We start from the raw sequence: 56,937 nt of genomic DNA on the forward strand, positions 1-56,937 counted from the left end.
GATTTTCAGGAATAGAAAAAACTGCAGACCAAGGAGTAGTTCACTCACTTTGTCTACAGTCTGGGATGCCTTGTTTGGCATCCTTTTTGTGTTTTTCGGAGACGGGGCAGGGCGATTCATGTATAATCGCTACAACCGAATGACGATTCCTGATTTTCTGGAGCAGTCTTTCGTGACATCCCCTCCCAGAGAACCAAGACTATAGAACGATTTCGACAAAATTCGAAACTATTCGCAACAGGGGACGGTAATATTGATATTCTATAAATAGTTAGTTGAAGATTAATCGGACCGTGCCGATTCGGCCGGCCGGAAACGGAGGAACGTTATGGCGAAGAATGAATTTGTAACCGCAATCAATTGCATGGACGGCCGTGTTCAGGAACCGGTCATGAACTGGATGAAACAGCGCTACGATGCCCTTTATGTGGATATGATTACAGAAGCCGGCCCAAACAAACTGCTTCGTAGTGATAATAAAGTGCTGATTGAAAATATCTACGATCGTGTCCGGGTATCTACGGACCGTCACGGTTCAGAATATATCGCCATTGCAGGACATTATGACTGTGCCGGTTACCCCGTAAGCGCGGAAAAGAAAAAAGGAAAGATCATGGACTCTGTGGAACTCATCGAATCATGGAACCTCGGATTCAAGGAGATCGCCGGGCTCTACATTAATGACAAATGGGAAGTTGAGGTTGTCTGCATCAAGTCCGACAATCCCATCGAGGCTTAATCCGGAACTAAAGGCAGGATTCTGTATGAAAGAACTCGCAAATCATATCCTGAAGCTTGAGCAGGAACTATTGGACAACTCAGTCAGAAAGGATCCGGCCAGGTTCGGCCCGTTGCTCGACGAGTGCTTTTTTGAATTTGGACAGTCTGGGAGACGGTTTTCAAAGGCAGATTGTCTGGCGGATGGGACGCTTGGAAGCGTCGACCTTCGCATCAGCCACTTTGGCCTGCATCCGATCGGTGAAGGTTCTGTCCTGGCTGTTTACCGGACAGAAGACCGGGAAACCGGAAAAACGGCAAACCGAAGCTCAATCTGGAAGTCCGATGGCATCTGCTGGAAGATGATCTTTCACCAGGGGACACCGGTTCCAAACGAGTAAAGAAGTGGCGGATTCGTGAAAAAATCATCATCATCAGGGCCTCCATACACAAATTTATCAGAGAGTATCTGTCACAAAATCCGGGTATGGGGTACAATGAAGAATGAGGGGTTACGCCCGGATGAAGTAATTGAATTGGTGTTAAGGAGGAACTGCCTTGAATTACCTGGGAGATACTTTACTTCCGATTCTGATCATCGTATCGATCGTTGCATTTATCGGCATTATCGGTCTCGGAATCATGAAAAACTGGCGCTAATCAGGCAACAAAAAACGGGAGCTGCGGATTCAATCTGCAGCTCCCGTTTTCATATCTGAAAAAGAAGTCATTTGATGATCATCACCGGACAGTCGGAACGTTTCATGACTTTGTGGCTGACACTGCCGAGAACCATTTCCTGCAGAGGATTCAGGCCGCGGCTTCCGATGATGACCAGATCAAATGAATGGGCGTTGGCATGGGAAACAATCGCCGGTCCCGGTTCACCATGAAGGATATTCACTTCGTAGGGGATTTGTCTTGTTTTCAGCAACTCTTCAGCCGGGAGGAGACGCTGTCGCCTCTGCATCTCCAGGTCGGAACGTCCCTTGGCATGCAGGACGGCGTCTTTGGCTTTTGAGAAATCGGCCACATAGGCAATTTCCACAGCGCCATTCATCGCTTCCGCAAGTGCGGCGGCATGTTTGGCGGCACGGATCGAATGGTCTGAACCGTCCACCGCCAAAAGTATTCGCTTATACATACTCAATCTCCTCCTCTGTCACTGGCAGACCTGCTTCTATTTATATTCCCCAAAATTTTACACTTCACGCAGGAAGATCCCCTATATGAAAGAGGTTCTGCCCATGCAAAGGTAAAGCCTTCCAACGGTGCTGAAGCAATGGTTTCAGTTACTTGTCTGCCGGATCATCTGCATCCGTTCATTGAACAGTGCCGGATAGGAAAGAAAGCCGAGAAGAATGCTTGAAACGACAGCAGTTGTCAGAAGCAGGAACAGGATCAGGAGCTGGAACTGGACAGCCTGAACCGGATCGGCGCCTGCAATGATTTGTCCGCTCATCATGCCGGGCAACTGGACAAGCCCCATCGTCTTCTGGCTTTCAATGGTGGGGATGGTACTTGCCTTAATGGAATCCGTCAGTTGCGTATGGACAGCCTGTTTCGGGGTGCCGCCAAGGGAAAGGATCAATTCCGTCCGGTTCCGGTGGGCTTCCATCTCCGAAGTGAAGCGGTTGAGGAAGAGAATAGAGAGTACCATGGAATTGCCTACAACCATCCCGCTGATCGGAATTATATATTGGGCGGTCGCCGGTACGATGCCGAAGCCGAGCAGAATTCCTTGTGTAAGAACTTCTACCGCAATAATCGTCACAGTGATCTTCGGCAAAATGCCCGGAATGGCTTTTCCTTTCTTTGATGCATTATGGACTGCGGCGAAAATCATCAGACCGATCATCAGCAAAATATAGATATGGCTGTCAGAGTCGAAAACGAACTTCAGGATGTAGCCGACGGCAAACAGTTGGATGATTGACCGGACCGTTGCAATAATCGTGTCTTTCTCAAGTCCGAGATTCAGAGTTCGGGAAAGCAGCAGGGGAATCAGGACGAAAATGAGAGTCAGTGAAAGAGCGATCGGGCTCATTGCAGTTCCCCCCTTACAAATCGGCGGACCCGCTCATCTGAAGGATCTTCCAAGATCCGGCTTTCACCGGTCTCGATCAGTTCTCCGGCAATCAGTACCCAAGTGTAATCGCCGATTGAGATGGCCTGTTCAAGATTGTGGGTGATCCAGATGATTGTCGTGCCATATTTCTCGTTGATCTGAGTGATGAGTGATTCGATTTCTCGCCGCGAACCACGGTCAAGGGCTGAGGTGATTTCGTCCATCAGCAGAATATCGGAGTGGTTGACCAGTGTCCGTGCAATCGACACTTTTTGCCGCTGACCGCCGGAAAGTTCGGTTGCTTTTTTATGAAGATAATCACTCGAGAGACCGACATCCCCAAGCCAGGAAACGGCATCTGACTCGGAAAGTTCCATTTTCTGAAGCCGAAGCGGCAGGGCAAGATTGTCATAAACGGACCCGTTCACCATCGGCGCATCCTGGAGGGCCATTCCGACCTTGCGCCTGAGTGCAGTCGGCTCCATGGATCCGACAGGCTCACCTTGCACAAGTATTTCTCCGGAATCAGCGGAGAGGAGGCCATTGCATAATTTAAGGACGGTCGTTTTTCCCGCGCCGGAGGGACCGACCAATGTTGTGATCCGTCCGGCAGGAAATGAACCGGTGATCGGTCCGACGATCGGTTTCCCGTCAATCGAATATCTGACATCCTTAAAGTGGATGGCAGGTTCATATGTTGTCACTTGGCATCGCTCCTGAGACTAAATTAGAATAATTATAATGTAGCATATATCCGTTGGAGATTAAACAGATAGCCATGGAAGGTGTCAAACCGACTGCCGCAATTTCTTCATTCAAGGCTAGGGTTACGTCTTCGGTGCCTTCAGTTTCGTGACTCGTCCGGCTCGCATGAATGATGGAATTAACGCGATGACTGACGGAACAGACCGGAGAGATGATTTTCTCGGCTCGGATATGATTGCCGTACACACGATATGATTACCCTTCCGGTAGGCAATTAAAAAGCAGGCGGAGAAAGGTCTCCAGCCTGCTTTTCTGTCTGTTTAAATTTTATCCTGCCCGGCAGCGGCTTCTCCTGCGGCAAGTTTCCTTCCGATGCGCTGGATATGCTGCCGGACTTTCCGGTAAGCGTCCTCCATATTGTCCGCATCGATAAAAATCTGTTGCTCATCGTTTTCATCCAGACCTGCTGAGTGTTCATAGCGCGGGTCATAGTAATATTCCAAAAGCAACCTGAAGGCTTCCGGGAATCGGTTTGACTCAAGATGATCCCGGATCTCCTTGGCAATGGGAGTGTGGATCCTGCGCTCGATAATCGAGAAGGCTTCAAGAAACTGATCTGGATAAGCTTCCGTATCGTAATCATTCAGGATATTCTGCACACGCTCTTCAATCGGCAGACGGAGGAACAGATGCAGACCTTCGTTTTTCTTGCGATCGAAAAACTCCGGAAGAACAGCTTTCCCGATTCTTCGGCTTTCCCCCTCGATGATGACATAAGGTGCATCTTCATACTTTTTCATGGCACCAACCAGGAGGGCATCAAACTTTTTCTGATTGCTTGGCTCCATGCCGATTGCACCGAAAATGGAACCCCGGTGGCCGGCCATTCCTTCCAGGTCCATGACGGGGAAGCCGTCTTTTTCCAGGCGGTGGAGAATCGCCGTTTTGCCGCCTCCCGTGTATCCGTTCAGCACGATGAGGGGCGGATGGAATTCAGCTTTCTCAAGCTCAGAAACCACCCACTGGCGATAGGTGCGGATGCCGCCGATCAGTCTGCTGGCCCGAAGTCCCATCAGATCGGTCATTGTGGCGGCCGTTTTGCTCCGCATGCCGCCGCGCCAGCAAAAAACAGTGAACGGACGGTCCAGGCTGCGGAATTCATCTACGTATTCAGGAAGTTTGGCGGAGAAGATTTCAAGGCCGCGTTTCATCGCGGCCTGTTGGCCTTCCTGCTTGTAAATCGTGCCGACTTCCGCCCGCTCCTCGTTGTCGAAAATCGGAATGTTGATGGCGCCGGGCATTGTGCCTTCAGCGTATTCTTTCGGGGAGCGCACATCCACAAGGGCGTGATTCCCGTGTTGCCTGAGCTTAAATAATTCGTCGAGTGAGAGTTCTCGCTTCATGGTTCATCTCTTTCCTTTTAGTGGCTTACAGGACCCGGATGGTTCCTGCGTTTTCTTCAGTCACTTCGCCGATGATATGGGCGTCAACGCCGTTTTCCCGGAGGGCTCCCAGTAATCCTTCAGCCTGGCCGCCGTCGACGGCGGCGAGGAGTCCGCCCGAGGTGACCGCGTCGCAGAGGATCCACTGTGAAGTCTCATCCATCGTGTCCGGATAAGTGATGTTGTCCGCCACGTGGGCATGATTGTTTTTTGTACCGCCCGGAACAGCGCCCTGTTCGGCGAGTTCTCGCGTGCGGGGGAGGACAGGGACATCATTGGAGCGGATGACGAGTCCTGTTCCGCTTCCTTGTGCCATTTCCGTTGCATGGCCGAGGAGTCCGAAACCGGTCACGTCGGTGGTGGCATGCACGTCGTAATCGTTCATCGTCTCGGCGGCGGTTTTATTGAGCGTGGTCATCACGTTCGTCACTTCCCGGACATCATCTTCCGATAGAAGGTCTCGCTTTAGCGCGGTCGTATAGATGCCGACACCGATCGGTTTTGTCAATATAAGTTTGTCCCCGGGCTTTGCTCCTGCATTCGTCCGTACTTTGGACGGATGGATCGTGCCGGTGACAGCCAGTCCGTATTTTGGTTCCTGATCATCGATCGAATGTCCGCCGACCAAAGTGACTCCGGCCTCTTTCATTTTATCCGCCGCGCCGCGCAGGATATCGGCAAGGATCTTCTTGTCGAGGTTGCCGATCGGGAAAGCCACGATGTTCAGTGCCGTGACAGGTGTGCCTCCCATTGCATAAATGTCGCTGATTGCATTGGTTGCGGCGATCTGTCCGAAGTCGTAAGGGTCATCGACGATCGGTGTGAAAAAGTCGGTTGTCTGAACAAGTGCAAGGTCATCTGTGAGTTGGTAGACACCTGCATCATCACTTGTGTCGAGGCCTACAAGAAGATTCGGGTCCGGAACTGCTGCAGGCAGTTCCCTGAGCACGCCCGCCAGATCTGCAGGCCCGATTTTGCATCCGCATCCGCCTTTTTTGGTCAGTGTAGTCAATTTGATTGAAGCCATATCATCCCGGCCTTTCTTTGCCAAGTCTTTTCTTCCCATGATATCATATTGTCCCTTGGCGGTAGAGGAGCGACGCTTCGGGATTCATATTGCTAGGAGAAAATGGTATACTGTATTATTGCAGAGAGTTTAAATCCGAAAGAGAGTGGATTTTAATGGGTCGTAAGTGGAACAACATTAAAGACAAAAAAGCTGCAAAAGACCAGAGCACCAGCCGGGTGAATGCAAAGTTCGGACGTGAAATCTACGTGGCCGCACGTCGCGGTGAACCGGATCCGGAATCCAACCAGGCACTGAAAATGGTGCTCGAACGTGCAAAAACCTATAACGTACCCAAGCACATCATCGACCGGGCCATCGATAAGGCAAAAGGCGGCTCCGACGAAAACTACGATGAATTCCGGTATGAAGGTTTCGGACCGGGCGGGTCGATGGTCATCGTCGATGCCCTGTCCAATAACGTCAACCGGACGGTATCGGAAGTGCGTGCGGCATTCGGAAAAAATGGCGGCAATATGGGAGTCGCCGGTTCGGTTTCCTATATGTTCGACTCCACCGCTGTTTTCGGCATTGAAGGCAGAGGAGAGGAAGAGGTCCTCGAGATGCTGATGGAAGAGGACATTGAAGTCCGTGACGTGTTTGAGGAAGAGGGCAGTGTGATTGTCTACGCTGAGCCTGAGGATTTCCACGCAGTTCAGGAGGCCTTCAAGAAAAACGGCATTTCGGAATTCCAGGTGGCGGAACTCAGTATGCTGCCGCAGACGGAAGTCTCTCTTGGAGAAGAGGATCAGGCCCAGTTCGAAAAGATGATTGACGTGCTCGATGACCTTGAAGATGTTCAGCAGGTTTATCACAATGTCGACCTCGGCGATGAATGATGAAATGACTGGCATGCCCGCCTTCCAAGGAAGGCGGGTTTTTGCATGGGAGGGGCACCGGTATGAAATTTGTTTCCTGGAATGTAAATGGCCTGAGGGCCTGTGTGAAAAAAGGATTTTTGGATTATTTCAATGAAGTGGATGCCGATGTCTTCTGTGTGCAGGAGACCAAGCTGCAGGAGGGCCAGATCGACCTTGAGCTGGACGGCTACCATCAGTATTGGAACTATGCGGTGAAAAAGGGCTACTCCGGCACCGCGGTGTTCACAAAACATGAGCCGCTGTCAGTCAGTTACGGCCTCGGCGACGAAGAGGGACAGGATGAAGGCAGAATCTTAACCCTTGAATTTCCGGCTTTCTATCTGATCACCGTCTATACGCCCAATTCCCAGCGGGATCTGGCACGGCTGCCGTTCCGTCTGGAATGGGAAGACCGATTCCTGGACCATATCGAACGGCTTGATGAAGAAAAACCCGTGATTCTGTGCGGTGACCTGAATGTTGCCCACAGGGAGATCGATCTGAAAAATGCCAAGACGAATGTCGGCAATTCGGGCTTCACCTTCGAGGAGCGCAGGAAGATGACAGAACTGCTTGATGCGGGTTTCATTGATACGTTCCGGCATTTTCATCCTGACCGGACCGATGTTTATTCCTGGTGGTCGTATATGAACAAGGTCCGTGAACGGAATATCGGATGGCGGATAGATTATTTTCTTGCCTCGGAGCGTCTGGCACCGCTTTTGACAAACGCGGACATCCACTGCGACATCATGGGAAGCGATCACTGTCCGATTGTCCTTGAAGCTGATCTCGGGCCGGACCGTGTATTGGCCTGAACGGTTTGGTGCAATCGAGAAGGAATCCGGGTCCGTCCTGCCGAAAGAATGGCAGGATGGATTCTTTTTTTGAGGGGGAGACCTATGGCCGAGATAGCTGAATTGACGAGGAACGGAGAAGGACTGACCGCTTATAGGGAAGTCCGATATCCTCATGAGCAAGCAGAAGTGTGGACCTACCTGACCGACAATGACCGGCTTTCCCTCTGGTTTGATGAGCTTCGGATGGGAGAAGCGTCAGAAGGAGGACATTACCTGTTTGATATGGGGGAACATGGGAGAGAAAAGCTGGAGATTTTCAGACTTGAACCCGGAGAAACAGTGGAGTTTGATTGGTTCGGCGATGTGGTACGCTTCGATCTGGTCACTGACGGAAGCGATACTGTGCTCGCATTCAAGGAAACCGTCCGAAAACTGACAGAACAGACCGTGAAGGATCTGGCAGGGTGGCATGTCTGCCTGGATGTGATCGGCAGCCTTCTTGACGGGCGGCAGCCGGAAGACCGGCATGCTGACTGGGAAAAATGGAATGAAGCTTATGGCCGGGCAGTCGGGGAACTGTAGGGGGGATCAGAATGGGGTATATCGAGGAACTCAGGGAACTGACCGGCAGCAGACCGCTTCTTCTTACCGGCGTGGGTGTCGGTGTCCTGGACAGCAGCGGCCGGATCCTCCTGCAGAAAGATTTTGACGGACGCTGGGGCATTCCCGGCGGATTCATGGAACTTGGCGAGTCCGCAGAAGATGCGGGCCGCCGCGAAGTGCTCGAAGAAACCGGGGTCGAAATCGGGAAAATGTCCCTTGTGACAGTCATCTCCGGCCCGCAGACATTTTCGCGGCTGGCAAACGGTCATGAATACTATTCCGTGACTATCGTCTACGCTTCTCATACAGAGAGAGACCAGGAGCCGAGACCGGATGGAAAGGAAACGGCCGAAGCCCGGTTTTTCCGCCCGGATGAACTCCCGGAAGGGCTGAACCCGATGATCAGAAATCAGATTTTCCAATACTTAAACATGCATAAGAAATGACGGGGGCGTTATCCCCGTCTTTTTTTATTTGAGAGATATGAATTTATCCGATAGGTTTGAATTAACGGAAATTTCAGTTACAATGGACACATATACATAGACTGAATGCCCAAAAAGAATTTGGGTGTCCGCCTCTGCGGCAGATTGCCGTCAGCGGGTTCCATATAACAAACAATAAAAAGGGGGTAAATCGTTTGAATGCAATTCTGGTTGCCGTGATCGGGATGGTTGTTTTCGCGCTTGGTTATCGATATTATTCAAAGTTTGTCGCGGAACGCATCTTCCGTCTCGATCCGAATTATGTTACACCGTCACACAAGTACAAAGATGGCGTCGACTTTGTCCCGACAAACAAATTTGTGCTATGGGGACATCACTTCACGTCTGTCGCAGGAGCGGCCCCGATACTCGGGCCGGCAATTGCCGTTTATTGGGGATGGCTCCCCGCGTTTCTGTGGGTGGTATTAGGGACGGTGTTTGCGGCCGGTGTCCATGACTTCGGGACTTTGGCGCTGTCTGTCCGGAACAAGGGGCAGTCCGTCGGGACAATTGCCGACAAGCTGATCGGACAACGGGCCAAAATGCTGTTTTTGTTCATCATCCTGATTCTCGTCCTGATGGTCAACGCGGTATTTGCCTGGGTCATTTCAAATCTGTTCATCAAGTACCCGGCAAGTGTAATTCCGGTCTTTATCCAGATTCCGCTGGCTGTCTGGATCGGTTATGCCGTCTATAAACGACAGAAGAAGATGCTTGTTCCGTCATTGATTGCGCTTGCGGTCATGTATGTTACAGCGGTTATCGCGAGCCAGGTCAGCTGGCTCCAGGTGGACCTGGTCTCCATGATGGGCGGGGAGGAAGGGGCAGGACTGTTCGGCCTGGGTTCCGTATCGACTGCCTTCTTCATCTGGATCGTCATCCTGATGATCTATGTGTATATCGCTTCGACACTGCCGGTATGGAAACTTCTCCAGCCGCGTGACTTCATCAACTCACATCAGCTTGTTGTCGGTCTCGGCATCCTGTATCTCGGCCTGATTTTCACGAATCCGAAAATCACAGCGCCGGCCGTCCATGCGGCCAATGACGTTTCGTGGTTCCCGCTCCTTTTTATCACCATTGCGTGCGGAGCCATATCCGGCTTCCACGGTCTTGTATCGTCCGGCACGTCTTCCAAGCAGCTGGACAAAGAAACCGATGCCCGCTTTGTCGGCTACCTTGGAGCGGTCGGGGAAGGGATCCTGGCACTCATCTCCATCCTGGCCGTCGTGACGCTGTTCCCGACTGCAGCTGCATTCACGGAAGCATACAGCAGCTTCGGCGCTGCCAACGCCGGCGGTCTCGGAAACTTCGTCCAAGGGGCATCCGGTCTAGCACAAGGTCTCGGCATCCCGCCTTCTGTTGCGGCGACAATCGTATCAATCATTATCATCAGCTTTGCGGCAACAACACTGGACTCTTCCGTCCGCCTGATGCGGTATATCATCGCAGAAATCGGGATGGAGTATAAGATGCCGGCGCTTGCCAAGCCGCATGTCGCAACATCGGTTGCCGTGCTGTCCAGCGCCGCACTCGTCCTGATTCCTAAGGGGCCGAACGGTTTCGGATCGGGCGGATATCTTCTTTGGCCTCTGTTTGGGACAGCGAACCAGCTGCTTGCCGGCATCAGTCTCATGCTGATTGCCGTCTGGCTTAAAAAGCTTGGCAGGAACTACATGGTCGCGCTGATTCCGATGATCTTCCTCCTGTTCATGACGCTCATCGCCATGTTCCAGCAGGTGTTCTTCGAATGGTCATTGTGGGGCAGTAACTCGAATATGCTCCTGTTCGTGTTCGGAGCGATCATCTTCGTATTTGCGGTATGGATCATCCTGACTGCCTTTAATGTACTCACAAGAGGAAGTGACCGTAAGCTGCCTCTGGAAGAATGATTGAAACGGGGCCGGCACAGCAGGCCCCCTTTTTCTATGGAGGGGTCGACATGGAACTGACAGACAAACTGAAAAAACTGATCCGGTATTATGAGGAAGTCATCAGCCTGCCCCACAAGCGGGAAATCGCGGCCGAACTCCGGGATGAGGACGATCTGTTCCTTCTTCTCCTGTACTCCGAGATGATCGGCATCCCAAATCCGGTTTATTACTATACACTGGAGCTGTACCCGTACATGATCGAGAAGTTTCATGACTGGCATCTCCGGATGGGGATGGAAAAATCTCCGCTTACCGGAATCCGGTGCTGCTGAAGGAGGGAACTGTATGGATGTGCTAAACAAGGAAGTGATTTTTGTCGGGGGGAAGGGCGGCGTCGGAAAATCCACATCAGCGGCGGCCATTGCAATAAGGTCAGCGGCAACGGGGCACAAGACCCTGCTCGTCTCGACCGATCCGGCCCATAACACAGGGGATATCTTCGGAAGGAAATTAGACGGGAAGATTACAGAAGTGGCGGAGGGACTGTCCGCACTGGAGATTGATCCGGACAGGGAGACCGAGGCCTACATCGGGACTGTAAAGGACAATCTGAAGGGGGTTGTCCACTCCGCGATGGCAGACGAAGTCAATCGGCAGCTGGACACGGCAAAAGCATCTCCGGGTGCAGATGAAGCCGCTCTTTTTGACAGGCTGGTGACCATCCTCCTTGAGGAAAGGAACCGGTTCGACCGGATCATTTTCGATACAGCGCCGACCGGCCATACGATCCGTCTGCTGACGCTCCCTGAGCTGATGGGAATCTGGATCCGCGGTTTGCTGGAGAGAAGAAGGAAGACCAACGAAAACTATTCAGCACTGCTGAATGACGGAGATCCTGTGGAAGATCCGATCTATGATGTCCTGAGGGAGCGGCAGGAACGTTTTACACGGGTACGTGAAATCCTTCTAGATCCGGACAAGACCGGATTCATCTTCGTCCTCAATCCGGAGCGGCTGCCGATTCTTGAAACGGAAAAGGCGGTGTCGCTTCTCGGCAGGCATGACCTTCACGTCAGCACATTGATCGTCAATAAGGTGTTGCCGGAAGAAGCAGACGGGGAATTTCTCCGGGAACGGAGAGTGCTTGAGCGAGGGTATCTGAAATTGATCGCCGAAACTTTCGGGGAGCAGGAACTGATCTTCGTGCCCCTCTTCCCGAGAGATATCGCCTCGATGGTGGATCTTGAGTCATTCAGTCAACATTTTAAGGCAGGTGGAGAAGTTGAAGGCATTCGTTTATGAGATGGGTGAATGGAAACTGAAAGAAATGGAAGATCCGGTCGCAGGACCCGGTGAGGCGGTCGTCTCGCTGAAAGTGTCCGGACTGAACCGCCGGGACCTCTACATACCCGGACGTCTCGGACCTGAAAAGGAAGCGGTCGTCATCGGATCGGACGGCGCGGGTGTCGTCAGCCAGGTTGGGGATGGGGTGAGTCAGTTTGGTGAAGGGGATGAAGTCATCATCAATCCCGCCCTCCGGTGGATGGAGCAGTCAGCAGCACCTCCCGCGGAGTTCGATATCCTCGGAATGCCGGACAACGGAACGATGGCCGAAAAAATCGTACTGTCGGCAGACCAGCTGGAGCCGAAGCCTTCAGGCCTGTCATGGGAAGAGGCGGGTGTCCTGTCGCTTGCTGCAATGACGGGATACCGGGCTCTTGTCACCCGCGGAAGGGCCGAAGCGGGCCAGACGGTGTTCATTCCCGGAGCGGGAAGCGGTGTGGCGACTTATCTGATCCAGTTCGCCAAGGCGCTCGGGGCGAAGGTCATCGTTTCATCCCGGAGCGCAGACAAGCGCAGCCGTGCGTTGGAAATCGGTGCGGACCGCGCCATTGACACGAATTCGGACTGGAAAGAAGAACTGAAGGATGAAACCATCGACCTCGTCATCGACAGCGTGGGTGAAGCGACGTTCAACCGGTCGCTGGACGTGCTGAAAAAAGGCGGTCGCATCGTCACATTCGGCGCCACGACGGATGATCACATCCGGTTCGATCTTCGTTCTTTCTTCTACGGACAATATGATCTGCTCGGGTCGACGATGGGGAACCGGGAAGAGCTCCGTGCCCTGCTTAAATTGATTGAGGAGAAGGATATCCGCCCGGTTGTCGATTCGGTCTATCCTCTGGAAGATATCCGGGAAGCGATGGGCAAACTGGAGAACAGTACACAATTCGGCAAGTTGGCCATAAGGATAGGAGAATAATGGACATCAAAAAAGCCAGTTCCTTTTATCGGGATCTGGCTTTTTTATGAGAATGGACTTGCGCCCCGCATTCACTTTCCACGGAACCAACCGTTTTCGCGATATCGGGCAACTGCTTCAATACGGTTGCTGACATTCAGTTTGTCGAGGATGGTTGAAATATAATTCCTTACGGTGCCGGTCGTCAGGAACAATTCCTTCGCAATTTCTTTGGTTTCTTTGCCGTTTGCGATCAGTTCCATCACTTCGGTTTCCCTCGCGGTCAGAGGATTCGGATTGCTGAATGCCATGTCCACCAGCTCGGGTGCGTAGATTTTTCGGCCGCCGACAATCGAACGGATTGAGTCAGCCAGATCTTCGCTCGGACTGTCCTTTAGAAGGTATCCGTCAACATGTGCGTGACGGGCACGCTCAAAGTAACCGGCTCTGGCAAATGTCGTCAAAATAATGACTTTGCACGGATGTCCGCTCAGCTCGTCCGCTGCATCCAGACCGGTCAGGACCGGCATTTCTATATCCATAATGCAGACATCCGGGTTTTGAGTCTTTACAAGCCGGACTGCCTCCGCGCCATCTGCCGCCTGGCCGACGACGGTCATATCCTCTTCCAGATCAAGCAGGGAAGCGAGCGCGCCAAGAAGGAGGCGCTGGTCTTCCGCAATCACAATCCTGATCATCCGATCCCTTCCTTTCTCCCTTGCTGGATCACATGAGGCACTTCGATGACCAGCCGTGTGCCGCCGGCCGGCGCGTTCGCTTCCACATTGAGGGTTCCGTTTACAAAGTCCAGGCGTTCCCTCATCCCCCGGAGGCCGTTGCCCCGGGAAGGCGGTCCGCTGATTCCGACCCCGTCATCAAACACTTCCAGGCGGACTCCCGAAGCGGTTTCCGAGAGCCGGATTAAGCAGGAGGAAGCCTTGCTGTGCCGGACAATATTCGTGACTGCTTCCATCAGGCACATTCCGAGAACATCATCGATCAGCGGACCGGTTTTGTTCCCACCCGGTTCCTTGTCGATGGAGAGTTCAATTTCAGCAGCTTCAAGGATCTGGACGGCCCTGGCCAATTCGATTTCAAGAGTTGTGCCACGCATGCCGGATACGAGTTCGCGCACTTCCTTCAGCGCGGTCCTTGCGGTCTGCCGGACATCGAGCATTTCCTTTTCAGCACGTTCTGCGTCCCTCCCGGCAAGCTTCACCGCAAGATCACTTTTCATCCCGATCAGCGAAAGCTTTTGCCCGAGTGTGTCATGAAGATCTCTTGCAATGCGCTGGCGTTCCTCGTGAACAAGAAGTTCGCCGATCAGGCGGTTGGCATCTTCCAGTTTTTCTTCAAGAACTTCCTGGCGGTGCCGGCTGTATTTATGGAAAGGAATCAGGATAACACCGATCACCGACATGATCAGGAACGAATATTGTGTCCTGAAGATTTCCGGTTCGGTGAAGATTACAAGAACAAGTGCAGCAACGGATGCCGCAATATTAAACGAGTAAAACAGGAAGAACGGTGTCCGCCGCCTGGTTTCCCCGATAAACAGAGCAAGGAACAGGAAAAAGTAGATGTAGCCGAATGCCACGGTCATCGTGAAGCTGATCAGGATTTCGAAGGTCAGACAGGTGTATCGGATTCCTGTATTCTGGCTAAAAGAAAATTTGTAAGCCACCAGGAAGAGTGCGAACAGAACGATTCCGATGAAGATTTCTCTGGCTGACATGGTCCTGAAGATGAAGAAGAACGGCATGGCCAAAAAGAAGACCCATGCGTAAATATTGAACCAGCGGTTTTTAGGATACAATTGATACCATTTCTGCACGGATGCCTTCAGTCCCATCAGTCTGTTTTCTGCATTATACCAGACTCCGGAAATGCGGACAGCCGCACCGGATTGTTCCGGGCGGCTGTTCATCAGGATTTCCTCGCATCCGCCTTCGGCTGGCGGATGGCCTCGCCGAGAGAGGAGCGTGTGCGGGCCGGTGCAGCGGTCTTCAGTTCACGGAATGTGATAAAGCGCTTGTTCGCTTCGTCGAACAGCTTGAAGCGGAGTGATTCAAGGCTCGTCTTGAGGGTGATCGTCGTTGCTTTCTGCAATGGCTCAACAGATTCGTGAGCTTCTTCGAGCTTGTAGTTCGGTACGCGCGGAGCCAGGTGGTGTACGTGATGATAGCCGATATTCCCGGTTACCCACTGGAGGACAAGCGGAAGTTTGTAGTAGGAACTTCCGTCTACGGCAGCCTTCACATAATCCCACTCAGATTCATCCTCGAAGTAGGAATCCTCGAATTGGTGCTGGACGTAGAACAGCCAGATTCCGAGCATGCCGCCCACGAACATGATCGTTCCATGGATCAGGAGAAATGCTTTCCATCCTACGAGCAACGCAGTCACAGTGTAGATGACGATGACAGCCACATTGATGAACCAAGTGTTCCGGCGTTCTTTCGGCTTGGCATCCTTTCGGTTGAAGCGGCCGGATACCAGGAACAGGTAGAGCGGCCCGAAGCCGAACATGACGATCGGATTCCGGTAGAGCCGGTAACCGAGTCTCTGGAGCGGAGTGGCCGCCCGGTACTCTTCGACAGTCATGACCCAGATGTCGCCCGTTCCGCGCTTGTCGAGGTTGCCGCTTGTGGCATGGTGGATCGAGTGCTCCCGCTTCCATTTCTCATAAGGGAAGAGAGTCATGATGCCGGTGATTGTCCCGAGTGTATCATTGGCTTTTTTGTTTTTGAAGAACGAACCGTGGGTGCAATCGTGGAAAATGATGAAAGTCCTGACGAGGAAACCTGCGGCAATGACGGACAGACCGACCGTGAGCCAGACTGAAACCGACAGGCTCATGTAGGCAAGTGCCCAAAGAATGAAGAACGGCGGGATGGTATTCAAAATCTGGATGATGCTGGCCTTCTTATCGGTCGTTTCAAAGGGCTTGACACTTTTTCGGAGCTGGATCGTTTTTTCTCTGCTCATGATTTGCCTCCCGGATGTTATTGATGATGATATTATCGTACCCGGAAGTGGATTCTCAAAACAGGCATAGGTGTAAACAGTTGTATATGACAACTGTCATGGTTGCCCCGACGGATTCGGGGAACGTAAACTATAGATAGGAAGAAAACGGGAGGGATGAGAATGATCGCGCTGGAAAAAATCAGGGAAGCGGCGGATGAAATCAGTGATGTCATCCACCGTACGCCGGTGCTGACTTCATCAAGGCTAAGTGAGCAAACGGGAAATGAGGTATACCTGAAAGGGGAACATCTGCAGAAAACCGGATCATTTAAAATCCGCGGTGCTTCGAACAAGGTTCTGAAAGCGGTGCGGGAAGGAGCGAGCCATGTGGTCGCTGCGTCATCAGGCAATCATGGACAGGCGGTTGCTTATATCGCCGGACAGGCGGGGGTACAGGCGACGATCGTGGTGCCGGTAGATGCTTCTCCCGCAAAAGTGGCAGCAATCGAGGCATATGGCGGCCAAGTGGTCAGATGCGGGCTGACATCGGCGGAGCGGATTCCGGAAGCACTCAGGATAGCGGAGGAAACTGGGGGCGTATTCGTACCTCCATATGACGATCCTGACATCATCGCCGGGCAGGGAACCGCCGGCATGGAGATTTTGGAGCAGGTGGCAGATTGTGAAGCGGTCATCGTCCCCGTCGGAGGAGGAGGACTGACAGCAGGGATTCTTTGTGCCATCAAGCAGATGCGGCCGGAAATTCTCGTAATCGGTGCTGAACCGGAAACGGCGGACGATACAAAGCAGTCACTGGAAGCCGGCGAGCGGATCGCCATCGGTCCGACCCAGACGATTGCGGATGGTCTGAGGACTTCGATTCCCGGTGAATTGACGTTTCCGATTCTCCGGAGCCATCTCGACCGTCTTGTCACGGTTTCGGAAGGGGAGATCAAAGAAGCGTGCAAGTTGCTTTTCCAGTACACCAAACAGGTGGTGGAGCCATCAGGTGCTGTATCTGCAGCTGCTCTTCTCTCCGGTAGGACAGGCATTCGCGGCAAGAGGGTTGTCGCTGTGCTGTCGGGCGGCAATGTTTCAGCCGATGCATTTGCGGAAATGCTGAGAACCTGACGATTTTTTCCGAAATCCTCTTCGACAGTTCCGTGACAACAGAATGCCCAGACTGATGCAGACAGCCCAGCTGTGGTACGATCATGTAGACAAAACAGCGATACGGATGGGAGTGGCACAAACCTATGACAAAGGAATTGACCGATCAGGAGTTCCTGTCCCTGATCCGGCCGGAAGATGACCTGGTCGTTCCGATTGCCAACGGGGAACCGTTCCGTCTTCTGGATATTCTGGAGGCGCATGCGGAGCAATTAGACGGTGTACGGATCCACCAGATGCATGTGCTCCGTGAACGCCCCTATATAAATGGGGAATTTGATGGAAAGCTCAACCATGTTTCCTATTTTCTCAGTGGAGCTACAAGGAAAGCCTACCATAATGGCACAATCGAGCTCGTACCGAACAACTTCTCAGATGTCCCTTACTTGTTGAGACGGACAACCAAATTATCATTGGTGATGGCCAAGGCCTCACCCATGGACGAGCACGGGTACTTTTCACTTGGTACAAATGCGGATTATGTCGCAGAATTTATCGGAAGCGTTCCATTCGTCCTTGAAGTGAATGAAAATATGCCGAGAACATTCGGCCAAAATCAGATTCATATCAGCCAGATCAAGGGCTATATTCGCCACAATGAACCGCTCTTTCACGCAGAAGCTCCTCCGGTGACAGAGAAAGATATTGCCATCGCCGAAAAAGTCGTGGAGAGGATTGATGACGGAGATACCATCCAGGTCGGAATCGGTGCAATACCGAATGCCGTCTTGTCGATGCTAAAAGATCACCGGCACCTCGGAATCCATACTGAGATGCTGACGAGCAGCGTCGTCGACCTGTACAACTCAGGAGCTATTGACGGCACGAGGAAAGCAACAAACCGGGGAAAGATTGTTTGTACGTTCGCGCTGGGTGATCAGAAACTGTACGATTTTCTCCATGACAATCCGGGTGTCGAATTCCAGCCGGTCCATATTGTGAACAATCCGGCAAAAATAGCGCTGGAAGATCATATGGTCTCTATCAATGCCTCGACGGAAATCGACCTGTTTGGCCAGGCGGCATCCGAAACGGTCGCGGGGAAGTATTACTCTCTGAGCGGCGGTCAGGCTGACTTTGCGAACGGCATCCGATTTTCCAAGTATGGAAAAGGCTTTATCTGTCTTCACTCTACGGCAAAAAATGATACGTTGTCGCGGATCAAGGTGGCCCTCACACCAGGCTCCGTCGTGACTACATCCAAAAACTCGGTCGGCTCTATCGTAACCGAATATGGGGTTGCGGACCTGTACGGCCAGCCGTTTTCCGAAAGGGCGCGCCGGCTGATCTCCATCGCCCATCCCAAATTCAGGGAAGAGCTGGAATTTGAAGCGAAAAAAGCCGGTTTCTTTATCTGACATCAGGGAGAGAGCTACATGAAAAAGGAAGACCTGCAGCCCTGCATGGTGAATGCAGGGGAGGGGCCGTCCGCTTGCCGCGGGAGCGACGCGGGCGGTAAAGGGGAATGAACGTTTACTACCAGCTGATTCTGTATGTGCATGTATTCAGTGCGGCACTTTCAATCGGGCCGTTATTTGTCCTGGTTCCGCTGATCAACCGGATGAAATCAGCGGATGGGGCAGCTCTGGATATCCAATTGTCGGTTTTTCAGTCAGCGGTCAGAATCGTGAAGCACGCCGGACATCTTCTCGTCCTCTCGGGAATACTATTGATTGTGTCATCCGGTTACAGATGGACAACGTCTTGGGTAGCCATGACCATAATGGTCATGATCGCCTCCATTGTTTTCCTAGCCCGTGCGTTTAAACCGGTCATCCGTGAACTCGGACAGGGCGATGCCGAGCGAGCACTGTTGCTTGCGGTTCTGACTAGGAAGCTATGGACTTATATCCTGCTGTTGATGATCATGCTCTACTTCATGGTCGTCAAGCCGGATTTTTGGTAACGGAAAGCAGGACGGCCGGTCAAAAATGACCGGCCGTCCTGCTTTTGCTTTTAATTATTTTTTTCTGCAGCAACGAAGTTACCCTTGAATCCGGAAAAGTCGGGGTTATAGTGAAGGGCGTCGAATTGCTCTTTCAGATCTGCAAGCGCAGGCTGTGCGCCATTGTCGGCCAGTGCGGAGCTCATATCTCCTGCAAGGCGCATTACACGTGATTGCGCACTTTCGAGTGTGGTATTGTGAAGCTCTTTCGGTTCTTTCAGGTAATCTTCGATGTAATCAATATAAGTGCTCATGTTGTCTTCGATTTCTCCTGCAAGATCCGAAATGACATTTTCGGTTTCAGAGTCGCCTTGCAGTTCAAAATCTGAAGCGAAATCTGTGTATGCGTCAATAGTTTTTCTTACAGCTTTTTCATCACTGACCGAACCGTCTTCAATGGCAGCCGCAACATTGCTGTTCAGCACACCTGCGTGTTCCGCAATCTCGGACATGAAAATGCTCGTATCCAGAAGAAAGTCCTCGCTGTATGCGTCTGGCGCCTTGATCTCGGCCGCTTTCTTATAACTCTCCGCTTCTGCAGACACATCCCTGATATCTGCCGGCTCAGTACCGCAGGCCCCCAGAAGCAGTGCCGAAAACGCAATCACGGCAATCCATTTCTTGTTCATATGATGACCCTCCCAATATATTCTTTTCAAAAGTTATCATAGAATAACAATTGTCGAAAATGAAGGGAGAATCATAAAGTTCGCCAATTCCGGAAAATCAAAAATTCAGCCTTTAAAAGAAAAGATTTAAAACAAGGTAGCACAGGGCTGCGAACAGGGCGACGCTTGGCATCGTAATGATCCAAGTCAGGACTATTTTTCGGGCTACACCCCATTTAACGCCCTTGACCCTTTGGGCAGAACCGACACCCATGATGGCGGACGAAATGACATGAGTCGTGCTGACCGGCAGGTGGATAAGAGTTGCGCCAAAAATGACCGAAGCGGATGCGAGGTCGGCGGCGGCACCGTTGACCGGGCGGATCTTCATGATTTTACCTCCCACGGTTTTGATGATCCGGTAGCCTCCGATCGAAGTGCCCAATCCCATGGCGGTTGCTGCCGATATGCGAACCCACATCTGGATGTCATCTGTCGTCTGCCATCCGACAGAGATCAGTGCCAATGTAACGATTCCCATCGTTTTTTGGGCATCGTTTGTTCCATGGGTAAACGCCTGCAAGGCCGCTGTGCCGATCTGTAATTTGCGGATTCTTCTGTTTGTCGAAGTGAGTGTTGCCCGCCTGAGAACAAGTTTGAACAGGGACATGACCAGAAAACCCATAGAGAGGGCGATCAGCGGCGAGAAAATCAGAGCCTGCAGGATCTTGATGAATCCGCTGTAGTTGAGGCTGTTAAAGCCTGCAGCTGCAATGGCAGCTCCTGCAATCGCCCCGATTATCGCATGGGAAGAACTTGACGGGATACCAAAATACCAGGTAATCAGGTTCCACGCGATCGCTGCGATCAGTGCAGCCAAGATGACAACCGCTCCGTTGGATAAGGCGAACGGATCCACGATATCTTTCGTGATCGCCTTGGCAACTCCCGTGAATGTGATGGCTCCGATAAAATTCATGACTGCGGCCATCAGCACGGCGGTTCTGGGAGGAAGGGCCCTCGTAGAAACTGAAGTGGCAATCGCATTGGCCGTATCATGAAACCCGTTTATGAAATCAAAGGCCAAAGCAAAGATGACAATTAATATGGTGAGAACAACCAGTAAGTCCATACGCCGACCTCCAGTCCTTATGCATTGCGCATAATAATGGTTTCTATCGTGTTGGCCACGTTCTGGCACTCGTCTGCAATATCTTCAAGCTGTTCGTATATGTCTTTGAATTGAATGATGCGGATCGGATCTTTTTCGTTCTTGAATAGTTCTTTGATGGAGGAGCGGAGCACTTCATCACATTTGCTCTCGTAGTCTTTAATCAGCACGGCATGTTCGTGCATCCCTGTCAGGTTTTTGTGCTTCAGCTTTTCCATCGCTTTGACGATTTCGTCAGTGCTTTGCCTGATATAACTGATAAATGTATTCATCGACTCATCTATCTCCGCCAGCGCAAACATGTCAAAGTGTGCGATGCATTCTTCAATACCATCCAAGACATTGTCCATGCTGTTTGCAAGCGCCAGGATATCTTCCCGTTCAATAGGAGTCATAAATGATTTGTTCAGCATGACAATCAGTTCATGAATCAGATCATCGCCATCTGTTTCATACTTTTTCATCGTGGTACTGATTTCCGGCAAATCATCCAATGACCTGATCCGGAATTCATCTGCGTAATGAGTGGCTTGCTGGACATTGACCGATATCTTGGCCAACAGTTCAAAAAACGGATCGTTCTTTTTTCGTTCGAACATTCAATCCCTCCTAAGATCTCATGTAAAGCGCCATTTGCCCCATGAAGGAGTTATACCCATTTTTGCAATGGAATCGGATGTTTTTTAAAAGAAATGATGCTTACGACATGCCGGAAAGTAACAGCGATTTTCTCGGAGGAGAAGACAGGCATGAGAAAACGAGCAACTGGAAGATCCGTCGCTACCGCGTCCAGACTCCTGTTGCTCGCTGATTGTTATTAATTTGGCTGAGGTGATTAATCACTCAGAGGGATCTGTCATCAACCGAATCCAGCCATTCGGTTATTGGTCCGATGACCGACTCGATGCAGCCATCCTCAAATGGTGACAGCAGATTGGCTTCTTTTACAAGTTCCGTGAATGGCAGGGATCCGCCGAGCCGGCAAAGGTGAAGGTAATCCTTCCAGGCGGAATCACGTTCTTCCCTGGACCGTTTCCAAAACTGAAGCGCGCAGATCTGCGCCAGGCAGTAATCGATGTAGTAGAACGGCACTTCATAGATGTGGGCCTGCCGCTGCCAGAATCCGCCCTCTTCAAGGTACTCGAGACCTTCGTAATCGCGATGCGGAAGATATTCGGACTCGAGTTTTTTCCAGGCGGCTTTCCTGTCATCAGCCGTCAATTCAGGATTTTCATAGATGATATGCTGGAATTCATCGACAGCCACTCCGTACGGCAGGAACAGCAACGCCGAACTCAAATGACTGAACTTATATTTCTCGGTGTCTTCCTCAAAGAATTGCTCCATCCACGGCCAGGCGAAAAACTCCATGCTCATCGAATGGATCTCGGCAGCTTCGCTGGTCGGCCAGATATACTCGGGCACCCCGATCTCTCTGCTGGAGTAGACCTGGAATGCGTGGCCGGCTTCATGGGTGAGGACGTCGATATCATCGGATGTTCCGTTGAAATTCGAGAAGATAAACGGGGAATCGTAGTTATCGATGAACGTACAGTATCCGCCGCCTTCTTTTCCTTTCTTGGCGATCAGATCCATCAGGTCCCGCTCCAACATAAACCGGAAGAACTCCGAGGTTTCCGGTGAAAGTTCGTCATACATCTTTTTCCCGTTTTCGATGATCCAGTCCGGATCGCCCTTCGGAACGGCATTGCCGGTGACGAAGTTGAGTCCTTCATCGTGGAACGTGAGCCGGTCCACTCCGATACGTCCAGCCTGCCGCTCGTACAGACGGGTAGCAAGAGGCACGATGTGCTGCTTGACCTGTTCGCGGAAGTTCTTCACCATGTCCCGGTCGTAGCCGACCCGGTTCATTCTCAGATAACCGACGTCGACGAAGTCTTTGTAGCCGAGCGTCTTGGCGATCTGATGACGGACATCGACCAGCTTCTGATAAATCCCGTCAAACTCATTTTTGTGCTCGCCGAAAAAGCCAAATCTCGCTTCGTTCGCAGCTTTTCGTGTCTCCCGATCTGTCGATTGGGCATAAGGTCCGAGCTGGGCAAGTGTGAGCGTTTTTCCGTCGAACTCAATCTGTGCCGAGGCAATCAGCTTTGCGTATTCAGAGGCCAATTTGTTTTCTTGCTGGAGAAGCGGGATCGCTTCAGCGGAGAATGAACGGATTTTCTGGTCGGCGATGGTGAACAGTTGGGTGCCCCAGCGTTTTTCTAGCTCCTTCCGGAACGGGCTTGATACAAGTTCCTTGTAGAAGGAGGTGTTCAGCTCATCGAATTCTGGCCCGATTTCATTGAAGTAGTCCCTCTGCTCTTCATAATAGGCATCATTCGTATCAATGGAGGAGCGGATGTACACCAGATTGGAGGCTGTGGAAAAGTCATCTGCCAGCCGGTTCAGTTCCCGGATTTCCTGATCCTGCCCGTCTGCAGAACCGGCTTCCCGGAACCGGGCAAGGTGCTTGTTCCATTCCGCCTTGAGTGACTCCATATCCGGCCGCTTATATTCGTAGTCTTTGAATGTGGCCACTATAACCACTCCTTCTAGAGAAATGTCTTCCTTCTCATTTTTGATGAATGCAGAAGATTTTGCAATAAGAGGATTAAGAAAAAATAAAAAAACCCCTCCCGGTCAGTAGGGAAGGGGCAGGCTTGTGCCGTTCAGCTATAGAGTTCCAGTGCATTCATAAGAGTAGACTGAGTCTTGATGCCCCGGAATTCGATACCGAGCTGGACGGCAGTCTGTGCGATTTCCGGGCGGATGCCGGACAGGATGGCTTCCACGCCAATCAGCCGGAGCGCGTCGATCAGCTGGAACAACTGATGGGCAACCATCGTATCGACAATCGGCACGGCCGACAGATCGATGAACAGCATGTCGAGCTTTTGCTTGGCTGCCTGTTCAAGACCGGTTTCGAGAATGATGCGGGCACGGTATGTATCGATGTCACCAACCAAAGGCAGAATACCGATGCCGCGCTTGACCGGGATGACCGGACTGCTCAGTTCGGTGATCATCTGCTGCTGGGATGAGAGGATATTCTTATGGGCCTCTTCAAAATGCCGCGCGAAATTCTCAGTGATGAAGTCAAAGGCGTCATTGACCAGATTACTCCAGTAGAAGGCATCCTCAATGGTGAAATCCTGTTTTTCGGAAAGGATATAATTTTTCACGCTGTTCCAGTAATCAGTCCGGATGACACGGAACTGTGAGATGGTATCATGCATGGTCACACCGCTCTTTACCCAGTCTGCGGCGACTGACTCCGACCATTCATCGATATGTAACTTAAACTCGTCGTTGCTCTCGATGAAAATACGGCTCACGGTTTCAATCAGCTTATCATGCTGAAGGTGCAACTTGCCCTTGTCTCCGGCAAGAAAGACGGAATCGGCTCCGTCGCCGGTGCTTCGCTCAATCCACTCTTCTGCCAGCTCTTCTTTCTTGCCGATGATATACTCAAAGATGTCCTCCCGCTTTCCCACACTAATAACAACCTTTCATCTGTTATTTTTCCGATAGTCATGCAACCGACTCTTATTTTAAAGCAAGGCAAAGGCCGATGCACGGGATAAGGTCGGAGCAATGTCTTTTCCAAAGGGCGGGTTACCGTTATAATGTGAACTGAAAAGAATTCTCAGCCGCATATAAAATAGGAGTGAACTATGTTGGAAAACGGACACGATGTATTTGATATAACGATTATCGGCGGAGGCCCTACAGGACTCTTCGCCTCATTTTACGCCGGCATGCGGGAGATGAAAGTCAAGATCCTCGACAGTCTTCCGCAGCTCGGCGGCCAGCTTTCGGAGCTTTATCCGGATAAATATATATATGATGTCGGAGGCTTTCCGAAGATCCTTGCCAAAGATCTCGTGGCGAATCTTGCCGAGCAGGCTCAACACGGCAAGCCGGAAATTTGTCTCGGAGAGACAGTTTTGGCCGCGAACCGGGACGGCGAGCTGTTTGTCATCGAGACGGATAAGGGCGTCCACTATTCGCGTTCGGTACTGATTACCGCAGGTGTCGGCGCCTTCCAGCCACGCAAGCTGAATGTCGCAGGAGCAGAGACCTTTGAAGGGAAATCGCTGCACTACGGTGTCAAGGACCTGTCCAGCTTCAAGGGGACGGAAGTACTCGTATGCGGGGGAGGCGACTCCGCTCTGGACTGGGCACTGATGCTTGAGGGAGTTGCGGATAAAGTGACGCTTGTCCACCGCCGGGAACGGTTTACGGCACATGAGACGAGTGTCACCAAGCTTCATGAGTCCACTGTGGAAGTGAAGACATCCCACAATGTCAAAATTCTTCAAGGTGAAGAGGGCAAACTGGATGAAGTCGTGCTGGTCAGCAAGGAAGGCGACGAAACGAACCTTCACGCAGATCACGTCATCGTCAACTATGGAAATGTCTCTTCCCTCGGACCACTTAAAGAGTGGGGACTGGAAATGGAGAAAAATTCAATCGTGGTCAATACCAAGATGGAAACGAACATCGAGGGGATTTATGCCGCGGGTGATGTGACCACTTACGACGGCAAAGTCAAACTCATTGCTGTCGGACTCGGAGAGGCGCCTATCGCTGTCAACAACGCGAAAGCCTATCTGGATCCAAAATCCCGTGTCCAGCCGCTCCACAGCACGTCCGTATTCAAATGAAGGATCGTGAGGCGGTGATCCGCTATATTCGGACCGAACGGTCGATCCGTCGTCTGGAGCAGCGGACGGAAGATGTCGAATTCGAGCTTATTTTGACAAGGGATGCCGTCATCTCTTCCGACAGGGATTTTCCGCTGTCGAAAGTATGGGATATGAGTGCAAGGCCGGCAGCAAGCCGATGCTGGTTCCTGTATCTCCATACGGATGAGGGAGTGTTCGCTTTCCGGACCGAAGAACCGCCGGATTGGTTCATCGGCAGATACAGGGAAATGAAGCGTTAAAGAAACAGGCACGCCTTTTTTATGGCGGGCCTGTTTTCCGTTGTTTTCCGCTACACATCCGGCGCTATTTTTGGTATATTGGTGTGTGGCATTTTTTATCTTAAAGGAGAAAGGGAATGGTGTCGGATTATGGGAAAATTCACACACAGAATCCTCTTGTACTATAAATATGTACCGATCGAGGACCCGGAAACTTTCGCACAGGAGCATCTTGAGTTCTGCAAGGAACTTGGACTAAAGGGCCGCATCCTCATCGGTGCAGAAGGCATAAACGGAACGTGCTCAGGCACGGTTGAACAAACACAGAAATACATGGATGCGATGCATGCCGACGAGCGTTTCGGCGACATGGCATTCAAGGTGGATGAAGCGGAAGGCCATGCTTTCCGGAAGATGCATGTTCGATACAGGCAGGAAATCGTCAACCTGAGCCTTGAAGAAGACGTGGATCCAAACGAGCTGACCGGCGATTACCTGGAACCGGCAGAGTTCCTCGAGCAGATGCAGCGTGACGATGTTGTCGTCCTCGACGCGCGAAATGATTATGAATATGACCTCGGCCACTTCCGCGGTGCCATCCGGCCGGAAGTGGAAACATTCCGTGAGCTGCCGGAATGGGTACGCGAGAACCGTGAGAAATTTGAAGGCAAAAAGATCCTGGCTTACTGCACGGGCGGCATCCGCTGTGAGAAATTCACCGGCTGGCTGAAGCGCGAAGGCTTTGAAGATGTGGCGCATCTCCATGGGGGCATCGTCACCTACGGAAAAGACCCTGTAGCAAAAGGGCAACTGTGGGACGGCCAATGCTATGTGTTCGACAACCGGATCGCCGTGCCGGTCAACCAAGTTGAACATGTTGTCGTAGGCCGCGACCACTTCGATGGGACGCCTTGTGAACGCTATGTAAACTGTGCAAACCCTGAATGCAACAAAAAAATCCTGGCATCCGAAGAAAACGAACTGCTTTTCCGCCGCAGCTGCTCAGACGAGTGCCGGGAGCACCCGCGCAACCGCTACTTCCTTGAAACAGGGATGACCGAAGCGGAGTGGCAGGAGAAAGTGGACGAACTGAAAACCCAACAGGCATAAATCAGAAGAGAAAAGAAAAGAAAAGAAGTCGCCGCCGCTTTCCATTATTGGAAGCAGCGGCGGCTTTTTTGGTGCACCCATTCGGGCGGCAGCAACACCTGCAATACTGCCAGTTGGAAGAACCGGATGCTGCCTGGAAGGGCGTGCTAAACAAGACCAGGAATTTCCTGGCTCTATCCGCCATTCCAACGGAGTTGGCCGGTTGCGTGGAATGTTCTTTTTATGTATAAAAGTATAAAACACATAGAGAGGTGCCGATATGTGCGGAAGATTTACGCTATATATCCCATACGGAGAACTGATCGAACGCTTTGGAATCACTAGGTCATTTGAAGAGGCGGATTACAGTCCCAGCTACAACATCGCACCGACCCAGCAGGTGGTCGCCGTGATCAGCGACGGCAGGGAGAACCGGATGGGCAAGCTGCGCTGGGGACTCGTTCCAAGGTGGGCGAAAGATCTGAAAATCGGCAGCCGGATGATCAATGCGCGGGCGGAGACCCTGGCGGAAAAGCCAAGTTTCAGGCAAGCTTTCGAGCGGCGCCGCTGCATCATTCCGGCAGACTCGTTCTATGAATGGGTGAGGGAAAAAGACATCCGTAGACCGATGAGGATCAGGCTGAAGGACGAACCGGTTTTCGGAATGGCGGGACTTTGGGAGACATGGATATCACCGGACGGAGAAAAAGTCCACACCTGCACAGCCATTACGACCCGGCCGAACCGGCTCATGGAAACGATTCATGACCGGATGCCCGTGATTCTCGATAAGTCCGATGAAGCGGAGTGGCTGAATCCGGACAACCGGGACACCATGTCCCTGGGCCGGTTGCTTGTCCCTTACAATGCGGACAGGATGGAGGCTTATGAAGTGTCGCCTGATGTAAACTCGCCGAAAAACAATAGTCCCGAACTCATCGTGCCTTTTTGCTGAGTATAGCTAAGCTAAGGAAGATTAAAGAGATAGAAAGAATATGCTATATGTCGATTGAAATAATCATTCTTCAATAAAGTAAAGAATACTAGTATAATATTCATAACTACTTGACGGAATAGTAAGGCTTTGGGTCGGGAAGGGAGACTTAAGGTTCAACTTTCTTAATGAGAGCAGGTATTAAAATGGAGAAAACAGAGCTTTTCCAATCAAACAACACTGGATATCTCTACGCTGTACTGCATATCGAAAGCGGGTATTATTGCATGATTGCAAACGGAGAAAAAGAATCCATAAGGCTTCCTTCGCCATTGGATCCCTCTGTTCATGACATGGCTCATTTTCGGGATCTGCCGCTCCTCTTTGAAAGAATCCGCGAGGCGCATGCGGGCGTTGAATTCGTCCCTTTCTCTGTAAGGAGAAAAGACGATTCTCAGTCACCCATGTATGTGGAGCGGCTTAAGAGGATTGATGACCACCATGTTTTGCTCCAAGCCATTCTCATTAGGAAAGCACCCGTGAAGCTGGCACCGGCCAGTCCTCAGTCAGCCTGGAGCAGCCCGTTTTTTGAACACATGGAAGAAGCGGGTGTTCTCTTATGCACCAATGGTGAAGTCATGAAAATCAACTCGGCATTTACAAAGGAATACGGCTGGACAGAAGAAGACCTTGTGGGCGGAATTCTTCCATATGTTCCAGATGATCTTCGAGAGGAGTTCGAGCTGACACGGGCCCGCCTGCTCGCCGGAGAAAAAAAGATCAACCTGGATACTGTAAGGCTGAAGAAGGATGGTACGCGTGTGCCGGTCAGCATCCGGGCCTATCCGGTTTTTGACAGTGATGGCCGCCTTGCCGGAACAACGGCCATGCTCATCTCCAAAGAGTCCGCGGCAGCCACTCAATCCCTGATACAGCTTCAGGAGCGGATCATTAAAGATCGGGATCAGCTAATCGTGGATATCATGGAGAATACAGACCTAGGTGTTGGACAATACGACTATATCCGAAATCGTTTTATATACTTGAGTCCCGCCATCAGAGGCCTGTTCGAGGTGGAGCTGAACGAAATTTACGTCAATGCCTTCGCGTTTCAGAAATATGTCCATCCGGACGATCGGGAAAAGATGGCGGATGTGCTTTGCAACCCTGATTCAAACGGAGAGATGGACTTCAGGGTCATCGTCCCGGGCAAGGGACTGAAATGGCTGCGCACTAAATCGGTGCCGATTTATGACGACGAAGGTCGGATTGTGCGGCTGATCGGTTTCACTCAGGACATCACCAGGCAGAAATTCTCTGAAGAGATCAGTCTGAAATGGGAAAAGCTCGGCATGGTCGGTCACCTGGCCGCCGGCATTGCCCATGAAGTGAGAAATCCCCTTACGGCCGTGAAGGGCTTTATGCAGCTGTTGGACGAAACCGGTTCTGCCGGCGATTACGCAGAGATCATCATGGATCAGTTGGAACGCATTGAACTGATTGTGAATGAGCTTCTGATGCTGGCTGAACCTCATGAAGAAGATGAAATGAGACCGGCTGATCTTGAAAAAGTGTTGTCGGAAGTTGTCCCTCTGTTAAAAGCGGAAGCACGTATGCATAATTCGACGATTCGATTTAAAATTCAGGGAGGACCGCTCCCGGCCGTCTGCAAAACAGACGAAATCAAGCATGTGATCATTAACCTTGTGAAAAACTCTTTGGAAGCCATGCCGGATGGCGGCACGATTAATATTTCGGCATGGACCAACGATGGCGGGCCTGTCATCGAAGTCCGGGATGAAGGCATCGGCATTCCGGAGGAACGGCTGACGCGTCTCGGAGAACCGTTTTACTCGAACAAAGAAAAAGGCACCGGCATGGGTCTCATGAAGAGTTTCAAGATTATGGAGCGGCATGGAGGGACGATCGAGTTTGAAAGTGAGATAGGAAAGGGGACTACGGCAAGAATCCGGTTCCCGATAGATTCAGAGACTACTATTTCGTGAGTGTAATATATTGTTTTCGTTTCTTCATCGATTTGTCATGCCACTGTAACAATTGCGTGGTAGAGTGGGTGTCGTTGAAGAAAGGAGACATTTACCATTATGAAAAAAAGCTTGATTGCGCTAACGGCAGCGCTGACACTGGGTGCAGGTGCAGGAACAGTTTCCGCTGCGGAGCATACGGTATCCAAAGGCGATACACTCTGGTCCATTTCTCAGGCCAACTCTGTCACAGTCGCACAGCTAAAGCAGTGGAATTCCCTTTCCTCTGATCTGATCTATCCGGGTGATGTTCTTACTACCTCCTCGGACAGCCCAGCGACACAAACCAATCAGAAAGCGTCTGCTGCAGCGAAGCCGGCGGCATCCGCTTCCACATATACCGTCAAGAGCGGCGATACGCTCTACCGAATCGCGACAAACCATGGTATTAGCGTCAACACACTGATGGGTCTGAACGGCCTCAATGGCACGCTGATCCATCCCGGACAAACTCTAAAAGTATCCGGCAAAGTCGTTCAGGCAAGCGCGTCCAAAACGGAGTCTGCATCGAAGCCGGCACCGTCCGCGACACGTGAACTGTCTGTCCGTGCAACGGCATACACGGCATACTGCAACGGTTGCTCCGGAATTACTGCCACTGGCATCAACCTGAAAGCAAATCCTAACCAGAAAGTCATCGCAGTCGACCCTAAAGTCATTCCGCTCGGAACGAAGGTATGGGTTGAAGGTTATGGTGAAGCAATCGCAGGTGACACGGGCGGCGCCATCAAAGGCAATCGCATCGATGTCTTTATCCCGAACAAAAGCCGCGCGCTGCAGTGGGGATCCAAGACAGTCACAGTGAAGATCCTCGACTGATATCAAACTGAAAACAGCCATCCGCATCATCTGTCATTCAGATGGGCGGATGGCTGTTTCTGTTTATTGCCTCATTCCGGCCAACGCATAGACCGCCACGGCAAGAAGGACAGAACCGGTAAGCAGGAATGCACCGCGTGCGTCCAGGCCCAGGGAGCCGATCAGGCCGGAGCCTGCAACTACGCCGATCGAGAAAAACGCATAAAAATATCCGTAGGCTTTCCCGCGGTAATGCGAATCAGTCGAATCGATCAGAAGAGAGTTGACCGAGGGAAATAGGAACGCGAACCCGACGCCATATAGGGACATCGCAGCATAAAGCAGCGGGAGCTGACCGGCTCCGGACAGGAAGAGCATGCTGGCTCCCATGAGGGCGATACCGAATGCCAGCGTTGCTTCTGGCCTGATCTTATCGAACAGGCGGTTGGTCGGAAGGATAAAGATGAGGATGGCGACGATGCCGAAGACGCTGAGCAATAGTCCGCTCGTCTTTGTATCGTACCCGATTGCTTCAACCTGGAGCGGAAGAACAAGTGCAAGCACGCCCTGGGAGAACATCAGGAAAAAAGCGCCTGCAAATGCACGGATGACACCGGGATGCCTGAACAGTTCCATTACCGGGAAACTCCCGGAAGAGCGGCCGGCTTTTGACTGTGCCTCTTGCTGATTTGTGCTGCCGCGGAGGATGAACACCGCGAGAACGGCAAGTGTAAGGAGAAATGCGCCATTCATCATCATGATAAATGGGGCACCGGTTCTGGAGGCGATGATGCCGCTCAGGGCGGGGCCGGCAATGGCCGCGAGCCCGACAAAAGCTCCCGACAGAGCGGAGTTCTTGCCACGCTTGGATTCTTCTGACCGGTTGGCGATGAATGTGAACGCCGCCGGTACGATCAGCCCTTCCATGAAGCCGTGGATCACACGCACTGCCAAAAGGGAGTTGGGTGTGTCAGCCGGTGTGTAAAGGAACAGGGCGACCGAAGAAAGAAGAAGGCCGGTAATCAGGATCGGAAACGGCCCGAGCCGGTCTGTCCCGAACCCGGACAAAACGTTGCCGATCGTATTGGCGAATGAATAAATGCCGACAACCAGACCGGTCACAAAGGGTGTCGCACCGAGCAGAACGGCATGAGGACTCATGATCGGAAGCTGGCTGAACAGGTCAAAAAACGAAAAGAATATGATGATATAGATGAAGACGTGCATGGCTTGGCCTCTTTCCGGTTCATGGTAAATTCACTTTACCATGGGGGCAGGCAGCCGTCATCCATTTGGAAGCATGGTGTTTATTCCTTCCTGCGAAGGGCAATAGTAGTAATGTTTGCGAAAAATATCACGAATTCAAAGGAGTTGTTTGCATGGATTCAATCAATCTTGCAGTCATTCACTACAGCTCGACCGGAACCAATCATAAACTGGCGCATTGGGCCGGCGAAGTGGCACAGGCAGCGGGCGCGGAAGTCAAGGTGCTCAAGGTTGCCGAAACCGCACCTGAGGCGGCGATTGCTTCTAATCCTGCATGGAAAAAACACTATGAATCCGTGAAGGACGAGCCGGAAGCCAAGCCGGAAGATCTGGAATGGGCGGACGCCATCATCTTCAGTGCGCCGACCCGCTTCGGCAGCAAGTCTGTCCAGATGCAGCAGTTCTTCGATCTGACGGGCGGCCTGTGGGCACAGGGCAAGCTCGTCAACAAAGTATGCAGCGCCATGTCATCCGCCCAGAATCCGCACGGCGGCCAAGAAGCAACCATTCTTTCGCTGTACACCTCTCTGTTCCACTGGGGCGCCATCATCGCTGCCCCGGGGTACACGGATCCTTCCGTTTTCGCTGCCGGCGGCAACCCGTATGGCACGAGTGTCTCGGTCGATCAGGACGGCAACATGGTCGAAGGGGAAGAAAAGATCAAAGCGGCTGTTGAGCATCAGGCCCGCCGTACCGTTGAAGTCGCGAAGTGGGTCAAGCAAGGGGCCAACGGCTGAATCTGAACATTGTGTGAACCGCCTCCATGTTGGGGGGCGGTTTATTCCTGTTGCGGCAGGAGAGAGAGGCGGAGCCACCGTATAATAGAAGTAAAAGAAGGTGGAGGGTGAAACGATGAATACCGTCGTCCAAAAATCCGCAAATCCCATCTGGCTGATTCTGCTGCTGCTTGTTCTTGGATCCAACCTGATCCTCTACAGAACCGAATTTGGAGGATACGTTCTTTCGGTGGCCTCAGAGGCGGTTGTGATCGGTTCCCTGATTGACCTGGCAATCGTGGCGCCGCTATTGTTTTTGGCTTGGAAAAGATCGATTACGCTGAAGGGATTCCTTTTCGGATCAGCCGCGGGCCTGATCACGGCACGGTTCCTCATTCCCGCCGAATGGCTGGGCAGCTACGCGCCGGTCACCTATATCGGAATTGCTGCAGAGGGCGCACTTGTTCTGCTTGAACTGGTGCTCGTCGTCTCTCTGTTTGTCTACCTGCCAAAGATCCTTCGGACGACCAGGCAGGATCTGAAGCCTCTCCTGTTCGCATTCCCTGCTGCCGTCGACAGTCATATCCGGAGCCATCCGATCGTTCACGCATTCTGTTCGGAGATGCTGATGTTCTACTACGCCTTTGGGGCATGGAAAAAGAAGCCGCTGCTCACTGAAGATACCTTCACACTCCACCGCAAAACGAGCCATATGGCCATGCAGCTGATGCTCATCCATGCCATCATCATCGAAACAATCGGCATCCACTGGTGGCTCCATGAAAAATCGCTTGTCCTTTCGATCATCCTTCTGATTCTGAACGTGTATTCGGTCATCTATCTCATCGGGGATATGCAGGCCGTCCGGCTGTCTCCTGCAGTCTTCGGGCCCGACACGCTTTATCTGTCCCTCGGCATGGCCAACCGGATGGAAATCCGCTATACGGATATTGCAGAAGTGGTGACCAGCGGGGAAGAGTTGTCCGGCAAGCTATCCAAGGACACCGCCGAGTTCGTTGCAAAAGATTTTGAAGCCGCCCGCCCGGATGTCCTTATTAAGCTGAAGCAACCTGTTTCCGCGACCCTGTTCATGGGCGTCCGAAGACCTTACGGGTCAGTCGCGGTCAGGGCAGATGAAAAGGATGAGTTTATCAGGCGACTGAAAAAAGAGCTGGGCTTGTAATAATGGTTATTCAATCTTTCCCGAAATGTTTTGAAAACGCATGCTTCATCCACTATAATTTGAATGACACTTGTTTAGGAGGTCGAAGTAATGGTCCAGCTTGACGAACAGTTACAGATGTTAAAAGACCTGACGGATGCAAAAGGGATTCCGGGCAACGAGCGGGAGCCCCGAGAAGTGATGAAGCGCTACATTGAACCGTTTGCCGATTCGATCGGATATGACGGCCTCGGATCACTGATCGCTGAAAAGAAAGGTGATCCGGAAGGACCGCGCGTTCTCGTGGCGGGCCACCTTGACGAAGTCGGTTTCATGGTTTCGAAAATTGATGACAAGGGCTTTCTCAGTTTTCAGACCGTCGGTGGCTGGTGGTCTCAGGTCATGCTCGCTCAGCGCGTGACGATCGTGACGCGTGACGGCAGTGAGCTGACCGGAGTCATCGGTTCGAAGCCGCCGCACATCCTGTCCGCAGATGCCCGCAAAAAACCGGTCGACATCAAGGATATGTTCATTGATATCGGTGCTTCCTCCAAGGAAGAAGTGATGGAATGGGGAGTGCGCCCCGGGGACATGGTCACCCCGTACTTTGAATTCACGGTCATGAATAACCCGGATTACCTGTTGGCCAAGGCCTGGGATAACAGGATCGGCTGTGCCATCGCAATCGACGTTCTGCGCAAGCTGAAAGACGAGCAGCACCCGAACACCGTCTTCTCGGCAGGAGCCGTCCAGGAAGAGATCGGCCTGCGCGGTGCGCGAACTGTCGCTGCCAAGGTTAAGCCGGATATCGGCTTTGCCGTGGATGTGGGCATCGCGGGAGATACGCCGGGCGTTTCGTCCAAAGAGGCTTCCGGCAAGATGGGGGACGGCCCGCAGATCGTCCTGTTCGATGCATCGATGGTCTCCCATAAAGGGCTCCGTGACCTGGTCGTGGACACCGCCGAAGAGCAGGGTATCCCGTATCAGTTTGAAACGATTCCGGGAGGCGGCACGGATGCCGGTTCCATCCACCTGGCTAATGAGGGCGTCCCGTCCCTTGCCATCTGCATCCCGACACGCTATATCCATAGCCATGCGGCGATCCTGCATAAAAAGGATTACAAGCACGCTGTACAGCTGATCGTTGAAGTTATCAAGAAGCTTGACCGTGAAACTGTCGACCGCCTGACATTCGATTAACCAGAACCTCCCCGCCTTCCTTAACCGGTTGGCGGGGAGGTTTTTATTGAAGAAATGGTTATAAAGAACCGCTTGATTTAATATTTATACAATTGTATAATGATGCAACAAGATGAATAAACGGAAGGGTGAGTCGAATGTTCATGACGGGGATGCAGGAAATGGTATTGGTTGAAAGTCTGAAGGGCAAGGATCTGCTGGCACTGGACCAGCTTTCTGGCGACGAAGTAAAAGGGCTTGTAGAACTTGGAGTTGTACTGAAAAAGCTAGGTTCGGAGGGCCGTTATCCAAAACTGCTCGCCGGGAAAATCCTCGGAATGATCTTCGAGAAGCACTCAACCCGTACGAGAATTTCATTTGAATCCGGCATGATCCAACTCGGCGGGCACGCGATGTACCTGAATTCGCGGGATATGCAGATCGGCCGCGGCGAATCGGTATACGACACGGCACATGTGCTGTCCGGCTATCTGGATGCAATCATGATCCGTGCGAATAAGCACACGATGGTGCAGGAACTCGCGGATGAAGCGAGCATTCCGGTCATCAACGGGCTGACAGATATCTATCATCCGTGCCAGGCGCTTGCCGATCTCCTGACCGTGCGTGAGGTGAAAGGCGGGCTGGAAGGCCGCAAAATCGCCTATGTCGGGGACGGGAACAATGTGGCGCACTCCCTGATCATCGCCGCGGCACATACCGGAATGGAAATCTCGGTCGCGACTCCTGAAGGTTATGAGCCTTCGCCTGATGTGATGGAAACAGCCGTCGCCATTGCCGGCAAGACCGGAGGACAGGTCAGCTGGACAACGGATCCGGTCAAGGCAGTCAGCGGAGCGGATGCAGTCTACACAGACACCTGGACCAGCATGGGACAGGAAGAGGAAGCGGCAGCAAGGCTCGAAGCGTTCAAGGGCTTCATGGTCGATGACGCGCTGGTCAAACACGCGAAGGATGACTACATGTTCCTTCACTGCCTGCCGGCCCACCGGGGCGAAGAGGTATCGGCATCCGTCATTGACGGTCCGAATTCTTACATCTTCCAGCAGGCTGAAAACCGCCTCCATGCACAAAAAGCGGTTCTTGCATCGATTCTTTAATTGAACACGCAAAAAGCCGCCGGAGCCGGCGGCTTTTCCAATTGCATTATTGGACCTTTTTGCCGAATGCGCTTTCCAGGTCGGCCAGGACGTTCTGTTTTTCGGCCGGATCGGCCTGCTGCCAGAACTTTTCGAAGATCACGCCGAGACCGGGCAGGAGATGTTCCTCGCCCCGGGAAATGGCATCGTCGATGACGCCCCTGATGTCTTCTGCCGAGTTCCCCTGCATGTTGGCCGTGATGGCATCACGGATCTGGAAGTTCATGTTCATCACCCTCCTGCGGAAAGGTTTTCCGTTTTGCTCGCAGCTTATACCTCCGTTTTGCTACACTAAAGCAAATAACGGATGACGGAAGGTGTCATAGATTGAAGCGGATTGAATCCACACAGAACTCGCTTGTAAAACATTTGAAAAAACTGGTCAACACCCGAAAAGAACGGGACAAAACGGGAGAGTTCCTCGTGGAAGGGGAACACCTGGCGGAAGAGGCGCTTAAAAAAGAAGGTACGGTACTGGCCCTGATCGTCAGGGAAGGCGTCACAATACCTGACTATTGGGAGATTGACGAGGTCCAGCTGATCGAGATTACTTCACAGGTCGAACGGGAGATCACGGATACCGAACATCCTCAGGGGATCTACGCACAGTGCCGGATTCCGGAAGTGACTGCGGATGAGCAGGAAAGCTGGAAATCCCTGCTTCTTGTCGATGCCGTACAGGATCCCGGCAATATCGGCACGATGATCCGCACGGCCGACGCAGCAGGCATCAATGCGGTGATTCTCGGGAAAGGAAGCGCCGATCCGTATGCTCCGAAAACGGTCCGCTCCGCTCAGGGCTCGCATTTTCATCTGCCGGTAATCCGGGGAGATCTCCGGGAAACGGTCCATGAGTTGAAAAACAGGGGGATTCCGGTTTACGGAACGGCGCTTGAAGGTGCAGTGGCATACGACAATCCGGGCAAAAGCGACGCGTTCGCGCTGATCGTAGGAAACGAGGGGAGCGGAGTCGATCCTGAGCTGCTTGCAGAAACGGACAAGAAACTGATGATCCCACTCCGGGGACTTGCCGAGTCGCTGAATGTGGCTGTCGCGACCGGGATTCTTCTCTATGCACTGCGATCATGAACCGGCTTGACCCCCGGCAGAATGTTCCGATATACTGAAGAAGTAAATGACCAAAGACATTGAGCGGGAAGAGTAGGCTGCCCATCGGATGACAGGGAGCCGGCGCCAGGGACTGGAAGCGCCGGTGATCGGATGACGCTGAAGTTCACCCCGCAAGTTGCCGCCGGGACCAGCATCAGCTGTAAAGGCGAGCCGGCACACAGCCGTTATCCTGTCCAGAGTGACCGCACCTTTGTGCGGTAATCAGGGTGGTACCGCGAGTTCAGCCTCGTCCCTTTTGAGGGGCGGGGCTTTTTGTATGCCCGGAACATGAAGGACAGGCAGCAGTCTGGTTAACGAAAGGAGAATCCGAATGGAGCAGCAACTGCAGCAGTTGAAAGATGAAGCGCTTCAGGCCATCGCGTCAGCTACCGACGTGAAGTCGCTGAATGATGTCCGGGTCAAGTATCTGGGCAAGAAAGGGCCGATCACGGACCTGCTAAAGGGAATGGGCAAACTCCCGGCTGAAGAACGCCCGAAAATGGGGGCGCTTGTCAATGAAGTGCGCGGCGAAGTGACCGCAAAGCTGGAAAGCCGGATGGAGGCACTTGAAGAAGAGGCGGTCGCGAAAAAGCTGGATGCGGAGTCGATCGACGTCACGCTTCCGGGCACGCCGGTGAAGGTCGGAAACCATCATCCGCTCACCCGCATCATCGAGGAGATCGAAGACTTCTTTATTTCGATGGGGTATGAAGTCGCTGAAGGGCCGGAAGTGGAGAAGGACTATTATAACTTCGAAGCGCTGAACCTGCCGAAGGGCCATCCGGCACGGGATATGCAGGATTCGTTCTACATCACCGAGGACATTCTCCTCAGGACCCATACATCTCCTGTGCAAGCTCGCACGATGGAAGCGAAGGAAGGCAAGCCGTTCAAGATCATCTGCCCGGGCAAGGTGTACCGGCGCGATAACGACGATGCGACCCACTCCCATCAGTTCACACAGATCGAAGGGCTTGTCGTCGGCGAAAACATCCGGATGAGTGACTTGAAGGGCACGCTGGACCGCTTTGCCAAAAAGATGTTCGGCGAAGAAAGGGAGATCCGCCTCCGCCCGAGCTACTTCCCGTTCACGGAGCCGTCCGTCGAGATGGATATCTCCTGCTTCAAGTGTGGCGGGTCTGGCTGCAATGTCTGCAAAAAAACAGGCTGGATCGAGATTTTGGGAGCCGGCATGGTCCACCCGAACGTACTCCGCATGGGTGGCTATGATCCGGATGTGCATTCCGGATTCGCTTTCGGCATGGGGCCGGAGCGGATCGCAATGCTGAAATACGGAATCGAGGACATCCGTCATTTCTACACGGATGATCTCCGGTTTATCGGACAATTCCGCAGGACGGAAGGCTGAGGAGGGCGACACATGAAAGTTTCACTGAACTGGTTAAGCGATTATGTCGATATTGAAGGTGTGGAGCCGGCTGAGCTGGCAGAAAAAATCACAAGGTCAGGCATCGAAGTGGATGCCGTGGACGACCGCTCCGAAGGGCTGAAGAACATCGTCGTCGGCCATGTTCTGGAGTGCAGTCAGCATCCGCAGGCGGACAAACTGAACATCTGCCGTGTGGATGTGGGCGAGGAAGAGCCGAGCCAGATCATCTGCGGTGCACCGAATGTTGCGGCCGGCCAAAAAGTGGTTGTTGCGCGGCCGGGCGCCCGCCTGCCGGGCGGCGTGAAGATCAAGAAGGCGAAGCTGCGCGGGGAGGAATCCCATGGGATGATTTGCTCACTGCAGGAACTCGGTTTCGACGGAAAGGTCGTTCCGAAAGCCTATGCATCCGGAATCTATGTGCTTCCTGAAGATGCCCGCCCGGGTGAGGACGCACTATCGCTTCTCGGTCTGGACGACACGGTTCTTGAGCTGGACCTGACACCGAACCGCTCCGATGCGCTCAGCATGCTGGGGGCTGCCTACGAAACCGCTGCGATCCTGTCGAAAGACGTGAAGCTTCCTGAAACAGCTCATGAGGAAGCGGCAGAACCGGCATCCGGCCACCTGAAACTCCGCGTCGATGCACCGGAAGCCAACCCGCTTTACGCTGCCAAGGTTGTGAGGAACGTCAAGGTAGGGGAATCCCCGGAATGGCTGAAGGCGCGGCTCATGGCTGCCGGCGTCCGTCCGCTCAACAATATCGTCGACATCACGAACTACGTTCTGATGGAGTATGGCCAGCCGCTTCACGCGTTTGACTATGACCGGCTCGGCACAGGGGAGATTGTCGTCAGGCATGCAGCAGAAGGCGAAGTCATCGAGACGCTTGACGGCTCGGAGCGGAAGCTGGAACCGCATCATCTGCTGATCACGAACGGCCGCAAACCGGTCGCCATCGCAGGAGTCATGGGCGGCGCCAATTCTGAAGTCCATGACGGCACAACGACCGTCGTGATCGAAGCGGCTTACTTCAGCCCTGCATCCGTCCGGAAGACGTCACGTGAATTGGGCCTCCGGAGCGATGCCAGCACACGCTTCGAAAAAGGGGTCGATCCGAACCGTGTCATCGAGGCGGGCGAACGTGCCGCCGCCCTCATGGCCGATCTGGCCGGAGGCGAAGTGCTTGCCGGCACGGTGCTGTTCGACGAATTGGACAAAGAGCCAAAACGCGTCACCGTTTCCCCGGATTTCATCAATGAGCGCCTCGGGATGAAAATCCCGTTTGAGGAAATGGAAGAGATCCTGCGCCGCCTGCAGTTCCCGTATGAAGCGGTGAACGGGCAATTCGTCATAGACGCCCCAACCCGGCGTGTGGACATCTCCATCCCGGAAGATATCGTGGAGGAAATCGCCCGGCTTTACGGCTATGACGAGATCCCTGCGACACTGCCTGTGACAGAGTCGATTCCCGGAGGCCTCACGCCTTACCAGAAAAAGCGCCGCACGGTCCGCCGTTACCTCGAGGGTGCGGGACTGTATCAATCAATCACGTACTCTCTGACATCTGAGCCGGAATCCCAGAAGTTCGCACTTGAGACCGCACCGGTGACGCGGCTCCTCATGCCGATGAGCGAGGAGCGGAGCACGCTCCGCCAGAGCCTTCTGCCGCACATTCTCGATGCGGTCACCTATAACACGGCACGTCAGACAAGTTCGGTTGCACTCTATGAAGTCGGCGCCGTCTTCCTCGGTGAAGGCGCAGACGGTCTGCCGACAGAAATCGAGCACGCTGCGGGCGCCATCACGGGTGAATGGTCGGGAGGCGGCTGGCAGGGAGGACAAAAGCCGGCAGATTTCTTCGCGGTGAAAGGAATTGTCGAGGGACTTGCTGCTGAACTGGGCCTCTCTGACAAATTGTCCTATCGCAAAGCCGAAATGGAGGGCCTCCATCCTGGACGGACTGCCGATGTCCTGCTGGACGGCGAGCGTGTCGGCATTATCGGCCAACTGCATCCGTCCGAACAGAAAGCTCGTGACCTGAAAGAAACCATCGTCTTCGAGCTGAACCTCCAGCGCCTGCTTATGGAAGAGACGGAAGCTCTTCTTTACACGCCGGTGCCGAAGTTCCCATCGATCAGCCGGGATATCGCGCTGATCGTTCCAAAAGCTGTCCAGGCGGCAACGCTGAAAAGCACCATCCGCGCAAATGCCGGAAACATGCTGAAGGAAATCCGCGTATTTGATGTGTATGAGGGCGACAGGATGGAAGAAGGCATGAAGTCGATTGCATTCTCGCTGACTTACCTGGATCCGGAGCGCACGCTCACGGACGAGGAAGTCTCCGAAGCGCACAACCGTATCTTGGCTGCCCTTGAAGCTGAAGGCGCAGAGATCCGAAACTGATGAACAATGAAGCCTCCGTCGGATTGCCGACGGAGGCTTTCTGTTGGTTTTCTCACATGAAATCCAAGGGAGAGGCAGGATTTGATCGATTTAAACGGAAAGGGAGAGTGTGGCGAGGCAGGCAGGAGATGAGGAACTAACCAAAGGCCCTCAAGCATGTGTACGGACCAAAGAGGAGCGCGATATGCATAAAAGGCTGTCCGGCATCAGCCGAACAGCCCATTAACATCATTCATAACTTCCCGGATCGCTTGGATGCAAGGGCAGCGGCTTTCCGGGTATTGGCAAAATGGCGCTTCGTGATGGAGGCCAGGAAGTCATCACCTTTTTTCAGCAGAATCTTGGCAGCAGCCTCATCAACCGGCTTACCGGCGCCTTTTGGAAGCCGTACTCCTGCCTTTTCGCTTAGCCGGTCCATTTCCTCAAGAAAGGCCACCCTGGCCAGTATCGATGCGCACGCAACGGAAACATGAAGGTTTTCCGCCTTTGTGGAGAATAGGACGTTTTCGCGTATGATTTCCGGTTCGGATGCGATATGGCGATAATAGATGCCGCGCTCGGCAAACTGGTCGATCAGGATATGGTCCGGCTTTGTTCCATCCAATTTCCGCAAAACATGTTTCAGCGCCTGATTGTGGAGCAGTGCCTTGATCTTTCCCTGAGACCAGCCCTTGGCCTGGACGGCATTGTATTTTTCGTTGGGCAGTACAAGTACGCTGTTTGTGAATGCCGCCTTGATTTCCGGGCCGATTTTCTGCATATAGGCATCTGTCAGCATTTTTGAGTCTTTGACGCCCAGTTCCTCGGCCAGTGCAATCATTTCCGAGGGTACATAGCATGCTGCAACGGTGACAGGACCGAAGAAGTCACCTGTCCCGGTTTCATCCGATCCGAGCACCGACATGCTAGCGAGGCGGGGAGGCAGTTTTTCGCCTTTGGGTGAGGACGTCTTAGGGGAGCCCGCAGAAGAAGTGCCTCCCCATCGGGAAGCCTCTGCTTCGGCACCCCCTCCCTGGAACAATACTTTTCCGGATTTATAGGCGGTGATGGATACGCCCGACGACTTGGCGGCAAACACCACGCCGGGAGCATTCCGTTCGATTTTGGAGCCCGCATAGTGGGCCATGAGTTCCCGGATCTTTTCCGGGCCCAGTTGGATTACTGCATTCGACATGTTTCTCATCCTTCCGCCGTATCGTACCTACACACGGCAAGTCTTTTCATGGTAATATGGTGTATGGGATTTTTCAAGGAGGTGGCGGGAGTGGCTGAACCGGAAAAAAACCGTGTGTCCGTCGACATCTACGGTCAGACATACCAGATGATGGGAAAAGAATCTGTCGGACATATGCGGCTCGTCGCTTCGCTTGTAGATGATATGATGCGCGAGATCTCATCAAAGAACCGCTCGCTCGATACTACGAAAATTGCGGTTCTCACCGCACTCAATACAGTTAATGACTCGATCAAGCTGAAAGAGCGGATTGAAGAACTTGAAAAAGAACTGAACCAATTGAAGGGCTGACACTTGCATGCTTGATTTAATTATACTGATTGTTCTCTTGGGTGGCCTCGTAGCAGGCTATAAACGGGGCCTTATTGTACAGCTCCTACATATGACCGGCATCATCATCGCGCTGTTTGTTGCGTGGAAGTATTACAAACCGCTTGCCGAGAAGTTCGTGCTCTGGGTACCCTATCCAGCGGTGGAAGCGGGGAACTCGCTCCGGATTTCATTCGGAAGCATCGATTTTGATGAGACATTCTATCGGCTGCTGGCTTTTGTCTTTATTTTCCTGGCCGTGAAACTTGTGCTTCATCTGATTGCTTCCGCTCTGGACTTCCTGAAATACCTCCCGGTGCTCGGGTCGGTCAATTCATTTGCGGGGGCGGCACTTGGTTTCCTGGAATTTTATCTGATCTTGTTTTTCATCCTCTACATCGTGGCGATGGTGCCGATTGCCTCAATCCAGAACATGATTGATTCCTCGCTCCTCTCGGGGGCGATGCTGAAACATACGCCGGTCATCTCCGAAATGGTGAAAAACTGGTGGTTCATCTATGTAAAATGAGAGCTTCCCTTCCGATGAGGGAAGCTTTTTATCCGAAAGGGGAATGGTGACGGTGAACAAGAAAATCATCATCAAGACGCTTGAAGAAATTGCCCTCCATATGGAATTGCTCGGAGAGAATCCGTTCAAGGTCGGGGCATTCCGGAAGGCTGCCGGTGTGCTCGAGCAGGATCCGCGCAGCCTTGCAGAAATGGATAATATCCTTTCTCTGAAAGGCATCGGAAAAGGCACCGGTTCGGTAATTACCGATCTGCTGGAAAAAGGGGAGTCGGAGCTTCTTAAAGAGCTTCAGGAACAGGTGCCCGACGGCCTGATTCCACTGCTGAAGATTCCGGGCCTCGGCGGCAAAAAGATTGCCAAGCTGCACAGTGAACTCGGTATCGATTCGGCTGACTCGCTCCGCGCAGCCTGCGAAGCGGGCGAGGTAAGTAAGCTTGCAGGATTCGGCAAGAAGACCGAAGAGAAAATCCTTGCGGAGCTGGAAACGTTCGGCCAGCGTCCGGACAAGCTGCCGCACTGGCAGCTGGAACCCGTCGTCAGGATGATTGAAAGCGTACTGAATGCGATTCCAGAGGTGGACCGCCATATGGTGACCGGAAGCTACCGGCGTACTGCGGAAATGAGCAGTGACCTGGACTTCATCATTGTCACCAAGGAACCGCAGCGGGTCAATGAAGCACTGGCAGGCTCCCTCCCGGTGATCGGGACCGATGCATCGGGTGAAGCCAAGCTGTCGGTCACCGTTGATTCGGACGAGCCGGTGGATGTGGATTTCCGTTTTGTCACGGAGCAACAGTTTGCCAGCGCCATCCACCACTTCACAGGATCGAAGGATCATAACGTCCGGATGCGGCAGATCGCAAAAGAACGGGGCGAGAAAATCAGTGAATATGGCGTGGAGCAGGAGGACGGCAGTGTGCTCACGTTTGACTCCGAGGAAAGCTTCTTTTCCCATTTTGATCTGCCGTACTTCCCGCCGACTGTCCGTAAAGACGGGACGGAGCTGGACCGTGCTGATGAACTGAAAAACCTGATCCGTCCGGAAGATATCCGCTCAGACCTTCATATGCATACGGTCTGGTCGGACGGAGCGGAATCCATCCGTGAAATGGCGGAGGCCTGCCGTGAACTCGGGTACAGCCACATGGTCATCACGGACCACTCCCGCTATCTGAGGGTGGCGAATGGGCTGACGCCTGAGCGCCTCCGCGACCAGATCCGTGAAGTCAGGGAAGCCGATGATGAAATGGACGGTATCACGATTCTCTGCGGTACTGAAATGGATATTCTGCCGGACGCGACGCTGGACTTTGATGATGAGCTGTTGTCTGAGCTGGACTTTGTTATCGCTTCAATCCATTCCAACTTCAGCCAGCCCCAGGAAAAGATCATGGAGCGCCTCCATGCTGCGATCTCTAACCCGCATGTGGACATGATCGCGCACCCGACCGGCCGGATCATCGGCCGCCGGGACGGCTACGCGCCCGATGTGGCACAACTGATCGAATGGGCGGCAGAGTACGGCAAGATCCTCGAGCTGAATGCCAACCCGTACCGTCTTGACCTTGCTGAAGAATGGCTCATGCTCGCCGCGGAAAAAGGCGTGCCGATCGCGATCAATACCGACGCACACAGTGTCGGGCAGCTGGACTATATGGAAACCGGCGTCCGATATGCACAGCGTGCATGGCTGAACCGCGATATGATCGTCAATACATGGACACTTGACCGTTTCCTGTCGCATCTCGGCAGGGAACGCTGATTTAATAGAGAGACCAGATCTGAAAGGAAGTGGGGCACATGGAGGCCCGGGTCCTGAAAACACTTGAATTTGATAAAATCCGCTCTGAAGTGGCTGGCCATTGCACATCGGCGCTCGGACGCGCACGGATCGGGGAGCTCGTCCCTTCCGATGACCTCGGAAAGGTCCGATCGCTCCTTGAAGAGACGGATGAAGCACTGGCCATCTACCGCATCCGGGGAAATGTCCCGATGGGCGGCCTGTTCGACATCCGGATGTACGCAAAGCGTGCCCAGGCAGGCGGTACACTCGGCGCCGGAGAGCTGATGGAGACGGCGAGCACGATCCGTGCAGGCTGCATCCTCCGTCAGTTCCTGGAGGCCATAGGGGAAGAAGGGGAGATTGCCATTCCGCTCTTTCTTGCAAAAAAAGAGGAGATGCCGATCCTAACGGCGCTTGAGCATGAAATCAATGCCTGCATCGATGAAAACGGCAAAGTGCTGGACAGCGCTTCTTCGGCGCTCCGCTCCATCCGGCAGCAGCTGCGGACCCAGGAGGGAAGGGTTCGGGACAAGCTGGAACAGTATACGAGAAATAATTCTAAAATGCTGTCTGACTCGATCGTGACCATGCGGAACGACCGGTATGTCATTCCGGTCAAGCAGGAATACCGGACGCATTTCGGCGGGATTGTCCATGACCAGTCCTCTTCGGGGCAGACGCTGTTCATCGAGCCTGATGCTGTCGTGCAGGCGAACAACGAAATCCGTCAGCTGAAGGCGAAGGAAAAGGAAGAGATCGAGCGCATCCTCCGTGAGTTGAGCGGCCATGTGCAGGAACATGCTCATGAACTGTTTATCATGGTCCGCATACTGGGGGATATGGATGCTGTACTTGCCAAGGCGAAATACGGGATGACCCAGAAGGCGACCGTGCCGAAGGTCAACAACGAGGGTTACATCCGCCTTGTCAAATGCCGCCATCCGTTTTTGTCGAGGGAAGAGGCCGTTCCGAATACGATTGAATTTGGCAGGGATACGACGGCAATCGTGATCACGGGTCCGAACACCGGCGGTAAAACCGTTACACTGAAAACGGTCGGACTTTGCACACTCATGACCCAGGCAGGAATCCCGATTCCGGCACTCGACGGATCGGAAATGGCCGTTTTCAAGGATGTGTTTGCCGATATCGGCGATGAGCAGTCTATCGAACAGAGCCTGAGTACTTTCTCCTCCCATATGGTCAACATTGTCGACATCCTGAATAAGTTCGATTCGGAATCACTCGTCCTGTTTGACGAACTCGGTTCCGGTACCGATCCGCAGGAAGGAGCGGCATTGGCCATCTCCATTCTGGACGAAGTCCACGGCCGGGGAGCCCGGGTCATGGCGACGACGCACTATCCCGAGCTGAAGGCCTATGGATACAATCGTCCCGGCGTGGTCAACGCGAGCGTTGAATTCGATGTCGAGACACTGAGCCCCACATACCGTCTTTTGATCGGTGTGCCGGGGCGGAGCAACGCGTTCGAGATATCCAGCCGGCTCGGACTGCCGGACAGGATCATCCGCCACGCCGAAACCTTTACCGGCGAAAACCGGAACGAAGTGGAAACGATGATCACCTCACTTGAGGCGAGCAGGGTACAGGCGGAAAAAGACGCTGAGGAAACGGCAAGGGTCCTCGAGGAATCCGAGTCGCTCCGCAAACAGCTGGAAACGCGTCTGTCCGAGTATGAATCGAAAAAGGAATCGCTCGAGCAGAAAGCCCGTGAAAAGGCAAAGAAAATCGTCGAGGATGCACGCAGGGAAGCGGAGTCTGTCATCTCGGAACTCCGTGCGCTCAGGCTGAATGCCGGCGCTTCGGTTAAAGAACACGAACTGATCGATGCGAAAAAGCGCCTGGAAGGCGCGATTCCGGAAGAGGAACTCGCTAAGAAGCCGAAGCAGAAGGCGAAGCCAGCAAAAAGGGAATTCCGTCCCGGGGATGAAGTCAAGGTGCTGAGTTACGGACAGAAGGGTTCCCTTGTTGAGAAGATGTCCGGCGGTGAGTGGATGGTCCAGCTCGGTATCCTAAAGATGAAAATCGATGAATCCGACCTGGAGTATATCAAGCCGGAAAAAGAAAAGGAAACCGTCAATGTAAATGCGGTCCGCGGCCGGTCGGGCGCAGGAGTGAAGCTCGAACTCGACCTTCGCGGCGAGCGGTACGAAGATGCCATCCAACGAACGGAGAAATACATCGATGATGCGCTTCTTGCCAACTATCCGCGTGTGTCGATCATCCACGGCAAGGGGACAGGCGCACTCCGCGAAGGGATCCAGAAGTTCCTCCGGCGCCATCCGCGTGTCAAAAGCTTCAGGTTTGGCGAAGCGGGCGAAGGCGGCTACGGGGTCACTGTGGTTGAACTGAAGTGAACAGGCGGATACCGGACGGAGCCATGCACTGAATCGGTCCGAATTGAAACCTTCCCGCCGTTCATCCGTATAGGTATCAAAACAGCAAAGGAGCAAATGGAATGCTTCTATCGAGTTTCTGGACACATCCGCTCGTAGAGACGGCCGGCTATTTCAGCGTCACGGTCCTCTGCCTGGTTGTTTCAATGGTGATTTTTGAAATTGTGACGAAATATAAAAACTGGGAAGAGATCAAAAAAGGAAATGTGGCGGTCGCCCTCGCAACAGGCGGCAAAATTTTTGGAGTGGCAAATATATTCCGCCATTCCATCGAACAGCATTCCTCGCTGCCGGAAATGCTCGCCTGGGGAGGGTTCGGATTTTTCCTTCTCATCATGGCCTATTGGCTTTTTGAGTTTTTGACTCCCCGTTTCAATGTGGACGAAGAGATCGGAAACGGCAACCGGGCTGTGGGCCTGATTTCCCTCATCATCTCTGTGGGACTAAGCTATGTCATCGCAGCAAGCATCACCTGATCTCCGGATCCGTCCCCGAAAGGCGGTAATAGGCATGGACATGATCAAACTGGCCAAGCTGCTGCTGGTTTTGTGTGCCGGCTTCATCATCGTCGGCATCTGGTGGCTGTTTTTCTGAAGCCATGATATCAGTGGGCGGCGTTCCAGGCTAAACCAAAACTTTGTGTGCTAAAGACGGAGCATATACGCCTCGCTTCACCATCAGCACTGGCACCATCCAAAGGCGCAGGGAAACCTGCGCCTTTTTACATTGTCTGTTGAAAGCGCATACATCATAAGGTAAGATAGTAATAGGAATTTTCTGACGATTCTTAGGAAGGGGTCTGATCATGACGGAAAAACCATGGCTGAAGAACTATCCCGAAGGAATTCCGCCGACACTTGACTACCCTGAAGAACCGCTGCAGGATGGCCTCACCCGTTCGGCGTCCAAGTATCCGGAGAAAACAGCCATCCATTTCCTGGGCAGACAGGTGATTTATCAGGAGCTGTACGAATCTGCCCTGAAATTCGGGAATTACCTGAAAAGCCTCGGAATCGGAAGGGGGGACCGGGTGGCGATCATGCTGCCGAACTGTCCGCAGAATGTCATTGCGTTCTACGGAATCCTGTATGCGGGCGGCGTAGTTGTCCAGACAAACCCTTTATACACAGAGAAGGAACTTGCTTATCAGATGAAAGACTCGGGAGCCCGGGCGATCCTCACTTTGGATATCCTGTTTCCGAGGGTGTCCAAAGTCATTGGCGAAACCGCTTTGGAGAACGTGATTGTCACCGGGATCAAGGACTACCTGCCATTCCCGAAAAACATTCTTTATCCGTTTGTGCAGAAAAGAGAATATGGCATGACGGTCAAGGTTGAACACCGCGGAAGAAACCACCTGTTTACAGAAATCATGAAACGCAGTCAGGCGGAGCCGATCCAGGCATCCGAGACCGACCAGGACGATCTCGCACTTCTTCAATACACAGGCGGCACAACCGGTTCTCCGAAGGGCGTGATGCTCACACACCGCAACCTCAATGCAAACACGGAGATGTGTGCGGCCTGGATGTACCGCTGCGAACCGGGGGAAGAAGTGGTTCTCGGAATCCTGCCGTTCTTTCATGTCTACGGGATGACAACTGTACTTGTGCTGTCGGTCAGCCAGGGGAACAAGATGGTTCTCGTGCCGAAATTCGATCCGGAAACTGTGCTGAAATTGATCGACAAGCAATCACCGACCCTGTTCCCGGGAGCGCCGACCATATACATCGGCCTGCTGAACCATCCTGATATCGGCAACTACGATCTGTCTTCCATCAAAGCTTGCCTGAGCGGTTCGGCTCCCCTTCCGGTCGACATCCAGACCCAGTTTGAGAAAATCACAAAAGGCAAGCTGGTCGAAGGGTACGGACTTTCCGAATCGTCACCGGTGACACACGCCAATCTGATTTGGGACGGCGAGAGGAAAAAAGGCTCAGTCGGGATTCCATGGCCGGATACCGAAGCCGCCATTTTCAGGACCGGGACGACGGAATCGGTGGAACAGGGAGAAGTGGGAGAAATAGCGGTAAAAGGCCCGCAGATTATGAAAGGGTACTGGAACCGTCCGGAAGAAACGGCCGCCACCCTTAAAGACGGCTGGCTGCTCACTGGAGATCTCGGGTACATGGACGAAGACGGCTACTTCTATGTGGTCGATCGCAAGAAGGATATGATCATTGCCAGCGGCTACAATGTATATCCGAGGGAGATCGAGGAAGTGCTCTACGAACATCCTGATGTGGCAGAATGTGTTGTAGCCGGTATTCCCGACCCGTATCGCGGGGAGACGGTCAAGGCATACATCGTCCTGAAGGAAGACGCTGAAGTGACGGAGGAAGAACTGAACGCGCACTGCAGGAAGAGCCTCGCTGCCTATAAGGTGCCGAAACTCTACGAATTCCGTAAGGAGCTTCCGAAAACGGCAGTCGGCAAGATATTGAGACGCTCATTGATTGACGAAGAAAAAAAGAAGATGGAAGAGGAGAAGGTCATCTCCTGAACAAGGCTTGACATCCAATCAGCCAGAGAATAATATAGAAATATGAATGAATAGTCATTCATATTTCTTTTTTATTTGGTGGTGAACCCAATGAATCGGAATAAGCCGAAGTACGGACAGATTGTGGATGCGGCCGTGATCGCCATCGCGGAGAACGGGTACCACCAGGCACAGGTATCAAAGATCGCCAAACAGGCGGGGGTGGCCGATGGGACAATCTATCTGTATTTCAAAAACAAAGAGGATATTTTAGTCTCGGTCTTTCGTGAGAAAATGGCGTTGTTCATGGACAGGCTCAGGCCGGTTCTGGAAGACGGACAGATGTCGTCCGAAGAAAAACTGTTCCGGATGATCGAAAATCATTTCAGCGTCCTCTACTCTGACCGTCACCTGGCCATCGTCACCCAACTGGAGCTGCGCCAGTCCAATAAAGAACTGAGGCTAAAAATCAATGAAGTCCTGAAAGACTATCTTTCCATGCTGGACCGCATCCTTCAAGAAGGAATCGAGCGCGGTGAGTTCGAAGTAGATATGGACATCCGGCTTGCACGGCAGATGGTATTCGGAACCATTGATGAGATTTCCACCTCGTGGGTGATGAATGATCAGAAATATGATTTAATTAAACTGGCGCCGGATGTACATAGGCTGCTCATGCAAGGCATGAAAGCCAAGTAAGGGGGATGGGTGGACATTGGAATTCTTGAAAGTGAAAACGGAAGACGGCATTGCGCTGGTCGCCATTAATCGGCCACCGGCGAATGCGCTTTCACAAGGTCTGGTGAAAGAAGTAAACGAACTCCTGGATCTCGTCGAGCATGATGACGAAGTCCGTGTAGTCGTCCTGCACGGTGAAGGAAGGTTCTTCTCTGCCGGTGCTGACATCAAGGAATTCACCGAAGTTCCCGATGCGGCCGGCTTTACCAAGCTTGCGGACAATGGACAGCAAGTGTTCGAACGTCTCGAGAATTTTTCTAAGCCGGTCATTGCCGCAATCCACGGCGCAGCACTCGGCGGAGGGCTCGAACTTGCCATGGCGTGCCATATGCGGTTTGTCACGGCAGGTGCCAAGCTTGGCTTGCCTGAGCTCCAGCTTGGGCTGATTCCGGGGTTTGGCGGCACTCAGCGTCTGCCGAGGTATGTCGGTCGGGCAAAAGCGGCCGAGATGATGCTGACGTCGGATCCGATCTCCGGCGAGGAGGCGGTTTCCGCAGGGCTGGCCAATCAGGCATTTGGTGAAGAAGAGCTGCTGGAAGGAACCCTCGCAATCGCGCGTAAAATCGCTGATAAAAGCCCGGTATCGGTCCGTGCTGCGCTCCGCATGCTCCAATACGGCAAGCATGACGGATTCCATGAGGGCGTAAAGGCGGAAGCGGCCTCGTTTGGGGAAGTTTTTGCATCACAGGACGCAAAAGAAGGAATATCCGCATTCCTTGAGAAGCGGAAACCTGTATTCCAAGGAAAGTAAGACACGAAGGGGAGGATGGCAAGATGAACATTTACGCACTGGTGAAACGCACATTCGATACGGAAGAGAGAATTTCCGTCCAAAACGGCGAAATCGCAGAGGACGGCGCAGAATTCATCATCAATCCATACGATGAATATGCAGTGGAAGAAGCAATCCGTGTTCGCGACGAGCACGGCGGGGAAGTGACCGTCCTTACGATCGGTTCCGAAGAAGCAGAAAAGCAACTGCGCACGGCTCTTGCCATGGGCGCCGATAAAGCGGTGCTCATCAATACTGAAGACGACCTCGACGAGCTGGACGAGTTCGGTGCAGCGACGATCATTGCGGAATTCCTGAAGGATAAAGATGCGGATCTCATCCTGGCGGGCAACGTGGCGATCGACGGCGGTTCCGGACAGGTCGGCCCGCGTGTGGCTGAACTTCTCGGCATCAACTATGTCACGACGATCACAGAACTGAAGATCGACGGGGACAAGGCGACCGTCATCCGCGATGTTGAAGGCGACTCTGAAACGATCGAGGCCCAGATGCCGCTTCTCATCACGGCCCAGCAGGGTCTGAACGATCCTCGCTATCCGTCCCTGCCGGGGATCATGAAAGCGAAAAAGAAGCCGCTTGATGAGCTTGAACTCGACGATATCGATCTCGAAGAAGACGATGTCGAAGTGAAGGTTGAGCGTGTGGATGTCTTCCTTCCGCCTGAAAAACAGGCCGGCCGTGTTCTCGAGGGCGACCTCCAGGACCAGGTCAAGGAGCTTGTCCAACTGCTCCGCACCGAAGCGAAAGTCATATGAGCCGACCGGCACATTCGATACAGGAGGGGTAAACTATGTCCAAAAAAGTGATTGTTCTAGGGGAAGTACGCGACGGTGCACTGCGCAACGTCTCGTTTGAAGCGATTGCAGCAGCCAAGAAGGTTTCCGGCGATGGCGAGGTCGTCGGTGTCCTGATCGGGGATTCTGTCCAGGACCTCGGCCAGGAACTGATCCAATACGGAGCCGACCGCGTCGTGGCGGTTGAGCATCCGCATCTGAAGCATTATACATCCGACGGATACGGCCAGGCATTCATGGCTGTCCATGACCAGGAAGAGCCTGAAGCGATCGTCTTTGGCCATACGGCGCTCGGCAAGGACCTGTCACCGAAAATCGCGGCGAAGCTCCAGAGCGGTCTGGTCTCTGATGTGACGGAAATCGAGGGCGAGGGCGATGATGCCGTCTTTATCCGTCCGATCTATTCCGGCAAGGCGTTTGAAAAGGTCAAGATCAACGAAGGCCCGGTATTCTTCACGGTCCGCCCGAACAACATCGAGCCGCTTGAACAGGACGCCGGCCGCTCAGGCGATGTCTCGACAGTCAGCGCAGACATCCAGAACCTGCGCTCCGTCGTGAAGGATGTCGTCACGAAGGCGACTGATGGTGTCGACATGTCAGAGGCGAAAGTCATCGTGGCAGGTGGCCGTGGTGTCAAGGGACCTGAAGGCTTCGAGCCGCTCAAGGAGCTCGCGGACCTTCTCGGCGGCGCAATCGGCGCATCCCGCGGTGCCTGCGATGCCGACTACTGTGACTACTCGCTTCAGATCGGTCAGACAGGAAAGGTCGTCACGCCTGACCTTTACATCGCGGCAGGCATTTCCGGCGCCATCCAGCACCTTGCCGGCATGTCCAACTCCAAAGTGATCGTCGCGATCAACAAAGACCCGGAAGCCAATATCTTCAAGGTGGCGGACTACGGCATCGTCGGGGATCTTTTCGAAGTCATCCCGATGATGATCGAAGAGATCAAGCAGCTTAAGGTCAACGCCTGATCATTGCGGGGCTGTCCGATTCAATGGGCAGCCCTGCTACTGTTGCCACGCCAGAATAGATTTCTGCAGGGCGGGTAGACAGTTAAGGAACCGCATCAAATCAAGCGGTTAGCCGAACAGGCAGAACATTCGCCGGCCATTCGGGCAGGTGCTATAATTAGCCCAGAGTGGTTAATCATGAGGAGGTAATCAAATGGCTATTCAACACGCAACCGATCAAGATTTCCAAACAAAAGTATCCGACGGGCTCGTTCTCGTCGACTTCTGGGCAACATGGTGCGGACCGTGCAAGATGATCGCGCCTGTACTTGAAGAAGTCGATGCAGAAATCGGCGACAAAGTTCAGATCGTCAAAGTCGATGTGGACGAAAACCAGCAGACAGCCGGAAAATACGGCATCATGTCGATCCCGACACTTGTCCTCTTTAAAGACGGTGAAATCGTCGACAAAGTCGTCGGTTTCAATCCGAAAGAAAAGCTTGTCCAGTTTATCGAGCAGCACGCGTAACAAAAAGAACGCTGACCGGGTCCCTCTGAGGTGCCCGGTTTTTTTGGCAGGTGAAACCATATGAATGAAACAATCCGCCAGAAACTGGCGATTTTGCCCGACCAGCCGGGATGCTATCTCATGAAAGACCGGCAGGGCACCATTATCTATGTCGGCAAGGCGAAAGTACTCAAGAATCGTGTCCGCTCCTATTTCACCGGTTCGCATGATGCCAAGACGCAACGGCTTGTGAGCGAGATCGAGGACTTTGAATACTTCGTCACATCCTCTGACATCGAAGCGCTCATCCTGGAGCTGAATCTGATCAAAAAGCATGATCCGAAGTACAATATCATGCTTAAGGACGATAAAACCTATCCCTATATCAAACTGACCGCCGAACGGCATCCGCGCCTGATCGTGACGCGGAAAGTCAAGAAAGACAAGGGCAAGTACTTCGGTCCTTATCCGAATGCCTATGCCGCGCAGGAGACGAAAAAACTGCTTGACCGGATTTATCCGCTCCGGAAATGCAACACGCTTCCGGACCGGGTATGCCTCTATTACCATCTCGGTCAGTGCCTGGCACCATGTGTCAATGAGGTCACTCCGGAGACATACCGTGAGATGACGGCCGGCATCACCAGGTTCCTGAATGGCGGGTACAAGGAGGTCAAGGATGACCTGTCCCGCAAGATGCAGGATGCGGCGGAAAAACTGGAGTTCGAACGGGCGAAGGAATACCGTGACCAGATCTCGAATATCGAAGCCGTCATGGAAAAGCAGAAAATGACGACGACAGATATGACTGACCGGGACGTGTTCGGCTATGCAGTCGACAAAGGATGGATGTGCGTCCAGGTATTCTTTATCCGGCAGGGCAAGCTGATTGAAAGGGATGTTTCGCTTTTTCCGATCTACCGCGATCCGGAGGAGGAATTCCTGACGTATATCGGGTCATTCTATGACAAGCCGGAGCATATTCAGCCAAAGGAAATTTTCTTCCCTGAAGGGACGGACCTGGAAATTGTCAGCCAACTGCTCGATGCAAAGGTCACGGTGCCGCAGCGCGGACAGAAAAAAGACATGGTTAAACTTGCTGAGAAAAATGCGCAAATCGCACTTTCCGAGAAGTTCCAGCTGATCGAGCGCAGAGAGCAGAGGACGGTAGGTGCCGCCGAACAGCTCGGCGAAGCAATGGGCATCGCGACGCCGCTCCGCATTGAAGCGTTCGACAACTCCCATACATTCGGTGCTGAGGCGGTGTCCGCCATGGTCACGTTCGTCGACGGCCGGCCCGATAAAAAAGGTTACCGGAAGTACAAGACGAAGACTGCTTCCCGCCATGACGACTATGGAGCGATGAGGGAAGTGGTCCGCAGAAGGTACGTCCGTGTACTGAGGGACAATCTTCCACTTCCGGATCTGGTTCTCATCGACGGAGGAAAAGGTCAGATCAGCGCCGCAAAGGAAGTCATAGAGGACGAACTCGGTCTCGACATCCCTGTTGCCGGCCTCGCAAAGGACGATAAGCACCAGACTGCGCTTCTCCTGTACGGGGACCCGCCTGAAGTTGTTCCGCTTAAGCGGACCGGCGAAGCCTTTTACCTGCTCCAGCGGATCCAGGACGAAGTGCACCGGTTTGCCATCACGTTCCACCGGCAGCGGAGGGGAGCGAAATCTCTCACTTCCTCACTGGACGGGATTCCGGGAGTCGGGGCAAAGCGGAAAAACCAGTTGCTCAGTCATTTCGGATCGGTCAAGAAGATCCGCGCTGCTGACGTGGACGAACTTAAGGAAGCGGGACTTCCGCAATCCGTCGCGGAAACAGTGCAGCAATATTTCAGGGAGCAGGACAAGGCAAAAGAAGAAAAGACATCCGGTACCGGCGAATAAAGGAGGAACGGGATGAACTGGAGAATCGTCGAGGATGCCATCCTCAAGGCGCGGGAGGAAGGGAAGTTCAATAACCTTCCCGGCGCCGGCAAGCCGTTGCCGAAGGACGAACTTGAACATGTGCCGGCCGACATCCGTATGGCGGTCAGAATCCTGAAAAACAGCGGTTACGATGAAGAAGCCATGTTCGTGCAGAGAGAAATGACCGAACTGGGCGGCAGGCTGAAGAGTGCCCCCGAGGAGGATAAGTCTGAGCTGGAGCAGGCCTACAACCAGCAGATGAGGAAGATGAATAGCCTGCTTTCAAAAAAGGGAGTGCGCACCAACAGTTCCGCGTTCAGGCAATACAGCCGGCAGGTCAATGACCGCCTGAAATGGGACTGACCTTAGCCAAGTGGGGCTGTCGGAGCAACCGGACTCGGCAAATGGAATAGCAAACGGCACGGACACCGGCCCGCGTTAAGCGACCAGAGTCCGTGCCGTTTGCAATTTTCTCCCCGAACTTATGGGACAGTAACGGGGTGCTTATTCCCAAGCCAACGTCAGTTTGACAATGCCTTGCCGCCGGTCCGCCTCCGGCCGGCACTCAGTGATCCGGTCGTGGATTTTCTGATACTGACCCGCCAGAAAACCGGCTTCGACGGAAAAGCAGCGCCGGCCTTTCCTGACCAGTTCCGGATTGGGTTTAAGTTCATAAGTGATCTCCCTTTTGCCGGTCGATTCAATGCTGAGGATTCCCCAGCCCGCTTCATTGAAAAAACCGGCAGCTTCATCCATATCAAAGAGGGGAAATTCGGATGCCAGTTCCTTGCCGGCCCAGTACAGGATTTCATCCTCATGTCTGCCAAGGACTGATGGAAGAATATAATCGCGGAAAAGAGTATAGCCGAACTCTGTCGGTTTTTCGTTTTCCTTTCCGGCATTTTCCGGTTTCAACTCCATTTATGCTCGCCTCTTCCATTGGAAAAACTTGACCGGAAGCTTTTTTAGCTGCCCGGGAACCGCATACGCGGCTTTTGTCGAAAATGTGACCGTCACCTTGATTTCCCTCTACTTGAGGAGTACAATGGTCATGTCTTAAATATTGTAAACATGATTAAATATGCAGTCAATGTACGCTTCCGCCGGCAGGCGGGGGCATCCTTGTCTGCCTGTTTATCAGTACTAAGGGGGGTAAAAGATTTCATGAGAGATTCTGATTTTGGCTTGCGCCGGCTGCATTCGCTGCTTGGGATTCTCCCGATCGGCCTGTTCCTAACGCAGCACCTTATCATCAACCACTTTGCAACACAGGGGGTTGAGGCATTCAACAGGGCGTCGGACTTCATGGGCAACCTGCCTTTCGTTCTCTGGCTTGAGTGGATCGTCATCTACATCCCGCTCATGTTCCACGCGTTTTTCGGCCTTTATATCGCGTTTACCGCCAAGCCGAACACGAGCCGCTACGGTACATATCGCAACTGGATGTTCTTCCTGCAGCGGATTACAGGTGTATTCCTTGTAATCTTCATCGCTTGGCACATCTGGCAGACGCGTGTCCAGAAGGCATTCGGTGCAGAAGTCGACTTCGACATGATGGCAGACATCGTC

Annotated in this window: 58 protein-coding genes and 1 other annotated feature (1 of these 59 only partly in view); of the genes, 41 read left to right on the top strand and 17 right to left on the bottom strand. The window is 52.9% G+C overall.

The features are described 5' to 3' along the window. Positions 1-328: 328 nt before the first annotated feature. Positions 329-739 carry a carbonic anhydrase gene (locus DZC51_RS00010; RefSeq protein ID WP_157293309.1) on the top strand — a complete coding sequence of 137 codons (411 nt, stop codon included), beginning with the start codon at positions 329-331 and terminating at the stop codon, positions 737-739. 25 nt (positions 740-764) lie between these two features. Continuing rightward, complete coding sequence (locus DZC51_RS00015; protein WP_157293310.1) at positions 765-1,118, top strand: nuclear transport factor 2 family protein; 354 nt, start codon at positions 765-767, stop codon at positions 1,116-1,118. A gap of 326 nt (positions 1,119-1,444) precedes the next feature. Here DZC51_RS00015 and DZC51_RS00020 read toward each other — a convergent pair whose 3' ends face one another. From DZC51_RS00020 to selD, 5 genes are all read right to left on the bottom strand, one after another. After that, a complete protein-coding gene (locus tag DZC51_RS00020; protein WP_157293311.1) occupies positions 1,445-1,861 on the bottom strand; it encodes a universal stress protein in 417 nt (138 codons plus the stop codon). 144 nt (positions 1,862-2,005) lie between these two features. Beyond that, entirely contained in the window at positions 2,006-2,764 is a 759-nt protein-coding gene (locus tag DZC51_RS00025) for an ABC transporter permease (protein WP_157293312.1), read from the bottom strand. Further along, positions 2,761-3,489 (bottom strand): ABC transporter ATP-binding protein, encoded by a 729-nt coding sequence (locus DZC51_RS00030; protein ID WP_157293313.1) that lies wholly within the window; start codon positions 3,487-3,489, stop codon positions 2,761-2,763. Before DZC51_RS00030 ends, DZC51_RS00025 begins: the two co-directional genes overlap by 4 nt. A 321-nt stretch (positions 3,490-3,810) precedes the next feature. Continuing rightward, positions 3,811-4,893 (bottom strand): tRNA 2-selenouridine(34) synthase MnmH, encoded by a 1,083-nt coding sequence (gene mnmH / locus DZC51_RS00035; protein WP_157293314.1) that lies wholly within the window; start codon positions 4,891-4,893, stop codon positions 3,811-3,813. A gap of 25 nt (positions 4,894-4,918) precedes the next feature. Next, positions 4,919-5,959 carry a selenide, water dikinase SelD gene (gene selD, locus DZC51_RS00040; protein WP_157293382.1) on the bottom strand — a complete coding sequence of 347 codons (1,041 nt, stop codon included), beginning with the start codon at positions 5,957-5,959 and terminating at the stop codon, positions 4,919-4,921. A 155-nt stretch (positions 5,960-6,114) separates the two neighbouring features. On the opposite strand from selD, the gene DZC51_RS00045 reads away from it, so the two are divergent. The 8 genes from DZC51_RS00045 (at position 6,115) to DZC51_RS00080 (ending at position 12,886) form a co-directional block, all read left to right on the top strand. Then, positions 6,115-6,837 carry a YebC/PmpR family DNA-binding transcriptional regulator gene (locus DZC51_RS00045; protein WP_157293315.1) on the top strand — a complete coding sequence of 241 codons (723 nt, stop codon included), beginning with the start codon at positions 6,115-6,117 and terminating at the stop codon, positions 6,835-6,837. 62 nt (positions 6,838-6,899) lie between these two features. Next, a complete protein-coding gene (locus tag DZC51_RS00050; RefSeq protein ID WP_157293316.1) occupies positions 6,900-7,676 on the top strand; it encodes an exodeoxyribonuclease III in 777 nt (258 codons plus the stop codon). Between the two features lie 84 nt (positions 7,677-7,760). Further along, entirely contained in the window at positions 7,761-8,240 is a 480-nt protein-coding gene (locus DZC51_RS00055; RefSeq protein WP_157293317.1) for an SRPBCC domain-containing protein, read from the top strand. An 11-nt stretch (positions 8,241-8,251) separates the two neighbouring features. Beyond that, the gene (locus DZC51_RS00060; RefSeq protein ID WP_157293318.1) at positions 8,252-8,707 is read left to right on the top strand and encodes an NUDIX hydrolase; all 456 of its coding nucleotides are present in this window, start codon (positions 8,252-8,254) and stop codon (positions 8,705-8,707) included. Positions 8,708-8,901: 194 nt separating this feature from the next. Next, entirely contained in the window at positions 8,902-10,638 is a 1,737-nt protein-coding gene (locus DZC51_RS00065; protein WP_157293319.1) for a carbon starvation CstA family protein, read from the top strand. 50 nt (positions 10,639-10,688) lie between these two features. Beyond that, positions 10,689-10,952 carry a cory-CC-star protein gene (locus DZC51_RS00070; protein ID WP_157293320.1) on the top strand — a complete coding sequence of 88 codons (264 nt, stop codon included), beginning with the start codon at positions 10,689-10,691 and terminating at the stop codon, positions 10,950-10,952. 13 nt (positions 10,953-10,965) lie between these two features. After that, positions 10,966-11,922: an ArsA family ATPase gene (locus DZC51_RS00075; protein WP_157293321.1), complete on the top strand. Its 957-nt coding sequence runs from the start codon at positions 10,966-10,968 to the stop codon at positions 11,920-11,922. After that, positions 11,903-12,886, top strand: coding sequence for a zinc-binding dehydrogenase (locus tag DZC51_RS00080; protein WP_157293322.1), 984 nt, complete (start codon positions 11,903-11,905; stop codon positions 12,884-12,886). Before DZC51_RS00075 ends, DZC51_RS00080 begins: the two co-directional genes overlap by 20 nt. A 71-nt stretch (positions 12,887-12,957) precedes the next feature. Here the strand turns inward: DZC51_RS00080 and DZC51_RS00085 are convergent, their stop codons facing one another. Genes DZC51_RS00085 through desA form a run of 3 tightly spaced genes read right to left on the bottom strand, consistent with a single transcriptional unit; the run spans position 12,958 to position 15,853 of the window. Then, positions 12,958-13,563 (bottom strand): response regulator transcription factor, encoded by a 606-nt coding sequence (locus DZC51_RS00085; protein WP_157293323.1) that lies wholly within the window; start codon positions 13,561-13,563, stop codon positions 12,958-12,960. Next, a complete protein-coding gene (locus DZC51_RS00090) occupies positions 13,560-14,792 on the bottom strand; it encodes a sensor histidine kinase (protein ID WP_232524031.1) in 1,233 nt (410 codons plus the stop codon). Before DZC51_RS00090 ends, DZC51_RS00085 begins: the two co-directional genes overlap by 4 nt. Further along, complete coding sequence (desA, locus tag DZC51_RS00095) at positions 14,792-15,853, bottom strand: Delta(5) desaturase DesA (RefSeq protein WP_157293324.1); 1,062 nt, start codon at positions 15,851-15,853, stop codon at positions 14,792-14,794. The genes DZC51_RS00090 and desA overlap by 1 nt, the downstream gene beginning before the upstream one ends. Before the next feature lie 162 nt (positions 15,854-16,015). Between desA and DZC51_RS00100 the strand changes: the two genes are divergently transcribed. From DZC51_RS00100 to DZC51_RS00110, 3 genes are all read left to right on the top strand, one after another. Next, positions 16,016-16,966, top strand: a complete 951-nt coding sequence (locus DZC51_RS00100) for a threonine ammonia-lyase (protein ID WP_157293325.1) — start codon at positions 16,016-16,018, stop codon at positions 16,964-16,966. Between the two features lie 125 nt (positions 16,967-17,091). Continuing rightward, a complete protein-coding gene (locus tag DZC51_RS00105) occupies positions 17,092-18,363 on the top strand; it encodes an acetyl-CoA hydrolase/transferase family protein (protein WP_157293326.1) in 1,272 nt (423 codons plus the stop codon). Between the two features lie 107 nt (positions 18,364-18,470). After that, positions 18,471-18,911: a hypothetical protein gene (locus DZC51_RS00110; protein ID WP_157293327.1), complete on the top strand. Its 441-nt coding sequence runs from the start codon at positions 18,471-18,473 to the stop codon at positions 18,909-18,911. 50 nt (positions 18,912-18,961) lie between these two features. Here DZC51_RS00110 and DZC51_RS00115 read toward each other — a convergent pair whose 3' ends face one another. From DZC51_RS00115 to DZC51_RS16360, 5 genes are all read right to left on the bottom strand, one after another. Continuing rightward, positions 18,962-19,579 carry a hypothetical protein gene (locus DZC51_RS00115; protein WP_157293328.1) on the bottom strand — a complete coding sequence of 206 codons (618 nt, stop codon included), beginning with the start codon at positions 19,577-19,579 and terminating at the stop codon, positions 18,962-18,964. Positions 19,580-19,691: 112 nt separating this feature from the next. Then, on the bottom strand, positions 19,692-20,690 hold the full coding sequence (locus tag DZC51_RS00120; protein WP_157293329.1) for an inorganic phosphate transporter: 999 nt from the start codon (positions 20,688-20,690) through the stop codon (positions 19,692-19,694). 17 nt (positions 20,691-20,707) lie between these two features. Continuing rightward, positions 20,708-21,328, bottom strand: coding sequence for a DUF47 domain-containing protein (locus tag DZC51_RS00125; RefSeq protein WP_157293330.1), 621 nt, complete (start codon positions 21,326-21,328; stop codon positions 20,708-20,710). A gap of 244 nt (positions 21,329-21,572) precedes the next feature. Further along, positions 21,573-23,270, bottom strand: a complete 1,698-nt coding sequence (locus DZC51_RS00130) for a M3 family oligoendopeptidase (protein WP_157293331.1) — start codon at positions 23,268-23,270, stop codon at positions 21,573-21,575. 131 nt (positions 23,271-23,401) lie between these two features. Further along, positions 23,402-24,226 (bottom strand): STAS domain-containing protein, encoded by an 825-nt coding sequence (locus DZC51_RS16360; protein WP_304504507.1) that lies wholly within the window; start codon positions 24,224-24,226, stop codon positions 23,402-23,404. A 180-nt stretch (positions 24,227-24,406) separates the two neighbouring features. On the opposite strand from DZC51_RS16360, the gene DZC51_RS00140 reads away from it, so the two are divergent. From DZC51_RS00140 to DZC51_RS00165, 6 genes are all read left to right on the top strand, one after another. Then, positions 24,407-25,399 carry an NAD(P)/FAD-dependent oxidoreductase gene (locus DZC51_RS00140; RefSeq protein ID WP_157293332.1) on the top strand — a complete coding sequence of 331 codons (993 nt, stop codon included), beginning with the start codon at positions 24,407-24,409 and terminating at the stop codon, positions 25,397-25,399. 14 nt (positions 25,400-25,413) lie between these two features. Further along, positions 25,414-25,680, top strand: coding sequence for a hypothetical protein (locus DZC51_RS00145; RefSeq protein WP_157293333.1), 267 nt, complete (start codon positions 25,414-25,416; stop codon positions 25,678-25,680). Positions 25,681-25,809: 129 nt separating this feature from the next. Then, positions 25,810-26,769 (top strand): oxygen-dependent tRNA uridine(34) hydroxylase TrhO, encoded by a 960-nt coding sequence (gene trhO, locus DZC51_RS00150; RefSeq protein WP_157293334.1) that lies wholly within the window; start codon positions 25,810-25,812, stop codon positions 26,767-26,769. A 259-nt stretch (positions 26,770-27,028) separates the two neighbouring features. Then, on the top strand, positions 27,029-27,703 hold the full coding sequence (locus DZC51_RS00155; protein WP_157293335.1) for an SOS response-associated peptidase: 675 nt from the start codon (positions 27,029-27,031) through the stop codon (positions 27,701-27,703). 185 nt (positions 27,704-27,888) lie between these two features. Beyond that, on the top strand, positions 27,889-29,688 hold the full coding sequence (locus DZC51_RS00160) for a PAS domain-containing sensor histidine kinase (RefSeq protein ID WP_198304018.1): 1,800 nt from the start codon (positions 27,889-27,891) through the stop codon (positions 29,686-29,688). A gap of 99 nt (positions 29,689-29,787) precedes the next feature. Next, positions 29,788-30,546: a 3D domain-containing protein gene (locus tag DZC51_RS00165; RefSeq protein WP_157293337.1), complete on the top strand. Its 759-nt coding sequence runs from the start codon at positions 29,788-29,790 to the stop codon at positions 30,544-30,546. Between the two features lie 63 nt (positions 30,547-30,609). On the opposite strand, the gene DZC51_RS00170 is transcribed toward DZC51_RS00165, so the two are convergent. After that, positions 30,610-31,752, bottom strand: a complete 1,143-nt coding sequence (locus DZC51_RS00170; protein WP_157293338.1) for an MFS transporter — start codon at positions 31,750-31,752, stop codon at positions 30,610-30,612. A 152-nt stretch (positions 31,753-31,904) separates the two neighbouring features. On the opposite strand from DZC51_RS00170, the gene wrbA reads away from it, so the two are divergent. From wrbA to argF, 4 genes are all read left to right on the top strand, one after another. Further along, the gene (gene wrbA, locus DZC51_RS00175) at positions 31,905-32,528 is read left to right on the top strand and encodes an NAD(P)H:quinone oxidoreductase (protein ID WP_157293339.1); all 624 of its coding nucleotides are present in this window, start codon (positions 31,905-31,907) and stop codon (positions 32,526-32,528) included. Between the two features lie 115 nt (positions 32,529-32,643). Then, positions 32,644-33,690: a beta-carotene 15,15'-monooxygenase gene (locus DZC51_RS00180; protein ID WP_157293340.1), complete on the top strand. Its 1,047-nt coding sequence runs from the start codon at positions 32,644-32,646 to the stop codon at positions 33,688-33,690. 90 nt (positions 33,691-33,780) lie between these two features. After that, complete coding sequence (locus DZC51_RS00185) at positions 33,781-34,869, top strand: M42 family metallopeptidase (protein WP_157293341.1); 1,089 nt, start codon at positions 33,781-33,783, stop codon at positions 34,867-34,869. Between the two features lie 137 nt (positions 34,870-35,006). Continuing rightward, on the top strand, positions 35,007-35,969 hold the full coding sequence (argF, locus tag DZC51_RS00190; RefSeq protein ID WP_232524032.1) for an ornithine carbamoyltransferase: 963 nt from the start codon (positions 35,007-35,009) through the stop codon (positions 35,967-35,969). A gap of 46 nt (positions 35,970-36,015) precedes the next feature. Here the strand turns inward: argF and sspI are convergent, their stop codons facing one another. Continuing rightward, positions 36,016-36,234 carry a small acid-soluble spore protein SspI gene (sspI, locus tag DZC51_RS00195; RefSeq protein WP_157293342.1) on the bottom strand — a complete coding sequence of 73 codons (219 nt, stop codon included), beginning with the start codon at positions 36,232-36,234 and terminating at the stop codon, positions 36,016-36,018. A gap of 101 nt (positions 36,235-36,335) precedes the next feature. Here sspI and DZC51_RS00200 point away from each other — a divergent pair, with 101 nt between their 5' ends. The 3 genes from DZC51_RS00200 (at position 36,336) to pheT (ending at position 40,911) form a co-directional block, all read left to right on the top strand. Beyond that, positions 36,336-37,097 carry a TrmH family RNA methyltransferase gene (locus DZC51_RS00200; protein ID WP_157293343.1) on the top strand — a complete coding sequence of 254 codons (762 nt, stop codon included), beginning with the start codon at positions 36,336-36,338 and terminating at the stop codon, positions 37,095-37,097. Positions 37,098-37,147: 50 nt separating this feature from the next. After that, positions 37,148-37,376, top strand: a binding site (T-box leader). A 73-nt stretch (positions 37,377-37,449) separates the two neighbouring features. Next, the gene (gene pheS, locus DZC51_RS00205; RefSeq protein WP_157293344.1) at positions 37,450-38,487 is read left to right on the top strand and encodes a phenylalanine--tRNA ligase subunit alpha; all 1,038 of its coding nucleotides are present in this window, start codon (positions 37,450-37,452) and stop codon (positions 38,485-38,487) included. A 12-nt stretch (positions 38,488-38,499) separates the two neighbouring features. After that, positions 38,500-40,911: a phenylalanine--tRNA ligase subunit beta gene (gene pheT, locus DZC51_RS00210; protein WP_157293345.1), complete on the top strand. Its 2,412-nt coding sequence runs from the start codon at positions 38,500-38,502 to the stop codon at positions 40,909-40,911. 232 nt (positions 40,912-41,143) lie between these two features. Here the strand turns inward: pheT and rnhC are convergent, their stop codons facing one another. Continuing rightward, complete coding sequence (gene rnhC, locus DZC51_RS00215) at positions 41,144-42,085, bottom strand: ribonuclease HIII (RefSeq protein WP_157293346.1); 942 nt, start codon at positions 42,083-42,085, stop codon at positions 41,144-41,146. Positions 42,086-42,175: 90 nt separating this feature from the next. Here rnhC and zapA point away from each other — a divergent pair, with 90 nt between their 5' ends. The 14 genes from zapA to DZC51_RS00285 all read left to right on the top strand — a co-directional run bounded on the left by zapA (position 42,176) and on the right by DZC51_RS00285 (position 55,731). After that, entirely contained in the window at positions 42,176-42,436 is a 261-nt protein-coding gene (gene zapA / locus DZC51_RS00220) for a cell division protein ZapA (RefSeq protein ID WP_157293347.1), read from the top strand. 7 nt (positions 42,437-42,443) lie between these two features. Further along, entirely contained in the window at positions 42,444-42,983 is a 540-nt protein-coding gene (locus tag DZC51_RS00225) for a CvpA family protein (protein ID WP_157293348.1), read from the top strand. Between the two features lie 43 nt (positions 42,984-43,026). Beyond that, positions 43,027-44,745 carry a DNA polymerase/3'-5' exonuclease PolX gene (gene polX, locus DZC51_RS00230; RefSeq protein WP_157293349.1) on the top strand — a complete coding sequence of 573 codons (1,719 nt, stop codon included), beginning with the start codon at positions 43,027-43,029 and terminating at the stop codon, positions 44,743-44,745. Positions 44,746-44,783: 38 nt separating this feature from the next. Continuing rightward, complete coding sequence (locus tag DZC51_RS00235) at positions 44,784-47,144, top strand: endonuclease MutS2 (protein WP_157293350.1); 2,361 nt, start codon at positions 44,784-44,786, stop codon at positions 47,142-47,144. A gap of 101 nt (positions 47,145-47,245) precedes the next feature. Beyond that, positions 47,246-47,659, top strand: a complete 414-nt coding sequence (locus DZC51_RS00240; RefSeq protein ID WP_157293351.1) for a DUF350 domain-containing protein — start codon at positions 47,246-47,248, stop codon at positions 47,657-47,659. Further along, on the top strand, positions 47,634-47,777 hold the full coding sequence (locus DZC51_RS00245; RefSeq protein ID WP_157293352.1) for a hypothetical protein: 144 nt from the start codon (positions 47,634-47,636) through the stop codon (positions 47,775-47,777). The genes DZC51_RS00240 and DZC51_RS00245 overlap by 26 nt, the downstream gene beginning before the upstream one ends. A 211-nt stretch (positions 47,778-47,988) precedes the next feature. Beyond that, positions 47,989-49,686, top strand: coding sequence for a long-chain-fatty-acid--CoA ligase (locus tag DZC51_RS00250; RefSeq protein WP_157293353.1), 1,698 nt, complete (start codon positions 47,989-47,991; stop codon positions 49,684-49,686). Positions 49,687-49,776: 90 nt separating this feature from the next. Further along, entirely contained in the window at positions 49,777-50,364 is a 588-nt protein-coding gene (locus DZC51_RS00255; protein WP_157293354.1) for a fatty acid metabolism transcriptional regulator FadR, read from the top strand. 16 nt (positions 50,365-50,380) lie between these two features. Continuing rightward, positions 50,381-51,154, top strand: a complete 774-nt coding sequence (locus tag DZC51_RS00260) for an enoyl-CoA hydratase (RefSeq protein WP_157293355.1) — start codon at positions 50,381-50,383, stop codon at positions 51,152-51,154. 23 nt (positions 51,155-51,177) lie between these two features. Then, the gene (locus tag DZC51_RS00265; protein ID WP_157293356.1) at positions 51,178-51,951 is read left to right on the top strand and encodes an electron transfer flavoprotein subunit beta/FixA family protein; all 774 of its coding nucleotides are present in this window, start codon (positions 51,178-51,180) and stop codon (positions 51,949-51,951) included. 35 nt (positions 51,952-51,986) lie between these two features. Further along, positions 51,987-52,964: an electron transfer flavoprotein subunit alpha/FixB family protein gene (locus DZC51_RS00270; RefSeq protein WP_157293357.1), complete on the top strand. Its 978-nt coding sequence runs from the start codon at positions 51,987-51,989 to the stop codon at positions 52,962-52,964. A 193-nt stretch (positions 52,965-53,157) separates the two neighbouring features. Beyond that, the gene (gene trxA / locus DZC51_RS00275; RefSeq protein WP_008301163.1) at positions 53,158-53,472 is read left to right on the top strand and encodes a thioredoxin; all 315 of its coding nucleotides are present in this window, start codon (positions 53,158-53,160) and stop codon (positions 53,470-53,472) included. 60 nt (positions 53,473-53,532) lie between these two features. Continuing rightward, the gene (gene uvrC / locus DZC51_RS00280) at positions 53,533-55,347 is read left to right on the top strand and encodes an excinuclease ABC subunit UvrC (RefSeq protein ID WP_157293358.1); all 1,815 of its coding nucleotides are present in this window, start codon (positions 53,533-53,535) and stop codon (positions 55,345-55,347) included. Positions 55,348-55,359: 12 nt separating this feature from the next. Next, the gene (locus tag DZC51_RS00285; protein WP_157293359.1) at positions 55,360-55,731 is read left to right on the top strand and encodes a DnaJ family domain-containing protein; all 372 of its coding nucleotides are present in this window, start codon (positions 55,360-55,362) and stop codon (positions 55,729-55,731) included. Between the two features lie 141 nt (positions 55,732-55,872). Here the strand turns inward: DZC51_RS00285 and DZC51_RS00290 are convergent, their stop codons facing one another. Continuing rightward, positions 55,873-56,289, bottom strand: coding sequence for a DUF2507 domain-containing protein (locus DZC51_RS00290; protein WP_157293360.1), 417 nt, complete (start codon positions 56,287-56,289; stop codon positions 55,873-55,875). 243 nt (positions 56,290-56,532) lie between these two features. Here DZC51_RS00290 and DZC51_RS00295 point away from each other — a divergent pair, with 243 nt between their 5' ends. After that, on the top strand, positions 56,533-56,937 hold the 5' portion of the coding sequence (locus DZC51_RS00295; protein ID WP_157293361.1) for a succinate dehydrogenase cytochrome b558 subunit. The gene runs 201 nt beyond the window's last position; 405 of the gene's 606 nt are visible here — the first part of the coding sequence; it begins with the start codon at positions 56,533-56,535; its stop codon lies beyond the right edge, outside the window.

Origin of the sequence: Bhargavaea sp. CC-171006, assembly GCF_009761675.1 — a bacterium.
Classification (GTDB): Bacteria; Bacillota; Bacilli; order Bacillales_A; family Planococcaceae; genus Bhargavaea; species Bhargavaea changchunensis.

Excerpts from the sequence above, each read along its gene's own strand:
- DZC51_RS00010 (WP_157293309.1), top strand. The coding sequence starts at position 329 with ATGGCGAAGAATGAATTTGTAACCGCAATCAATTGCATGGACGGCCGT.
- DZC51_RS00015 (WP_157293310.1), top strand. The coding sequence starts at position 765 with ATGAAAGAACTCGCAAATCATATCCTGAAGCTTGAGCAGGAACTATTG.
- DZC51_RS00020 (WP_157293311.1), bottom strand. The coding sequence starts at position 1,861 with ATGTATAAGCGAATACTTTTGGCGGTGGACGGTTCAGACCATTCGATC.
- DZC51_RS00025 (WP_157293312.1), bottom strand. The coding sequence starts at position 2,764 with ATGAGCCCGATCGCTCTTTCACTGACTCTCATTTTCGTCCTGATTCCC.
- mnmH (WP_157293314.1), bottom strand. The coding sequence starts at position 4,893 with ATGAAGCGAGAACTCTCACTCGACGAATTATTTAAGCTCAGGCAACAC.
- selD (WP_157293382.1), bottom strand. The coding sequence starts at position 5,959 with ATGGCTTCAATCAAATTGACTACACTGACCAAAAAAGGCGGATGCGGA.
- DZC51_RS00045 (WP_157293315.1), top strand. The coding sequence starts at position 6,115 with ATGGGTCGTAAGTGGAACAACATTAAAGACAAAAAAGCTGCAAAAGAC.
- DZC51_RS00050 (WP_157293316.1), top strand. The coding sequence starts at position 6,900 with ATGAAATTTGTTTCCTGGAATGTAAATGGCCTGAGGGCCTGTGTGAAA.
- DZC51_RS00055 (WP_157293317.1), top strand. The coding sequence starts at position 7,761 with ATGGCCGAGATAGCTGAATTGACGAGGAACGGAGAAGGACTGACCGCT.
- DZC51_RS00060 (WP_157293318.1), top strand. The coding sequence starts at position 8,252 with ATGGGGTATATCGAGGAACTCAGGGAACTGACCGGCAGCAGACCGCTT.
- DZC51_RS00070 (WP_157293320.1), top strand. The coding sequence starts at position 10,689 with ATGGAACTGACAGACAAACTGAAAAAACTGATCCGGTATTATGAGGAA.
- DZC51_RS00075 (WP_157293321.1), top strand. The coding sequence starts at position 10,966 with ATGGATGTGCTAAACAAGGAAGTGATTTTTGTCGGGGGGAAGGGCGGC.
- DZC51_RS00085 (WP_157293323.1), bottom strand. The coding sequence starts at position 13,563 with ATGATCAGGATTGTGATTGCGGAAGACCAGCGCCTCCTTCTTGGCGCG.
- DZC51_RS00090 (WP_232524031.1), bottom strand. The coding sequence starts at position 14,792 with ATGAACAGCCGCCCGGAACAATCCGGTGCGGCTGTCCGCATTTCCGGA.
- desA (WP_157293324.1), bottom strand. The coding sequence starts at position 15,853 with ATGAGCAGAGAAAAAACGATCCAGCTCCGAAAAAGTGTCAAGCCCTTT.
- DZC51_RS00100 (WP_157293325.1), top strand. The coding sequence starts at position 16,016 with ATGATCGCGCTGGAAAAAATCAGGGAAGCGGCGGATGAAATCAGTGAT.
- DZC51_RS00105 (WP_157293326.1), top strand. The coding sequence starts at position 17,092 with ATGACAAAGGAATTGACCGATCAGGAGTTCCTGTCCCTGATCCGGCCG.
- DZC51_RS00110 (WP_157293327.1), top strand. The coding sequence starts at position 18,471 with ATGAACGTTTACTACCAGCTGATTCTGTATGTGCATGTATTCAGTGCG.
- DZC51_RS00115 (WP_157293328.1), bottom strand. The coding sequence starts at position 19,579 with ATGAACAAGAAATGGATTGCCGTGATTGCGTTTTCGGCACTGCTTCTG.
- DZC51_RS00120 (WP_157293329.1), bottom strand. The coding sequence starts at position 20,690 with ATGGACTTACTGGTTGTTCTCACCATATTAATTGTCATCTTTGCTTTG.
- DZC51_RS00125 (WP_157293330.1), bottom strand. The coding sequence starts at position 21,328 with ATGTTCGAACGAAAAAAGAACGATCCGTTTTTTGAACTGTTGGCCAAG.
- DZC51_RS00140 (WP_157293332.1), top strand. The coding sequence starts at position 24,407 with ATGTTGGAAAACGGACACGATGTATTTGATATAACGATTATCGGCGGA.
- trhO (WP_157293334.1), top strand. The coding sequence starts at position 25,810 with ATGGGAAAATTCACACACAGAATCCTCTTGTACTATAAATATGTACCG.
- DZC51_RS00155 (WP_157293335.1), top strand. The coding sequence starts at position 27,029 with ATGTGCGGAAGATTTACGCTATATATCCCATACGGAGAACTGATCGAA.
- DZC51_RS00160 (WP_198304018.1), top strand. The coding sequence starts at position 27,889 with ATGGAGAAAACAGAGCTTTTCCAATCAAACAACACTGGATATCTCTAC.
- DZC51_RS00165 (WP_157293337.1), top strand. The coding sequence starts at position 29,788 with ATGAAAAAAAGCTTGATTGCGCTAACGGCAGCGCTGACACTGGGTGCA.
- DZC51_RS00170 (WP_157293338.1), bottom strand. The coding sequence starts at position 31,752 with ATGCACGTCTTCATCTATATCATCATATTCTTTTCGTTTTTTGACCTG.
- wrbA (WP_157293339.1), top strand. The coding sequence starts at position 31,905 with ATGGATTCAATCAATCTTGCAGTCATTCACTACAGCTCGACCGGAACC.
- DZC51_RS00180 (WP_157293340.1), top strand. The coding sequence starts at position 32,644 with ATGAATACCGTCGTCCAAAAATCCGCAAATCCCATCTGGCTGATTCTG.
- DZC51_RS00185 (WP_157293341.1), top strand. The coding sequence starts at position 33,781 with ATGGTCCAGCTTGACGAACAGTTACAGATGTTAAAAGACCTGACGGAT.
- argF (WP_232524032.1), top strand. The coding sequence starts at position 35,007 with ATGTTCATGACGGGGATGCAGGAAATGGTATTGGTTGAAAGTCTGAAG.
- sspI (WP_157293342.1), bottom strand. The coding sequence starts at position 36,234 with ATGAACTTCCAGATCCGTGATGCCATCACGGCCAACATGCAGGGGAAC.
- pheS (WP_157293344.1), top strand. The coding sequence starts at position 37,450 with ATGGAGCAGCAACTGCAGCAGTTGAAAGATGAAGCGCTTCAGGCCATC.
- pheT (WP_157293345.1), top strand. The coding sequence starts at position 38,500 with ATGAAAGTTTCACTGAACTGGTTAAGCGATTATGTCGATATTGAAGGT.
- rnhC (WP_157293346.1), bottom strand. The coding sequence starts at position 42,085 with ATGTCGAATGCAGTAATCCAACTGGGCCCGGAAAAGATCCGGGAACTC.
- DZC51_RS00225 (WP_157293348.1), top strand. The coding sequence starts at position 42,444 with ATGCTTGATTTAATTATACTGATTGTTCTCTTGGGTGGCCTCGTAGCA.
- polX (WP_157293349.1), top strand. The coding sequence starts at position 43,027 with ATGGTGACGGTGAACAAGAAAATCATCATCAAGACGCTTGAAGAAATT.
- DZC51_RS00235 (WP_157293350.1), top strand. The coding sequence starts at position 44,784 with ATGGAGGCCCGGGTCCTGAAAACACTTGAATTTGATAAAATCCGCTCT.
- DZC51_RS00240 (WP_157293351.1), top strand. The coding sequence starts at position 47,246 with ATGCTTCTATCGAGTTTCTGGACACATCCGCTCGTAGAGACGGCCGGC.
- DZC51_RS00245 (WP_157293352.1), top strand. The coding sequence starts at position 47,634 with ATGTCATCGCAGCAAGCATCACCTGATCTCCGGATCCGTCCCCGAAAG.
- DZC51_RS00250 (WP_157293353.1), top strand. The coding sequence starts at position 47,989 with ATGACGGAAAAACCATGGCTGAAGAACTATCCCGAAGGAATTCCGCCG.
- DZC51_RS00255 (WP_157293354.1), top strand. The coding sequence starts at position 49,777 with ATGAATCGGAATAAGCCGAAGTACGGACAGATTGTGGATGCGGCCGTG.
- DZC51_RS00265 (WP_157293356.1), top strand. The coding sequence starts at position 51,178 with ATGAACATTTACGCACTGGTGAAACGCACATTCGATACGGAAGAGAGA.
- DZC51_RS00270 (WP_157293357.1), top strand. The coding sequence starts at position 51,987 with ATGTCCAAAAAAGTGATTGTTCTAGGGGAAGTACGCGACGGTGCACTG.
- trxA (WP_008301163.1), top strand. The coding sequence starts at position 53,158 with ATGGCTATTCAACACGCAACCGATCAAGATTTCCAAACAAAAGTATCC.
- uvrC (WP_157293358.1), top strand. The coding sequence starts at position 53,533 with ATGAATGAAACAATCCGCCAGAAACTGGCGATTTTGCCCGACCAGCCG.
- DZC51_RS00285 (WP_157293359.1), top strand. The coding sequence starts at position 55,360 with ATGAACTGGAGAATCGTCGAGGATGCCATCCTCAAGGCGCGGGAGGAA.
- DZC51_RS00290 (WP_157293360.1), bottom strand. The coding sequence starts at position 56,289 with ATGGAGTTGAAACCGGAAAATGCCGGAAAGGAAAACGAAAAACCGACA.